This is a genomic window from Afipia sp. OHSU_II-C1, assembly GCF_000497575.1.
GTDB lineage: Bacteria > Pseudomonadota > Alphaproteobacteria > Rhizobiales > Xanthobacteraceae > Afipia.
In genome coordinates, this window is the sequence record NZ_APJI01000017.1 from 1 (window position 1) to 50,581 (window position 50,581).

The following is a 50,581-nucleotide window of genomic DNA, read 5'->3' on the forward strand; positions in this document are numbered from 1 at the left end:
GGAGGACCACTTCAAAGGGGGCAGATCAGCCGGAAAGAAGAACAACCTTCTTCAGATAGAATTCGCATATCCGGTCGGCGACCTGGACATCAAGGAGGATACCTGGAGAGCCGATTGCCTGCGGTATGTTCGGGACAGGGGACTGATCCCCGCAGACAGCGAACCCGTAGAATACGCATACTTTGGCGCGGTGAAGGGCTTCATCTCGAGTTATGATCCGCGGCAGATGGTGGCGGATTTTCAGGCCCGGCTTCTGAGCACGACCAACGTTACCTATCCTTACATCGGTCTTGAGGCCGATAACATCAACCGTATCGTCCCGTCGGTGTTCAAGCAGGTCTATCAAGCCATCGCCGACGAAGCGGCTGTTTAATCATGGTTTCTCCGCAAGCGAGGCGTGGAAAGCCCTTGACGTTCATGACGTGAACATACTAAGGGTAAGTGGCTGTTGTTACGGGCATCTTCGCTCGCACACTCGAAAATGACCATTCGGTCGCCGAGTGGGCTTGCGTCGTGCCGGGATCGGCTCTAGCCGTTTCCGCGCTTTCAGGCCTCTCTGGGAAACGGTCATGAGTAACCTGCCGCCACGTACGGTCACCAATTTTGCGTTGTCGGACCGATACCGCGAGCGCGTGCATCAGGTCATTGTCGGCGGCGCCCACACCTATTCACGAGGCGATGATCAGTTTCCAGCACTCGCGCCCGCCGCGATCGCCCGTGGCAAGGGTGCGCGGGTCTGGGATCTCGATGAGAACGAATACATCGACTGCACCCTCGGTCTCGGGGCCGTCAGCCTTGGCCACGCTTACGAGCCGGTGCTGGCCGCAGTGCGCGAGCAGCTTGAGCTCGGCGCAGGTTTTCAGCGCCCAGCGGCACTCGAGCTCGATCTTGCAGAAGAGTTCCTTGCGCTCACCCCAGGGATGGATCGGATCAAATTTGCGAAGAACGGATCCAATGTAACGACAGCAGCAGTCAAGTTGGCTCGCGCTTACACTGGCCGCGAACTGGTGGCGTTTCCAAAGAATCATCCATTTTTCAGTTTCGACGATTGGTTCATTGGTTCGACTTCGATCCACTCGGGAATCCCGGACGGGGTGCGACGTTTCTCGGTCACTTACGATTCGACAGATCCCGATACGTTGACCGCGCTCTTTGCGAAATATCCGGGACAGATCGCCTGCGTGATCACCGAACCGGAGGAAATGATTCCGTGGTCACCGGATGCAGTCCGTGCAATCGAGGTGATCGCCAAGCGCGGCGGGGCCGTTTTCATCGTCGATGAGATGATCACAGGTTTCCGCGCTGGCTTGCCGGGCTCATATGTCCGCCTCGGGTTGACGCCTGATCTAGCAACATGGGGCAAGGCAAGTGGCAATGGATTTTCGTTCTGCGCGCTTACGGGCAGGGCCGAGATCATGGACCTTGGCGGTATCAAGCAGACATCCCGGCCTCGCGTATTTCTTCTGTCGTCCACTCACGGCGGTGAGGCGCATTCGCTGGCTGCGGCCCGTGCTGTCATTCGTGAATACAGCACCAAGGATGTACTCGGTCATCACAAACATATCGTTGCGCGCGTTGAAGCGGGGGTCCGCCGTGCTGTCGAGAAGCACAAGGTCGGCGGTGCTATCGAATTGCACCCGGCATCCTGGCGGATATTTTTCGGCTGCAAGGATGCGGACGGACAGGTCTCGCTCGCATTCCGCACTTTGCTGCTGCAGGAGATGATCGGGCGCGGCGTATTGTTCCAGGGCGTGTTTCTGCCATGCTTTTCGCATAGCGATGCGGACGTGGATACCATCGTCGAAGCGTTCGATCAGGCGTTCGCGGTCTATGCGCACGCTTTGGAGCACGGGCTGGATCAGCATCTTGTCGGTGACGCGATACGCCCGGTGTTCCGCAAGTATGTCAGTTGTGACCGGGTGTGCGCGGACGACCCTTGCGAACACGAGATCGCCAGTCAGGCTGGCGGCAGCTAGATCACCGGGACAACATGAAGCGATTGGCAACCATCTGTGCGCGGGGTGGCTCAAAGGGCGTCCCCAACAAGAATCTGAAACTGCTGGGCGGGCGGCCGTTGATCGCGTGGAGCGTTTTGCAGGCAAGGGCGACCGGATTGTTCGATCGCATCGTGGTTTCAAGCGACTCCGAGGACATTCAGTCTGCGGCATTGCGCGCAGGTGCCGACGGCGTGGTGAACAGGCCGGTCGATATGGCGACCGACGAAGCGCCCAAGGTTCCAGCGATCCTTCACGCGTTGCTGGAAACCGAGCGGCAGAACAACAAGCGCTACGATATCCTGGTCGATCTCGACGCGACCGCGCCGTTACGGTTACCGGAAGACATTTCCGGTGCGGTTGCTCTTCTTGAAAGCAGCGGATCAAGCAGCGTCATCACGGGGAATGCTGCCTATCGTTCTCCTTATTTCGATCTTGTTGAGTTGCAAGTCGATGGAACGGTGCGTGTTTCGAAAACGCCATCGCGCCCCGTCTTCCGGCGGCAGGATGTTCCTGTCTGCTATGACATGAATGCTTCGATCTATGTCTGGAAGCGCGATGCGCTCGTTGCAAATCCTTCGGTGTTCTACGATGACACGCGATTATTCGAGATGCCGGCGGAGCGGTCGCGCGAGATCGACAGTCAATTCGATTTTTCGATCGTGGAGTTTCTGTTCGAGAAACTGAAAATGGCTGACGCTCTGGACCTGCGATAGCGATGGACAGAAATTTCAAGATCATCGCAAGCGACAAGGACGCTGCGGGGTTTGCCGCAGTGCTGGCGGATCCGCGCTTTGCCGTCATTGAGGCGCACCCGCAGCCGGGTGCTTTCGGTCGTGCTTACTATCCGGCCGTTCATGGCGACAATCATCGCGACTATTCATTTGCCGTGGAGTGGCGGGACGAGCCGCGAGTTGTGGTGCTGTGCTCCGTAGTCGACGGTATTCTCGGCATGCACGGTATTCCGGCGCGAATCTTCGTGGAAAACAATCTCGACGCTGAAGTCCTGAAGGCGGCCATGAAACATGCCTTCGCTCACATTGATGAGATTGTGGTCGCCGCGAATGTGCAGGAAGTCGTCATTAGCGAGCCGGCGACGCCGGTCCTTTCGCCGGTGGGGGAAGCCTGTCTTTCGCGTGGCGCGAAGGCCGATGTCACGTTGATCGGCATGGTCGATATCCAGGCGGGACCGGCTGTCTGGAAGAAATCCCTGCGCAAGAGCTTTCAGCAGCTGATCAACTGGGGACGGAAGAACTTCGCGATCGGCTATGTGAATGCGGACAACTTCTCGCAGGAGGCCTTCGACCGGTTTCGCCACTTCCACGCGCATGTTGCCGGTCGTGTGACCCGGCCGATCGAGTCGTGGAATGCGATGGCAGAGAGTGTCAAGAACGGGCGTGGCGAAGTCATTGTCGGGGAGATAGCGGGCAAGCTCACGGCCGCGGCACTTTTCATCGATGGTGCCGTAACGTCACTCTATATGACCGCGATCTACGATCGGGACAGCGAAGACCCCCTTGCGCACTACATCATATGGCATGGGATGGAGCGTGCTCATCTCCGCGGGATGAAGGACATGGAGCTCGGGCCCATTCATCAGCTCGGCATGACCGACGCCAAGCAATTCAACATCGGTTTTTTCAAGCGAGGCTTTGTAACCCGCATGGATTCGAACCTCGACTGGCGCTGGCGGGTTAAATCCGCGGGCCGCGGCGAGTGAGATAGGGGCTGTAGGCATGGCTGCGGGCTGTTGCTCTTAACGAAGACGCGCGAGCCCAGCGATTCCCCCGATTCCTGGCCTTGGCGGCGGCAAAACTGTCTGCTACAAGATGCTGTTCATTTCGTGAACGTAAGACTATTGTTTGTTTTCAATAGGTTAGACTGCCGATAGAGGCCTGATTATTGAGCTTCCGGCGGTCAAACGTCATCCCGCATAGCGGAGTGGCGTCGCTCGTATCCTGTCCGGGCGTTTCACCCGGACTGCGGTAGCCGTGGTTAGCCCGGTTATCGGAAGATCTCAGGCCCACAAGAAAGCACAATGCCCCCGCGCATCTTTGTTACCGGAGCCGATGGTTTTATCGGTTCACACCTCACCGAGCTGCTTGTTCGGGAAGGGTACGACGTTCGTGCATTCGTTCAGTACAACTCTTTCAACTCGTGGGGTTGGCTCGACGAGTGCGATGCCGACGTCGAGGGCAAATTCGAGGTCATTGCCGGAGACGTTCGCGATCCATTCGGCGTCAAGGCCGCGATGAAGGGGTGCGATGCCGTTCTGCACCTTGCTGCACTCATCGCAATCCCGTTTTCATATCATTCGCCTGCGGCTTACGTGGAGACGAACGTCAACGGGACGTTGAATGTTCTTCAAGCGGCGCGCGATCTGGAAGTCGACCGCGTTATTCACACCTCGACCAGCGAGGTCTATGGGACCGCGCGCTATGTCCCAATCGATGAGGAGCATCCACTTCAGGCTCAATCGCCTTACTCCGCGACCAAGATCAGCGCTGACCAGATTGCGCTCTCGTTCTACCGCTCGTTCCAGACGCCGGTTACCATCGTGCGTCCGTTCAACACCTTCGGACCGCGGCAGTCCGCGCGTGCGGTTATACCAACCATTATCACGCAGCTTGCCGCTGGCCGTGATCGCGTTGAACTGGGTGACCTGCGTCCGACACGTGATTTCAATTTCGTGGGCGACACGGCAGCCGGTTTCGTCGCGGCGCTGCGTTCTGATCGATGTATCGGCGAAGTCGTGAATCTGGGCACCGGATTCGAGATCAGCATCGGAGAGACTGCGCAGCTTATTGCCGAGCTGATGAACGTCAAGATCAACATCGGCCGTGATGAGGTCCGAATCCGGCCGGAAGCCAGCGAAGTGTTCCGGCTGCTTGCCAGTAACGACAAGGCGCGCCGCCTGCTTGACTGGCAGCCGCGTAATTCGGGCGCAGAAGGATTACGCAATGGCATGCAGACAACGATTGACTGGTTTATGAATCCCGACAACCAGCGCCGCTATAAAGCGGACACCTACAACATCTGATCGAGCATCAATGAGTTTGTTTTCCGATCAGATTGTTGCGGCCGTTCGCGAGGTCGCGGGCCCATCGCCGGCTGCGCTGCATGAGCCGGTCTTTGCGGGGCAGGAGATCAAATATCTCAGCGAGTGCATCGAAACCGGTTGGGTTTCGTCCGTCGGACGGTTCGTGGATCGCTTCGAGCAGCAACTCGCCGAGTATACGGGCGCGCGTCACGCGATCGCGGTTGTAAACGGAACGGCGGCGCTGCATGCGGCTCTGCTGGCCGTCGACGTGGATGCTGGCAGTGAAGTGCTGGTTCCGGCTCTGACGTTCATCGGAACGGTCAATCCCATTGTTTACTGCGGCGCGACGCCACATTTCATTGAAAGCTCTTCTGCGACGCTCGGTGTGGATCCCGATGCACTAGCGCGCTATCTGTCCGATATAGCCGTGGTCACCGGAGGTATCTGCCGCAATCGGCTGACTGGCGCTCGAATTTCCGCGCTCCTTCCGGTCCACATTTTCGGTCACCCGATCGATATGGATGCGCTTAACGAGGTCGCTCGCCGCTTCAGTATTCCTGTGGTGGAAGATGCCGCTGAGGCCATAGGCAGTTATGACAAAGGGCGGCATGCGGGAACATTGGGCTCTGTCGGAACGCTGAGTTTCAATGGCAACAAGACCATCACGACCGGCGGTGGCGGAGCGATCCTGACCAACGATTCGGTGCTGGCGGGCCGGATCAAGCACCTGTCGACGACGGCGCGTGTTGCGCACCGCTGGCAGTTCCTGCACGATATGGTCGGTTACAACTATCGCCTGCCGAATATTAATGCGGCTCTCGGCTGCGCTCAGCTCGAGCAACTCGATGGGTTCATCGCCCGCAAGCGCCGGTTGACCGAACTTTATGCCGCAGCATTCGAAAAGAACCCGGGTTTGCGGCTCATTCGCGAGCCGGCTGGCACACAGTCGAACTACTGGCTTCAATCGATCATGCTGGACCCGCAACATGCATCGGAGCGCGATGTTGTTCTCGAAGCATTGAACGATGCCGGTTATGCCGCGCGTCCGGTCTGGCGCCTGATGAGCACCATGCCAATGTTCGAGGCTTGTCCACGGATGCCGCTGACGGTAACCGAAGACATCGAGCAGCGTGTGATCAGCCTCCCGAGCGGAGCGGGATTGATTTCATGAGCAAGGGTCTTTTGCTTGTCGGCGCCGGAGGGCATGCGCGATCCTGTATTGAGGTTATTGAAAGCGCTGGCCTTCGCGTCTTCGGGTTAGTCGATCGCGATACCAGCATGCTCGGCGGCGATGTATTTGGTTATCCTGTGCTGGGTAGTGATGCCGAGTTGGTAAGGCTGGCGAAGGAAAGCGATGGTGTGCTTGTCACTGTCGGGCAGATTGGGCGACCCAAGGCTCGCGTTACGCTCTACGAGACGCTGGTCCTTAACGGTATCGTTCCGGTGAATGTATCTGCGAGCACTGCGCGTGTTTCTCCGCGGGCGTCGGTTGGACGTGGCGGCGTCGTGATGCATCAAGTCGTTGTAAACGCGGGCGCGCGAGTCGGAGTCAATTGCATCGTCAATACCGGTGCAATTATCGAGCACGATGCCGAGATCGGCGATCACTGTCATGTTGCGATCGGCGCTGTGGTCGGCGGCGGCGTGCGCATCGGTGCCGGCTCATTTCTTGGTGCGGGTGCAATCATATCGCATGGCGTTTCGGTCGGGCCCGGTTCGATCATCGGTGCGGGATGTGTCGTGATGTCAGACTGCGCGGCGGAGACTTTCATGAAGCGGTCCGCATGAAACCGACGTTCATTATCGCTGAAGCCGGCGTCAATCATAACGGCGATGCGGTGCGTGCCCGCGCGCTGATCGATGCTGCTGTGCGAGCCGGAGCGGACGCGGTCAAGTTTCAGACCTTCCGTCCTGATCTGCTTGTGACCCGTAGTGCCCAGAAGGCGCAGTATCAAAAAGCGCAAACCGGATCCGATCAAAGCCAGCACGATATGCTGGCGGCTCTCAACCTCGGTGACGATGTATTTCGAGACTTATCGCAATATTGCTCGGCGCAGAACATCGTTTTCCTGTCGACGCCGTTTGATGCGGAAAGTGCGGACTTCCTGGCGTCGATCAAGGTGCCTTTGATCAAGATCTCGTCCGGTGATCTTACCAATCTGCCGCTCCTGCGGCACATCGCTGCGCTGAAATTACCGATTATTCTGTCGACCGGCATGGCGACGCTGGGCGAGATCGAAGCGTCGGTCCATGCTCTTGAGCAAGCCGGTGCCAAAAGGCAGGACATCACACTGCTGCATTGTAACACCGATTACCCGACGCCCTGGCATGATGTGAACCTGCGTGCCATCGATACTCTGCGCCGCGCATTTGATATGCAGGTAGGGTATTCGGATCACACGACTGGAATCGAAATCGCCTGTGCGGCGGTTGCTCTCGGTGCCACTGTGATCGAGAAGCATTTCACGCTGGATCGAAATTTGCCTGGCCCTGACCACAAGGCAAGTCTCGAGCCTGACGAGTTGACCTCGCTCGTCCAATCGATCCGCCATATTGAGCTTGCGATGGGAAGCGGCCGCAAGACGCCTACCGCGAGCGAACTTCCCAATCGCGCGGTGGCCCGGCGATCGCTCGTGGCCGCGCGGCCGATCAGGGCAGGGGAGGTTTTTGGACCTGACAATCTTATTCCGAAGCGAGCAGAACGAGGTTTGTCTCCCATGCTGTGGGACCATGTGGTCGGCCGCATCGCATGCCGGGATTTCGCAGAAGACGAGCCTATCGAGCTGTGACCCGCCGGGTTTGCATTTTTACCGGGGCGCGGTCGGATTTCGGCCTGCTGCAGCCCCTCATCCGCGCGGTGATGCTGGACGAGCAGCTTGAGTTGCAGCTCATCGTTTCCGGGTCCCACCTTGCGGCGGATTTTGGCATGAGCGTGAGAGAGATCGAGGGTGCCGGAATTCCGATTGCAAGGAAGATTGATATTCTCGGGGCGTCCGATGCTGCTGTCGATGTCGCGAGGGCCGCGGGCAGAGGTATGATCGGGGTTTCGGATGCTCTCGAAGAGCTAAAGCCGGACATCGTCGTTATTCTTGGCGATCGTTACGAAGCGCTGTCCGCGGCGTTCAGCTCGGTCATACTCGGGATTCCTGTTGCGCATCTGCACGGCGGAGAAATCACCGAAGGTTCCAGCGACGACAGTTTTCGCCATGCCATCACGAAAATGGCTTCGTTACATTTCGTGGCGGCCGAGCCATACAGGACTCGCGTTATCCAGATGGGAGAGAGTCCCGATCGGGTATTTCTGGTGGGCGGATTGGGTGTTGACGCGATGTCGCGCCTGTCATTGCTTGACCGCGGCGAGGTCGAGCGCCGGTTGAACTTTGTTATCGATAACCGCACGCTGCTCGCCACGGTCCATCCATCCACGGCAGGAGCGGATGACACGGGCCTTGAGTGTGAGGAAATGCTCGCTGCCCTGGAAATCGAACGCGATTTAAGAGTGGTGTTCACATTAGCGAACGCGGATGCTGGCGGACGAGCGGTCAACGAACAGATCAGGGCTTTCGTCGCCCGCAATCCCACCCGGAGCATCTGCTTTCCCTCGCTTGGTTCACAACTTTACTTTTCCTGCCTGAGATTTGTGAGGGGCGTTATCGGCAATTCGTCGAGCGGGTTGCTGGAGGCGCCCAGTTTCCACATCGGGACGATCAATATCGGCTCTCGGCAACAGGGCCGGCTGCGCAGTGCCAGCGTGATCGATTGTGCGCCGGACAGGCGGTCCATTGGCGAGGCTTTGGCGCACCTGTTCAGTGCGGAGTTTCAACGCGTGGTGGCATCAGCATCGAATCCCTATGGCAGCGGAGGCGCAACGCCCGAGATTATTAGAGTTCTCAAGGCGGCGGATCTCGGCAAGCTGCATACGAAATCGTTTTACGACATTCCGAAGGCTTGAAGGCAAAGATGGTGGACTGGAAGAACTTGCTGATTGGGCCGGACGCCTCGATCGAGGCAGCTATCCAGACGATCGATCAGGGTGGCGCACGCATCGCGCTGGTGGTCGACGCTGATGGAAAGCTGCTGGGGACCGTGACGGATGGAGACGTTCGCCGCGCGATCATCGGTCACAAGGCGCTGACGGAAAGCATCGCGGGTGTGATGAATCCGCATCCGCGCACGGTGACACATCCGTTGGATCGAAAAAAAGCCGTCGCACTGATGAATCAGTATCGTGTGATGCAGATTCCCGTCGTGGACGATCTGGGCCGTGTCGTCGGCATCGAAATGCTCGATGCCGCGGTGTCGGAACAGCGCCATGATAATTGGGTCCTGTTGCTGGCTGGCGGGTTCGGAACCCGCTTGCGTCCTCTGACGGATAGCTGTCCGAAGCCGATGCTTGATGTCGGCGGGAGGCCAATCCTGCAATCAATTATCGAGAGCTTCATCAGTCTGGGGTTTCACAAATTCTATGTGTCGGTCCACTACATGCCTGAAGTCATCAAGAACCATTTTGGTTCGGGCGAGAACTGGAACGTCACGATACGTTACATCGACGAGGAGAAGCCGCTCGGCACAGCAGGCAGCCTGAGTCTGATGGACGATGTCGGCGACCTCCCGGTAATCGTGATGAATGGCGATCTGCTTTCGCGGGTCAACTATCTCGACCTGCTCAAATTTCACAAGGAGCATGGTGTCGCGGCGACGATTTGCAGCCGGGAGTTTGCTTATCAGGTGCCGTTCGGCGTGGTTAAATTTGAGGGCTACGATGTCCAGGAGATCGTCGAGAAGCCGCTTCAGAAGTGCTTTGTCAGCGCCGGCATTTATGTTGTCGAAGCCGATGTGATTTCGGAGATGCAGAGGGGGCAGGCAATCGATATGCCGAACCTGCTGCAGAGCCTCATTGATCGCAAGCGCGGCGTTTGTACATTTCCTATCCACGAATACTGGCTCGATATTGGCCGCTTTTCTGATTACGAGCGTGCCAATCGGGATTTTGAGTGAGCCAATGACTGCTTTCCGCGACAAATTCAATCTTGCCGGAAAAGTCGCTATTGTGACCGGCGGTGCTGGTATTCTCGGTCAGAAATTCTGCGCGGGTTTGGCGGAGTTTGGCGCCAAGGTCGCTGTCATCGATGTTGATGAAGCGAGTGCGGGCGCGCTGGCCGCGCGGCTTTCGGCTGATTATGGCGCCGGGGCTATTGGTGTCGGCTGTAATATCGCAGAGCGCGACTCTGTGATCGAAATGTCGAAGAAGGTGATTGGCACCTTCGGTGGTGTGGATATTCTTCACAATAACGCAGCAACAAAATCGTCTGATCTCGCCGGCTTCTTCGCGCCCTTCGAAGATGTGTCGCTGGACACCTGGCGCGAGGTGATGTCAGTCAATCTTGACGGTGCGTTTCTGGTGTCGCAGGCGATCGGGCGCCAGATGATTTCGCAAGGGCGTGGCGGCAGTATCATCAATACCTCGTCGATTTACGGTATTCTCGGCGCGGACAAGCGCATCTATGAAGGTTCGCATTACCTGGGACGCGAGATTAACACGCCGGCTGTCTATGCGGCATCGAAAGCCGGATTGCTCGGATTGACGCGCTATCTCTCGACACACTGGGCCGCGCATAACATTCGCGTCAACGCGATTACGCCCGGCGGTGTTTCGAGCGGACAGAATGACGAATTCAGGAACAAGTATAGCGCGCGCGTTCCAATGGGCCGCATGGCTGATAGCGATGAGATGGTGTCAGCGCTGCTGTTTCTTGCGTCAGATGCATCCAGCTACATTACGGGGCAGAACATAGTCGTCGATGGTGGACTGAGTGCCTGGTGACCAAAGGCAGCTGCATTCTCCCCAATTGCCGCAAAAGTCTCTGACTTTTTTCCTTTCTGGATATTACGGGCAGGGGAATCTCGGCGACGATCTGCTGTTGCGCGCAACGATCGAAGGCATTTGCCGCATTAGTCCGGCCCCGCGTTTTGTGATCCGTAATGAGGGCGATGTCGCGCTATTGAAGGGGGCAGCGGTTCCGGTCGAATTGACGGGAATCGACAGGATCGCATCGGATCAAACGAAATCCAAAGTCCGGCGCCTTGTTTCTACGCTCGCGGCCTATCGCCGGCATCTAAGACAATGCGACTGGTTTGTCTTCGGAGGGGGGACGGTCTTCCACGAACGGTCATCGGTTGTTCCACTGGCGATGACGTTATTGGTTTGTTTGCTGGCGCGGCTTATGGGTGTGCGAATAGTGGCGCTTGGAGTCGGCGTGGCAACGCTGCGTTCGGCAATGGGCAGATTTCTGCTGAGGTATATTATTTCGCTGTCAGACGTATTCGCGGTTCGGGACGCAGCCGCGCTGGCTGAGTGCACTAGGGCGTGGGCGGGCCACCGGGTTATGTTGACCTCCGACCTCGTGTTCACAATGGCTGGTGGTCTTCGGGGCCCGGGGGAAGTATCGTCTTCGATGGGGGTGCCGGTTGTCGGCATCTCGGTGTATTCGCCAGCGCTTTTGCACCCGGAGACGGGTGATCGCATTTCCGCAGTCATGCGCGACGTGCTTGAGACCGTTCTCGTTCGCGGATGGCAGGTGGTGCTCATGGCGTTCCATCACAGCCATGAAGATTCGAAAACTCGGCTGGATCACAGCGCTTTGAAACAGCTTGGTGACGATGTATCGCCTGAGTATCGGAATCAGATCAGGCATGTGGTCCTGGATGCAGCGAACATGACCGAGATCTTTGATGTGTTCTCGGAGATCAGTGTTCATTGTGGCATGCGGTTCCATGGACATGTTTTGTCCGCGATTTTCGAAAGGCCTTTTGTCGGCGTCGCGGTCGATAACAAGATCGACGCGATCTGCGGGCTCTTCGAAATGCCTGTGGTTAATCTCGACAAAATTTCGGCTGACGCTGTCGTGAATGCCATCGATCAAGCGATAGCCAGCCGCATTGATCCTGCGTTGCTTGCCAAATGCGAAGAGGCTGCCGAAGCAAATTTTTCGCTATTGGCTGCCCGTCTTGCTGTGTTGCAGCCCGCGCGACCATAGCCTCGCCGAAGAGTTAGAAGAATGACTGACCGCACACCACTGATTGCCGTGCACGGCTATGGAACGTATGCGATTTCGTATCGGCATATGATCGAAGTCGCAAAAACTGAAGCGTCCCACGTGCAATGGGCGATGCTGCTGCCGACGTCCCACCATCTTGACGTCGTTTCCGAAGTCCTCGACGCGGAGCGCATTCTTTGCCTCGAGTATGAGCAAAGCCGCGCCAGTTTGAGCATGCCGAATGAGGTTGAGCTCGCAGGCTATCGCGGAAATATCTTCACTGATATCGAAGCTGAAAAGAAGGTCTTCAAGCATCGGCCGGCGACGGAGCAGTTGATGCTCGCCGTACAGATCTATCGAATTTATAAGGACTTTCTGCTTCGCTTGAAGCCAACGCATCTTCTGATGGCCCATATCGAGACATTCGATGGCAAGGTGCTGGTTTCGCTCGCGCAGGAGCTGAACATTCCGGTGTTGATCCCGACCGATCTGCGGCATCTGGGTGGCATATATTTCAGCCGCGATGTGCAGGAACAGATTCCGGATTATCGTCAGATCATCCCGGAGGGCAGGGAATGGGCTGCGAAGACGATCGCGGCGTTTCGGGCCAAGCCCGGTCCTGCTTTTACGCCCGACATGTTTTTGGCGACCGGAGAAGATTTGTTGCCGATCGGCCGGAAATCGCTGCCCAAGCGCGCGTGGGGATTTGTCTCTCGCACTTGGAAGAACCCGCGGCTGTTTGAGAGCGAATTGTTCCTGACAAGTCTGAAATACACGTTTCCAGGTATTGTCGAAGGGTTTCGGTCGATGCGTGGTTATCTCAACGGGCTGAATTATGACTCGAAGGAGCTGGCAGAACTACCACCCAGGTTTATCTACTATCCGCTGCAGGTCACGCCGGAGTCCTCGATCAACACGCCGGCCCCTTACTACGTCGATCAGATGCGGGCGATAGATGCAATTCGCTTTGCCATGCCGAGCGACTGGACACTGGTTGTGAAGGAGCACAGGGCCTCGCTCGGTATCCGGCCCACATCGTTTTACCGTGCGTTGCGTCAGAAGGCCGGCGTTCACATCGCCCACGCAACAATGTCATCGATCGAGCTGATCAAGAAAGCCAAGGTAACGATTTCTGTTACGGGAAGTGCGACGCTGGAAGCGTTTCTTCTGGGACGTCCTGCTCTTGTGCTCGGAGGGTGCTTTATCGCGGACTATCTTGGCGGTGTCTGTTCGATCGATGAACTTCCATCCAGAATTGCAGCGAGCGCCTCGTCGCCGCCGGACGACCAGAAAATCGCATCAACTCTCGCTGAAATTCACAGCGTTCGTTACGAATGCGTTTTTCGGCCTGCAGATGAGCCCGGATATTATGGCAACCGTGCAGAGAATGTCAGGCGCATGGTAGGTGCTGTGCTGGATCACATCAAACGGCTTGATACGATGGATGACGGGCGGGGCGCCCTCGGCAATCAGTCATCATGAAAAAAATGAAAGTATTCATTGCCCTGGGGACGCGGCCAGAGGCTATCAAGCTTGCGCCGCTGATTTTGTGCTGCCGGGCGACCGGGTATGTCGACGTGACGGTGTGCAACACGGGGCAGCATAAATCGCTGGCGCGCGACATGCTGAATGCGTTCGGCATCGAAGCGGACGTCGATCTGGATGTTATGCGTCCTGGCCAGACCCTTACTGAGATCACGACGAATATACTCAAGGCGATCGAAGTCCCGCTGAAAGACAGGGAACCAGACTGGGTCGTGGTTCAGGGCGACACCACGACAAGTTTCACGGCGGCGCTCGCGGCGTTCTACCAGAAAATTCCCGTTGCGCATGTTGAAGCAGGACTTCGGACCGGCGACCGCTACTCTCCCTGGCCTGAAGAAATCAACCGCCGTCTCAATTCGGCTCTGGCGACAGCGCACTTTGCACCCACCGAGCGCAGCCGTTTGAACTTGATTGCAGAAGGTATTTCTCCGGATCTGATCACAGTAACAGGTAACACCGGTATCGATGCGCTTTTGCAAGCTGCGAGAATCCTCGATGAGGATGCTGGGAGAAATGAAGCCGTTGTCCGCGAGCTTGTCGCGCGTGGATTGACGTTCTTGTCAACCGGAGATCAAGCGAAGAATGTTGTTGTCGTCACGGCGCACCGTCGCGAGAACTTTGGTGAGGGCATTGAGTCGATTTGCAGGGTGATTGTGGCGCTTGCCAAACGATATCCGAATCTCAAATTCGTTTTCCCCGTTCACCCCAATCCCGAGGTCACAAGCCCCGTCGATCGCATTGTCAGGACGGCAGGGTGCGCCAATATTTTTCTGATCGAACCGCTCGACTATTTTCCCTTTACCTATCTGCTTAAGGGCGCGCGGTTGGTCCTCAGCGATTCGGGCGGCATTCAGGAGGAGGCTGTGTCGCTGGGAAAGCGGCTTGTCATCCTGCGTGAGGCCACTGAGCGCGTCGAACTTGTAGGCCAGTCCGATGTCTGGATCGTCGGCACCGACCAGCGGCTGATTGTTGATGCCGTGGATGCAGCGCTTAACAAAACGTCGGATTGCAAGCGGCTGGACATATTCGGTGACGGCCATGCCTCGCAGCGGATCGTCAACGCACTCGACGCATCACGATGAAAGTATTGGCGATTTCTTACGCCCTGCCGCCGATGTTGTATCCGCAGGCAATTCAGATCGGCAGGCTGCTTTCTCACAGTCGGCTATCGATTTCAGCGGTTTCGGGTGGCGACAGAGTGGATGAGGCGGGGTTCGGCAAGCATGTCGAGCACCACATTGTACCGTTCAAGAGTGAGGCGAAGGGGATTTTGCATTCGCTCGGTATGAGGGTCGTTCCGTTCTATGGCACGATGCCGGACGCGTTCCGCGCGTGGATCGATCTGGCTTACGCCGCCATCTGCAGCATTGTTGAACGGCAAGGCAAACCGGATTTGATCGTCACTTTCGGAGAGCCGATGAGCGATCACCTTCTGGGGATTCGCCTGAAGCAAGCGTTCAGTATCCCTTGGCTCGCGCATTTCAGCGATCCGTGGTCCGACAATCCCTTTCGTAACATCCAGCCGCTGTCGAAGTTCGCAAATCGCGTACTCGAACGGCGCGTTCTGGAACGCGCCGATGCCGCTGTGTTTACATCCGATGAAACCGTCGATCTCGTCTATCGTAAGTATGATCGATCTCTTCGGAGCCGATCGTCGGTTCTGTCGCATGCATTCGATCCCGATGCTTACGCCGGTGAAGCGGAGATGGAAATGTCGGGGCCGATTGTCCTGCGATACATTGGCAATTTCTATGGCCATCGCAGCCCCCGTCCGTTAGTTGCTGCGCTCGCTCGGATTTATTGCGACACCCCTGACGTGCTTGCTGATGTGCGCGTCGAACTGGTGGGCGGAATTCCAGAGCGGATGCGACGCTCGGGAGAGTGGAGAACGCTGCCGGAAGGACTACTGATTACCCGTGGCAGCGTGTCGTATGCGGAATCACTTCGTCTCATGAAAACGTCGGACATCTTGCTGACGATTGATGCGCCCGCGCGTGAGAGCGTGTTCTTTCCAAGCAAACTTGCGGACTATATCGGTGCCGGCAGACGGCTCGTGGGGATCGTGCCGCCAGGCGCAGCTGCTCGCATTATGGGTCAATGTGGCGGAAGGTCGGTTTCGCCAACGGCTCCAGTTGCGGACGTGGCTGACCTGTTGCGTGATGAAATCGCTGCGGCCCGCTCGCAGCGAAAGATTGGCGTCTCAAGGCAGGCGCCTGGACAGAACGCGTCTCGTTACGATATTGCGAATGTCGCACCGATGTTTGATGCCCTCTGCCGCTCGACGGTCGAAGTTGCCCGACAGCGTGCGGGAGCGCTGCCATGAGCGCTTGCCCTTTGTGTGGATCGAAGGGGAACTGGCCGATGCGCTGGACAGCCGATCCAGCCGTTCGGCAGTGGCGCCTGGAACGTGGGGATAACCGCGCCTATGCGTGGTCGCTGTGCAAGACATGCGGGATTGGCTACCCGGCCTTCCAGCCGTCGTCAGATCTACTTTCCTTTTTCTGGAATCGCGACCGGCAGGACGGGTTCGACAGCGATGCGCAGAGTGAGGCTGCCTGGGCAGGCAGGAGGGCGGCCAGCCAGAAAAACGCGGCGCGCACTTTCGGTATGTTTGCGCCCATGCATGCGGGCCGGCCCGGCCGGTTCATCGACATTGCTTGTGGTCTGGGCGAAACAGTAAAGTACTTCTCCGATCGTGGTTGGGATGCGCGCGGCATTGATGCAGATCCGGCGCTCAAGCGCTTTCATGAACGGATCGGAATACGATCCGAAATCGGGCAAATCGAAGTCGCCGAGATCGATGGAAAATTTGATATCATCCATGTTTCTCACGCAATCTACTTCATTACGAACCCCGGCGAATTTCTGGAGCGCCTCAAGTCCTCCCTGAATCGGGGTGGGCTGCTGTGTATTGTTATTTCGAATTTCCTCGCGCCCGAGGACCCAGGTCTTCCGGGTTATGCGCACAGCTTTCTCCCGACGGCCGGCTCCATGCGCTATGCTCTGGCAAGGGCGGGCTATGAGATTGTTCTCTCCCGGAAAAAATCGGGGAGCATCTATATTGCTGCTCGCCGAGGGGAGGGACAGCTTCCCAAAGTTTATCCGCAGCTCATTCGCCTTGGCTATCGTACAAAAGGCTTGCGATACTCGCTGATTGGCCGGCCAAAGCTCCTGCTACATCGGGTTGCGAAGCAGGTTCTGTCGTGGGCAGGTCTGCGTTGAAACTCGCAGCACACGCGTCGTAGCGCGGCCGGGTCCTTTTTCCATGTGTGGTATTGCCGGTTTCATAGATCACCGCCTTGCGCCCGATGGTGCCGCGCTTGTGCACCGCGCGCGGGCGATGGGTGATGCCATTGCAAACCGCGGCCCCGACGCCAGCGGAATCTGGACGGATGACACCGTCGGCTTGGCGTTGTCGCATCGCCGCCTGTCCATCGTGGATTTGTCGGACGCTGGTGCGCAGCCCATGGTGTCCGCGGACGGGCGCTGGGTGATCTGCTACAATGGTGAAATCTACAACAGCGATGACATCCGCCGCGATCCTGCGCTGAAAGCTGTCGCATGGCGCGGTCATTCCGACACTGAAACGATTGTCGAATCCGTAGCGCGGCGCGGATTGAGCGTTACGCTGGATGATCTCAATGGCATGTTCGCGATCGCGTTGTGGGATCGAAAGGAGCAGGCGCTTCATCTTGTTCGCGACCGGCTCGGGATTAAGCCATTGTTTGTGGCCCACCGCGGCGATCAGATTTTCTTCGCATCCGAGCTGAAGAGTTTTCACGCCGCTCAGGCATTCGATCTGGAAATCGAACCGTCGTCGGTCGCGAGTTTCCTGCGCTTCGGTTATGTGCCGGCGCCTCACAGCATTTACCGCGGCGTCAAGAAAGTGATGCCTGGCGAACATGTCACGTTTTCGGTTGGTGGTTCTTGCGCTAGCCGCCGTTATTGGTCTGCGGCGGAAGTGGCGTTGCAGGGGATCGATTCCCCCCTGAAGCTTTCCGACGAAGAAGCCATCGCGCAGCTCTCGGAATTGCTTGGGGATGCGGTTTCTCGGCAAATGCTTGCGGACGTTCCGCTTGGAGCTTTCCTGTCCGGCGGTATCGACTCGTCAGCGGTGGCAGGCTTGATGGTTGCTGCCGGGCGAGGGCCGGTTCGTACCTTCTCGATCGGATTTCCCGAATTTGGCTTCGACGAATCGAAAGACGCTGCCGCAGTCGCCCGGCATCTCGGCACACAGCACACCGAACTGGTCGTTACCGCGTCCGATGCTCTCGGTGTGGTTCCGCAACTTGCGCAGATGTATGACGAGCCGTTTGCGGATTCGTCGCAAATTCCGACCCATCTGGTGTCGAAGCTCACCCGGCGGCATGTGACTGTCGCGCTATCGGGCGACGGCGGCGATGAACTGTTTGGCGGGTACAATCGCTACCGGCTGGCTGAGGGCATGTCCCAGAAGCTTTCACGGATTCCGCTCGGTGCGCGGCGTATCGCGGCGGGCGCGCTGCAAGCACTTCCCATGGCGTGGGTCGATGGTCTCGCATCGCTTGCGCCGCGCGGAATGCTGCCATCGCAGGTCGCCGACAAGCTGCGCAAGTTTGCCAACGTGATGACGCTGGATTCAGAGGGGATCTACCGCAGGCTGGTGAGCCAGTGCGAGGATCCAGCAACGCTCGCCCCATTCGCGGATGAGCATCCTTTGACACCGTGGTCGACAGGTGCGGTCGGAGCATTACCGACATTTCTCGATCGCATGCAATTGCTCGACACCATGACTTACCTTCCGGACGACATTCTTCAGAAGGTCGATCGCGCCTCAATGGCAGTCGCGCTCGAAGCACGCCCGCCCTTGCTGGATCATCGCGTGGTCGAATTCGCGTGGCGTCTGCCGCGACGGTTCAAGATTCGGGACGGTGAAACGAAATGGCTCCTGCGGCGGGTGACCGAGCAGATGGTGCCGAGATCCCTGCTGAATCGGCCCAAAATGGGATTTGGCATTCCGCTTGCTGAATGGCTGCGTGGTCCGTTGAGGGACTGGGCGGAGGATTTGCTCGATCCGTCGCGGCTTGGCGGCGGCTTTCTCGACATAAGCGCTGCGCGTCGCTTGTGGGCAGATCACCTGACGGGCCGCAGGAACTGGGCTTACGCGCTTTGGACCATTCTGATGTTTGAAGCGTGGCGCAGGCGCTGGGCGGACAGTTAGGCCCGTGGACAACGTGTCACCTGCGCAGCCGCGTATCCTCTTTGTCACCAAGAAGATGGTGATGGGCGGCGCCGAGCGTCATCTGGCGCAATTGCTGCCTGCCTTGATGTCGCGTGGCTTTGCGGTGGAACTGTTCGTGCTGGAGCGGAGCGGAGAGCTTGAAGCGGATCTGGCGAAGGCTGGCGTGACCATCTCCGGGTTGCGACGCCGTTCCGGACGAGTGCGTCATTTGCTGACGGCCGCCGCCGAATTGTATCGTCGCACCCGCCGGACGCGCCCTGATATTCTGCATTTCTTTCTGCCTGAACCCTATCTGGTCGGTGCGGCCGTTGCTGTTGTTGCGCGCCAGCGCATCTGCGTCATGAGCCGCCGTTCCTTGGCACACTATCAGCGCAGCCATCCGTGGTTCGGGCGCATCGAGCGCCTGCTTCATCGCCGCATGGCGGCGTTGCTGGGAAACTCAACAGCTATTGTCGATGAACTCGTCGCGGAGGGAGGAGACCGACGCAAGATCGGCCTGATCCATAACGGCGTCACCATTCCCCGGCTCGCTGATGACCAGATTCGCGAGGCGCAGCGGATTGCCTTGGGTATTCCCCCCGGCGCCTTTGTCATGGCGATTGTCGCCAATCTGTTTCATTACAAGGGCCATGCAGACCTGTTTGATGCACTGGGGACGATAGCGTCGCGGCTCCAGCAGCCCTGGCGACTGATGGTTGTTGGCCGTGACGAAGGTGAAGGGCCGCAGTTGCGCTTACAGGCTGAACGTCTTGGCATTGCCGATCGCATTCTCTGGCTCGGAGAACGGCGCGATGTTGAAGCGATTCTGCCGGCGGCCGATATCGCGCTGCTCGTATCCCACCAGGAAGGTTTCTCTAACGCCTTGATCGAAGCGATGGGGCAGGGATTGCCAACCATAGCAACTGCTGTCGGAGGCAATCTCGATGCCGTTGTCGACGGTGAAACCGGCTTGCTGACTCCGCCAAGGGAGCCTGCCGCCCTCGGCGCGGCTATTCTAGCTCTTGCATCGGACCCGTCGAAACGCGAGGCCATGGGGATTGCGGCGCGGAGGCGGGCCATGGCGATGTTTTCCCAGGATGCCTGCGTTACGCGCTACGGCCGTCTTTATCGGAACCTCGGTAAATCGTCCCTGGGTCCGGTTCAGACCATGATTGACGGCGGGGACTAGCCGCCCGTTCAAGCGAATTAAGTCGCGTGGTGCGGTTTTGACCTTGGTCATGGGACGTTTGCGTGCCAGAAGAGCTCGCCAGAAAATACCACCGTCAGAAGCGAAAATTATTGCCATGTCGACTTCGTCATTGCCCTCGCGCAAAGCGCAAATACTGTCCCATTCGGAGGAATACGCTACCTCGCGCCCTGAGTGGCGTAACAAGGCAGCATTCTTTCATCGCGAGGATGAAGCCTATCTGCGGTTTCTGATCCCGGAGAATGCGCGCGTTCTTGAAATCGGATGCGGCATCGGAGATACGCTCGCGGCCCTCAAGCCTGCTTATGGCGTGGGTATCGACTTTAGCCCCGCGTTGATCGACATCGCCCGCAAGAGGCATCCCGGCCTGACATTTATTGTGGGGGATGCGGAAGATCCTGCAACGATTGCTTCAGCGGGTGGCACGTTCGACTATATCCTGGTTCTTGATGCGATCGGATCGCTGGACGATTGCCAGAAGTTTCTTGAGCAGCTTCATCCGCTTTGCACGCGCGAGACCCGCGTTGTGATCGGGTACTTCTCGCATCTGTGGCAACCGGTACTCAAATTCGCGGAGTTGATCGGCCAGCGCATGCCGCTACCGCCTCAGAACGCTCTTGCGCCGGCGGACGTCGCGGCCATCGCCCAGCTCGCGGACTTTGAATCGGTGAAATCCGAGCAGAGAATGCTGATGCCAGTGTCGCTGTTCGGGCTCGGGCATCTCCTCAACCGCTTTATCAGCGTTCTGCCTGTATTCCGTTTCTTCGCCTTGCGTCATTACTCCGTTTGCCGGTCGTGGCCGGCGGCGAAGGAAGATCTCAAGTCGGCAACGGTCGTCATTCCCGCGCGCAATGAGCGCGGGAACATCGAGCCCGCAGTGCAGCGGTTGCCGCAGTTCTGCGATGACATCGAAATCATCTTCATCGAAGGTCACAGCAAGGACGGGACCTTCGAGGAGATGGAGCGCGTCAAGGCTGCTTATCCGGACAAGGATATCAAGTTGATGCGCCAGCCCGGTAAAGGCAAGGCGGATGCCGTGTTCACAGCCTACGATGTGGCCCGCGGAGATGTCCTGATGATTCTCGACGCCGATCTCACCATGCCGCCCGAGCAGCTGCCGAAATTCTGGGAAGCGATCAAATCGGGGAAGGGTGAGTTCATCAACGGCTCACGTCTCGTTTATCCGCTTGAGGATGACGCGATGCGCTTTCTCAACCTGATCGCGAACAAGATATTTTCCTATCTGTTCTCGTGGCTGCTGAATCAGCGCTACACGGACACTCTGTGCGGCACCAAGGTGATGCGGAGAGCGGACTACTATCGGCTCCGTGACGGCAAGGCCTACTTCGGGGATTTCGATCCGTTCGGCGATTTCGACCTTATTTTCGGCGCGTCGAAACTCAACCTCAAGACGATCGATCTGCCGATCCGCTATGCCGCCCGTGCCTACGGCGAAACACAGATTTCGCGATTCCGGCACGGCGTGATGCTGCTGAGAATGGTGATCTTCGCGTTCTTCAAGATCAAGGCGATCTGATCGTGATGTCGAGACGCATCCGGTGTCGAAACGATTGATGTGCCATGTCCGGTGTTCTTGACAGCTATCGTGCGGTTTGGGAGCAGAAGCCGGTTCTACGGACGGTCTACAATGACATTTTCGACCGGATCGCGAGCCGTACCGTTGCGGGAACGACTCTCGAGATCGGAGGTGGCATCGGCAATCTGAAGGAGCGGATCGACGATCTTATTTCGTCGGACATCCAGTTCGCCCCATGGCTCGATCTTGTCGCCGATGCGCAAAAGCTCCCGTTTGCGGACGGCGCCTTGTCGAACATTGTGATGCTTGATGTGCTTCACCACATCGAATTCCCGGCATTGTTGTTTCGCGAGGCTTCGCGCGTGTTGCGTCCGGGCGGACGTATCATCATGGCGGAGCCGGGCATTACGCTTGGAAGCAGGCTTTTCTATCGCTTGCTGCATCATGAGCCGGTGCGGATGGATGCAGACCCGCTTCTGGAGGGATCGCCGGACAGGGGCCGCGATCCTTACGATTCCAATCAGGCAATCCCGACATTGCTGGCGACGAGCCACCGCGAGCAATTTCATTCCAAATTTCCGGATCTGACGATCAGCGAAACGCAATGGTTCTCGTTCGTCGCTTATCCGTTCAGCGGCGGGTTCAGGCCATGGTCGCTGATGACGGAGCCGATGGCCCGCGCGATGCTTTGGTTCGAAAAGCATGCCGAGGGCGCTCTTGGCCGCCATTTCGGCTTTCGTTTGCTGACCGTGGTCGAAAAACGAGGCGGATAGTCTTACGCCACTTGATGGATGCTGACCTTGCCGGGCTTCCTGCGCCGGTCGCGAACGGCGATCAACCCTGCACCGCTCAGCACATTGAAAATCGGCTCGAGTGGCAACCGGTACTTGGGGGAGGCGACAGGCCCATTGACGAGCAGGATGTAGCCACACCACGATGCCGCCAGGAAGATCGCAGGCCAGTTCGCGGTCCGCCGCGCCAAAGCGACGAAACCGATCAATTGCAGCAGGCGCATCGCCGCCAGCCCAGCGCTGCCGGCCAGCAGAAACCACGTATAGACCGGTTGGCCCGACCGGAATGCATAGTTGAAGGCCTTGTCGAAGAACGAATTGCCCGGCGTGTTGTAGAAGCCGGGCCGCGGCAGTTGCGAGACGGGCGGCGACAACAGAACTGCGGGTGAAACAAGATTGATTGTAATGCCGGACAGCCACGACTTCGCAATCGCGCTGACGGGGATATCCTTCAGCGCTTCTTTCGCGATGATGGTGTATTGCCGGGATTGCTCGAATGGATTTGAAGAATGCGGCCCGAACCTCTCAATGGTTCGCTTCTCCAGATCATTGTAACTCGTCATATAAGGCGTTCTGTCCTGCATTTCCCGTGCGAGCGGAACAACCCACAGCGCAAGATGGATGCCGCCCTGCGGCGTCAGTCCGGCGGTTCCGAACACAGCGACATTCTTCGCGACAATGATGCCAATACCGGCGGTCAGGGCAACAACGGCAGCGGTTATTGTTGCTGCTTTCTGTAGCGTGCATTTCCGAAAGACGACGTAGGCGGCGAGCAGGGCCAGCGCGAAGAAGGCCCATGGGACGATGATCGCCCGTATGAGCGCCGCGCAGCCGAGGAAGAGACCGAGCAGAGTGGCGTTTCGCCACGAGGGGTTGTCGACCCAGCGGAACGCCGCCCAGAACGACATCGCGACAAAGAAGATGAATGGAGTGTCGGTGTAGAACAGTCCGCTGAGAACGATCTGTGTGGGATTGATGACGGCGATGAGGGCCGCAGCGACAGCAACACGGGTGGATATCCAGGACGCTATGCCATACACCGCAACGCAGGTCCCAGCATCGAACACTCCCTGCATCAGGATATAGGCAAGAGTGCCGTGCGCGCTGCCGAAAACGAGAAAGGGGATTGCTGCAAGCCAGTGATAGAGCGGCATCGTATAGGCATGCTGCCCAAACCACTGCGAGCCATGAACTGTGCCGGATTTGACGGCGTTCGCGAAATCGCTCGCAACGCTTGTGTAGGTCAGGGAGTCGACGCCCTTCAGTCCATCGTCGCCCATCAGAGCGTACATCGCGAGGGCGTAGGCCCAGCGGATGATGAGTGCAGCAAAAAAAATCTTCAGCAGGATCGATTGAGCTTTGTGCGCTGAGGGCGCACCTGGGTCAGCAAGGGCGGACGAACTATTCGCCCTCGGGAACGGCATGGGATATCTCGGACGTTTTCTCTGCGCTGAGAATCCAGACCAGTCCGCCGATCGCCCCGACCACGAAGGAAGAGGCTCCGAACAAAAGCGACACCACCGTGCCGTCGGTGGGCGCGAGCCCGGCATATCCAAACGCAACCATCATGGTTGCTTCACGGACGCCCCAGCCAGCGATGGAAATCGGCAGCATCGTGATCAGCATGATCGGCGGTACAAGCAGAAACAGTTGTTCGAATGCCGCCGGCGCGGCGATCGAGCGAACGGCGCACCAGGCAATCACCACGGCCATGACGTGAATGAGCAGCGAAAGGGCGGCGACCTTAGGCCCACTGGTGCGGTTGAATATCACCTGATTGGCGATCACCGCGCAGGCATGGATGTGGCGCAGGGGCCAGAGCTTCTTGAGCCATTCCCAGCGGAGCGCGCCGTAAACGAGAAAGCCGAGGCCGGCCGAAATCGCGGCGACATCGACCAGCAGCAGCGCAAGGCGTCCGCGAGGGCTGCCGATCAGGTCGTAGCTCCATGGGAGGCTTGCGACCACAATCAGCGCAAGAGCGATCAGGCCGATGGCGCGATCGACAAGAACTGAATAGGTGGCAGCTCGCCAGCCCGCGCCCGTGTGCCGCACAAGCCAGAGCCGCATGGCGTCGCCGCCGATGGTGGACGGCAGCGTCTGATTGAAGAACGCGCCGATCATGTTGTAGCGGAACGCCTGTCCGGTCCCGAGAGGCGCGGCACAGCGCGCGCTGATCTCGCGCCAGCGCAGCGCGCCGAGGAAAATCTGGAAAACCGTCGCCAGCACCGCGAGCAGAAACCAACCGGGGCTGATCTGGCTCAGGCGGGACTGGATCGCCGCGAAATTGATGCCGCGGAACGCGATATAGAGCAGCGCCGCCGACACCAGTATTCGAGCGGCAAGAAGGAGAAATCCGCGCATTCCGGACCGCGATGGTTAACGTTGCTGGATCTGAAAAGGGCGTGAATAGCAGCGCTTGACAGTCATTTTCAGGGTCTTGGTATGGCTTTAGAGGTGCTCTGGCAATAGGTAAGCTCAACCTATTGCCGCAGCCACCGCACGGCGGCTAAAGAGGGCAGCTTGATTGGGGCATCTGGCGTGGGTGACGCCCATTCGGCTTGGGGACGGAATTCGTGACACACGGGCGCAAAATTGCGGTCATTGGGCTGGGTTATGTCGGATTGCCGGTCGCGGCGGCTTTTGCCCGTGCCGGGGTTCCGGTGACCGGCTTCGATATCGATCAGAGGCGCATCACCGAGTTGTGCGAGTTTCACGATCGCACCAACGAAGTCGAGACAGCCGATCTGCGCCATGCCTCGCTTTCGTTCACCCATGACGTGAATGTGCTGGCATCGTCGAATTTCTTTATTGTCACGGTTCCGACACCAATCGATGAAGCGCGCCAGCCTGATCTCGGCGCCATGTTCGCGGCTTCCCGTACGGTCGGCAAAGTGCTCAAGAAGGGCGACATCGTCGTTTACGAGTCGACGGTTTATCCGGGAGCCGTCGAAGACGAATGCGTGCCGCTTCTGGAGAAAGCATCCGGCCTCAAGGCAGGAGCTGATTTCAAGGTCGGTTACTCACCTGAACGCATCAATCCGGGCGACAAGCAGCACCGTTTCGAGACCATCATGAAGGTGGTGTCGGCGCAGGATGCTGCAACGCTCGACATCGTGGCCGATGTTTACGGTTCGGTGGTGATTGCCGGGATTCATCGCGCTCCGTCCATCAAGGTCGCCGAAGCGGCCAAGGTGATCGAGAACACGCAGCGCGACCTGAACATCGCTTTCATGAACGAACTGTCGTTGATCTTCCAGGCCCTGAATATCGATACCGGCGACGTGCTTGCCGCGGCGCGCACCAAATGGAATTTCATGCCGTTTCAGCCGGGACTCGTCGGCGGACACTGCATCGGCGTCGATCCCTATTACCTGACCTATCGAGCGGAGAAGGCGGGGTATCATCCGGAAGTCATTCTCGCTGGACGCCGTATCAATGACGGTATGGGTCAGCGCATCGCGCGTGAATGTATCCGTGGCCTGCTTCGCCGCAAGGGCGGCGCGGGCGTCGTCACCGTGCTGGGGCTTACTTTCAAGGAAGATGTGCCGGATACACGCAACTCGCGCGTGGTCGATATTATTCGCGAACTGGAGTCATTCGGACTTCAGGTGCAGGTCAGCGATCCGATGGCAGACCCCGCCGATGCCATGCACGAGTATGGCGTGAAGCTGATTGATTCTGATTCGTTGCAGCCCGCCGATGCAATCATCGTGGCGGTCGCCCACAAGGCTTACGTCGATGCGGGATGGCCGATGATCCAGAAGTTGTTGAAGAACGGAGACGGTCTCGTTCTCGACGTAAAGATGCGGCTTGATCGCGACAGGCTGCCAGCCGGTATCGAGTTGTGGCGCCCCTGACCGCAGGATGGTGAACGGAATGTCGGACGAGACAGTACTTGTTACGGGGGCCGCGGGTTTTATCGGCTTCCATGTCACGCAGAAACTCTTGCAGGCTGGCCGCCGTGTCATCGGTCTGGACAACATCAACAGCTACTACGACCCGAAGCTGAAGGAAGCGCGTCTCGACGTGCTGAAAAACGATCCGGCCTTCAGTTTCGTCAAACTCGACCTTGCCGACAGGGCCGGGGTGGCGGACCTGTTCAGCGCGCATCGCTTTCCCGTCGTGATCCACCTCGCCGCGCAGGCAGGTGTCCGGTACTCGCTGGAAAATCCGCACGCCTATGTCGATGCAAATCTTCAGGGCTTCACGAACATCCTGGAAGGTTGCCGGCACAACGCATGCCGTCACCTGCTGTATGCATCGTCGTCTTCGGTGTACGGAGCCAATACCAAGCTGCCGTTCTCCGTGCACGACAGCGTCGATCATCCCATCAGTCTCTACGCGGCTTCGAAGAAGGCGAACGAGCTGATGGCGCATGCGTACAGCCATCTTTATCGCATTCCCTCAACCGGCCTGCGGTTCTTCACGGTGTATGGGCCATGGGGCCGTCCCGATATGGCGATGTTCCTGTTCGCCAAGGCCATTCTTGAAGGCCAGCCGATCAAGCTGTTCAATCACGGCAACATGCGGCGTGACTTCACATACGTAGACGACGTAACCGAAGCCATCGTGCGGCTGATCGATCATGCGCCGACAGGGCAGACCAAGGCGCCGGACGCGGCTCCCGATCCCGGGACCAGCGCGGCTCCCTGGCGGGTGTTCAATGTCGGAAACAATCATCCTGAGGAATTGCTCAAGGTCGTCGAACTTCTCGAGAAGGAGTTCGGGCGCACCGCGACCAAGGAAATGCTGCCTATGCAGCCGGGTGACGTGCCTGCCACTTACGCCGATGTCGATGACTTGATGCGCGAGGTCGGCTTCCGCCCGTCTACGACAATCGAAGACGGTATCGCGCGGTTCTCGGCGTGGTATCGCGACTATCATCGGCTATAGGCCTCTGAAACAGTTTGAGGACGCATGAGCGAGCGAATTATTCCACTGATTATGTGCGGCGGTGCAGGCACTCGGTTGTGGCCTGCTTCGCGCGAAGGGCGCCCAAAGCAATTTCTTCGGCTGTTCGGTTCGAACTCGACCTTTCAGGAGACGATGCTGCGTGTGAGCGATCCAGCGCTGTTCGCGCGGCCCATCGTTATTACGAATGCGGCCTATCGCTTCATGGTGCTCGAACAGCTCAGCGAAATCGGGCTAGAGGCGGACATCCTCCTCGAGCCGGCACGGCGTGATTCCGGTCCCGCGATCGCCACCGGTGCAGCTTTCGCCCTGACCCGGGACCCGGATGCTGTCGTGCTGGCGCTGGCCGCGGACCATGTGGTGCGGAACGTTCCCGCTTTCGTCGAAGCTTGCCGGAAGGCGCTCGGCGCTGCGAATGCTGGACGTATCGTCACGTTTGGCGTTTTGCCGGAGCGGCCTGCGACGGAATACGGTTATATCCGGCCTGGAGAGGTCATCTCCGGTGATGTCCGCAAAGTCTCGAAGTTCGTCGAGAAGCCGGACCCTGCAACCGCCACGGGCTATGTTGCCGAAGGTTATCTGTGGAACTGCGGTAACTTCATGTTCCGCGCCCAGATGCTGCTGGATGAGTATCGCGGCGTCGATTCCGACAGTGTCAGTACGCTGGTCGACGCGGTGGCCAATGCCGGACGCGATCTCGATTTCGTGACTCTCCCGCTTGAGTCGTTCGGAAAGGCGACCCCGATCTCGATCGATTATGCGGTCATGGAAAAAACCACCCAGGCTGCCGTTGTGCCGGTTGATTGCGGCTGGTCCGATGTCGGCTCCTGGCACGCGGTGTGGGAGCTTTCGGACAAGGACGAACACGGCAACGTCGCGCAGGGCCTGACTGTGTTCGAAGACTCGCGCAACTGCAATGTCTCCACCGACAAGGCGCTGGTCGCGCTGGAGGGCGTCGACGATCTTGTCGTCGTGGCGACGCAGGACGCCATTCTGGTGTCCCGCCAGAACGATCCCAATGGTTTGAAGCGGCTGGTGGGCAAGCTGCGAACTGTGGCTCCGCAGGTGACCGAAGACCACATCAAGGTGCATCGGCCGTGGGGGTCATATCAGTCGCTCGATATCGGCGAACGCCATCAGGTGAAGCGGATTGTTGTGAAGGCAGGCGGCCGGCTCTCGCTGCAAAAGCATCATCACCGGTCCGAACACTGGATCGTTGTGCGCGGAACGGCGCTCGTGACGGTCAACGAGCTGCAAAAGATGGTTCACGAGAATGAGTCCATCTACATCCCGATCGGCGCGGTCCACCGGATGGAGAATCCCGGCAAGATTCCTCTGGAACTGATCGAGGTCCAGACCGGCAGTTATCTGGGCGAGGACGACATCATCCGCATCGAGGACGATTATCGGCGCTCCTGACGTTGCGTCGATCTGGAAAGATTCCAATTTTTCAATGGGTTATATCGAGGGTCGATGTAATTCTTTGAATCAAAACGTGTAGGGAATCCAGGCCGCTCCGTTCGCCACACATGTGACGACATGCTAGGACATCTGCGGCGAGCGGGCAGCGACTCGTGCCCGGTTTCAAGGAATCAGATGATGAGCTCGACGGTGTCGACAAAGAATACGGCTGGCAACGAACGAGTTTTGCGCGTCGGTGTCGTTGGCGCGGGGGTCATGGGCACCAATCACGCCCGCGTGCTGGCCGGTCTGCCCGGTGTCGAACTTGTCGGTATTGTCGATCCGCTTCAGGCGCACCGCACGCGCGCGCTGGAGATTGTCGGCTGTCCGACGTTCGCGACTCTGGAAGAGATGCTCGATGCCGGCCCCGATGCCGTGACCATCGCCGCGCCGACACACCTTCATCGCGATGTCGCTCTTGCCTGCATCGCGCGAAAAATTCACGTCCTCGTCGAGAAGCCGATCGCGTCGTCGGTCGAGGAAGGGCACGAGATCGTCACCGCCGCACGCAATGCCGGAGTGACACTGATGGTCGGCCATGTCGAGCGGTTCAATCCGGCTGTCGCCGCGATCAAGCAGGCGATCAAGGACGAAGAGATCCTTTCGATTGCGATCACCCGCGTCGGGCCGTTTCCGCCGCGCATGTCGAATGTCGGCGTGGTGATCGATCTTGCCGTTCACGACATCGACCTCATCCGCTGGTTCACTGAATCCGACATCGTCGATGTCCAGCCGCAGCTGGCGAGCGCCGTCGCCGAGCGCGAGGATATCGCGCTGCTTCAGTTCCGTACTGCGTCCGGCGTGCTTGCCCATATCAACACCAACTGGCTGACGCCGTTCAAGGCGCGCAGCGTCACCGTGGCGACGCGTGGCAAGTACGTTCAGGGCGATCTGCTGACGCGGCAGGTGACCGAATGTTTCGGTTTCCAGCGCGACGGCAGCTACTCGATGCGGCATCTGTCGGTCGGACACGACGAACCTTTGCGCGCTGAACTGGTTGCCTTCCTCGATGCCGTGCGGACCGGCAACGCACCTGCCGTGACGGGCGATGAAGGCGTCGCCAGCCTCGAGATTGCGATCAAGTGTCTCGATGCTCCGGCGGGCTCCATCGCCGCACCGCTGCGCAAGGGGCCGCGCGCCGTCGCAAGCTGACGGCATCTCATCTTTCGAAATGGATACGGCACGCATGAACCAGCATTTGCGATCAGAACCCGTGGCATTCATCGACATTGGCGCTCAGCGCCGGCGTCTCGGCACGAAGATCGATGACGCCGTTGCGCGCGTGCTGACGCATTGCCAGTTCATCAACGGTCCCGAAGTCACCCAGCTTGAGGCCGATCTGGCGGCGTTCTGCGGCGCAAAGCATGTGGTCGCCTGCGCCAGCGGCACGGACGCATTGCTGATGGTGCTGATGGCGCAGGGCATCGGTCCCGGCGACGCGGTGATCTGTCCGTCGTTCACCTTCTGCGCGACCGGCGAAGTGGTCGCGCTGACCGGTGCGACGCCGGTGTTCGTCGATGTGAATGAAGTCTCGTTCAACATGGACATCACGTCCCTGAAGAAGGGCATTGCCACTGCGCGCAAGCTCGGCTTGAAACCAAAAGCGATCGTGCCGGTCGATCTGTTCGGCCAGAGCGCGGATCACGATGCGATCATCGAGGTTGCAAAAAGCGAAGGCCTGTTCGTGCTGGACGACGCCGCGCAGTCCTTTGGCGCCACCTACAAGGGCAGGCGTCTCGGTACGTTCGGTCTGGCGACGGCGACCAGCTTCTTTCCGGCCAAGCCCCTCGGATGTTTCGGCGACGGCGGCGCGATCTTCACGAACGACGCCGATCTTGCCGAGCGCCTGCGCAGCATCAGGGTTCACGGGCAGGGCACCGAGAAATACGACAACGTCCGTCTCGGTCTGACCGCGCGGCTGGACACCATGCAGGCCGCGATCCTGATCGAGAAGCTGAAGATTTTCGACGACGAGATCGCGGCCCGTAACAAGGTGGCGAGCCGCTATTTCGATGCGCTGCATAACATCGTGACAGCTCCGCGCGTGGCCGACGGCAATGTGTCAACCTGGGCGCAGTACACCATTCGGCTGCCGAATGGTGGTCGCGAGGCATTTGCGGACGCTCTCAAGGCGCAGGGCATTCCGACCGCGATCTACTATCCGAAGTCCATGCACCAGCAGACGGCCTACAAGCACTATCCGACTGTGGAAGGCGGGTTGCCGGTCAGCGAAAAACTGTCCTCGGATGTTATCAGCCTGCCGATGCACGCCTATCTCGATCAGGCCGCGCAGGATCGCGTGATCAAGGCTGTGCGCGACGCGCTAGCTTAAGGCGGTACGCTCGATCCCTCAGTCGTCATGGCCGGATTTATTCCGGCCATCCACGCCTTTCTTCTTTTCTCCTTTCGAAAAGACGTGGATGCCCGGGACAGGCCCGGGCATAACGAGCATTGAAAATGTGCCCGCGCTTGGGCATCCCAAAAAAGACGTGGATGGCCGGAATAAATCCGGCCATGACGGGGCAGGTCAGAACTTCACCGGTTCGCGAACGGGACATCATGCGGTAGGACTAGCGGATGCTCGGACGCATTTTCACCGTCGGCGGCTATACCCTTCTTTCGCGGGTTACCGGGTTCGCGCGCGACATCATGCTTGCGGCGATCCTCGGCGCCGGCCCTCTGGCCGATGCTTTCTTCGTGGCGCTGCGGCTTCCCAACCATTTCCGGGCAATTTTTGCGGAGGGGGCGTTCAATGCCGCCTTCGTGCCGGCCTATGCGCATGTCCACGGCGAGCGCGGGGAGGCTGCCGCAAAACTGTTCGGCGATCGTATCTTCACCCTGCTGTTCGTATCGCAGGTCGTGCTGCTGATCCTTGCGCTGGTCTTCATGCCGCAGGCGATGTCAATTCTCGCGCCCGGCTTCACCGACGATCCCGCGCAGCGCCATCTCGCCATTGAGCTGACACGGATCACGTTTCCTTACCTGCTGCTCATTACGCTGGTGACGCTCTACGGCGGCATGCTCAACGTGATGCATCGCTTTGCCAGCGCCGCCGCGGCGCCAATATTCCTCAACCTGTCTATGATGGCGACGCTGGCGCTGGCCGCGTTCTTTCCCACCGCCGGACATGCGGCGGCCTGGGGCGTGCTGATTTCAGGATTCCTGCAATACGCTCTCCTTGCTGGCGACGCCAAGGTTCACGGTATTCTTCCCAAGTTCACCTCGCTGAAGCTCGATGAAAATGTGCGCGGATTTTTCCGGGCACTGGGGCCGGCAACATTGGGTTCGATGGGGACGCAGGTCGCGCTGTTCGCCGATACCATCATCGCGACCTTCCTCGCCGCTGGTGCGCTATCGGCATTGTATTATGCAGACCGTCTCAACCAGTTGCCGATCGGGGTGATCGGCATCGCCATCGGCACGGTGCTGCTGCCGGAAATGTCACGGCGAATTACCGCCGGCGATGATGAGGGCGCGATTGCTTCGCAGCGGCGCGCGTTCGATTTCACGCTGCTTTTTTCAGTCCCCTTCGTCGCCGCCTTTCTTGTCGTGCCGGATGTCATCATGCGCGCCATGTTTGCGCGGGGCGCGTTCTCGAAAGCCGATGCGGTTGCTGCGGGGGCGACGCTCGCGGCTTACGCCGTGGGGCTCATTCCGTTTGTTCTGATCAGGAGCGCCGTCGCCACTTTCTATGCCCGCAAGGACACCGCGACACCAGTCAAGGCTGCGCTGACCGGCGTGGCCGTCAATGTCGGGCTGAAACTCGCGCTGGTCGGGTCGCTGGCGCAAATCGGGCTCGCGCTGGCGACCGCTGTTGGTGCATGGGTCAATCTCCTGCTTGTGCTTCTTTTTGCGACACGCCGCGGGTTCTTTGTGTTCGATCGGGCTTTTCTTGTGTCCTTGGCGAAGTTCGCGACAGCGGGCGCGGTGTTGGCTGCGGCGCTATGGCTCACGTCCCGTTGGGCGGCGACAGCATTGGCGGGGATGACATCGCTGCGCGATGAAACTGCTCTCGGAATTTTGATCGTGGTCGGCGTCATTGTTTACGGCAGCAGCGTGTTGCTGCTGTTCGGAAAGCGATGGCTGACAGCGCTGATTCGCGGGTAAGCCATTTGCGCTTCCTTCCATTCCGCTGCATGATGGACGTTAGAAACGTTTCAGATCGCAGCCGGAGATAGCATGGCTCCCGTAAAATTCGGTGTCGGGCAGAGCGTCCTGCGCAAGGAAGACGACGCGCTCATTCGCGGCAAGGGCCGTTATACGGACGACTATACGCCGGCGGCGGCGATGCATGCCCTGGTGCTGCGGTCTCCGCACGCCCACGCAAAATTCAAGATCGATGTGTCGCGTGCCAGAGGGCTCCCCGGCGTTGGGGCAATTCTCACCGCAGACGACATCAAGGATCTCGGCGGTCTTCCCTGTCTGTTCAATCTGCCCGACGAGCCTTTCACAGGTCCTCCGTACCCGATCCTCGCGCGCGACGTGGTGCGCCATGTCGGCGATGCCGTCGCTTTCGTGGTCGCGGAGACTGTGGAGCAGGCGCGCGACGCCATTGAGGCGATTGAGGTCGAATGGACGGCGCTTCCAGCCGCCATCGGTCTGGTCAATGCGGTGAAGAAGGATGCGCCGCAGGTCTGGCCCGATCATGCCGGCAACATTCTGTTCGATACATCCATCGGCGACAAGAAATCAGCCGAGGCCGCCTTCGCCAAGGCGCACGCTGTGGCGGAGGTCTCCATCGTCAATCCGCGCATCATTACCAACTACATGGAAACCCGTGCGGTGGTTTGCGAGTACGACGCCAGACGCGATCATCTGACGCTGACCATCGGCAGCCAGGGCAGCCACCGCCTGCGCGATATTCTCTGCCAGAATGTCCTCAACATCCCCGTCGAGAAGATGCGGGTGATCTGCCCGGATGTCGGCGGGGGTTTCGGCACAAAGCTGTTTCCCTATCGCGAATATGCGTTGGCCGCTGTCGCAGCCCGCAAGCTGAAAAAGACAGTGAAATGGACGGCGGAGCGCGCCGACCACTTTGTGGGCGATGCGCAGGGACGCGACAACGTCACCACAGCGCGCATGGCGCTGGCGGAGGACGGCAAATTCCTTGGCATGGATGTCGATCTGATGGGCGACATGGGTGCCTATCTCTCGACGTTCGGGCCGTACATTCCGCATGGCGGCGCGGGAATGCTGCCGGGTCTCTATGACGTTCAGGCGTTTTACTGCCGCGTCCGCACCGTGTTCACCAATACCGTGCCGGTGGATGCTTATCGCGGCGCTGGACGCCCCGAAGCGGCCTATGTGATCGAGCGCCTCGTCGATGCGGCGGCGCGCAAGCTCGGCATGACGCCCGATGCGATCCGCCGCAAGAATTTCATTTCGCCGCGTGCGATGCCTTATACGACCGCCACCGGCAAGGTTTACGATTCGGGTGATTTCGCCGCGCACATGAAACGTGCGATGGACATCGCCGAATGGAAAGAGTTCCCCAAGCGCGCCAAGGCCGCGAAGAAACAGGGCCTGGTGCGCGGCATCGGCATGGGCACCTATGTCGAAGTCTGCGGCACCATGGGCGAAGAAACGGCGCAGGTCCGGCTCGATCCCAACGGTGACGTCACGATTCTGATCGGCACCCAGTCGAGCGGGCAGGGGCATCAGACCGCGTATGCGCAAATCGTCGCGCAGCAGTTCGGTATTGCACCGGCGCGCGTCCATATTCATCAGGGCGACACCGACGAGATTCCGACCGGTTTGGGCACTGGCGGCTCAAGCTCGATTCCGTCCGGCGGCGTCAGTGTGGAGCGGGCGACCCGTACGCTCGGTGCGAACCTGAAGGAGATCGCCGCAGAAGCGCTGGAAACCGGCGTCGGCGATCTTGAATTCAGCGACGGCGCGATCCGCATTGTCGGTACCGACCGGACCGTTGCCTTTGCCGATCTGGCCAAACGCGCCGATCCGTCCAAGCTCAACGCCAGCGCCACCTTCAGCAGCGCCGACGGCACCTATCCCAACGGTACACACATCGCCGAGGTCGAAATCGATCCGGCGACCGGCGTGATCCATGTGGTGAACTACGTCATCGTCGACGATTTCGGGGTGACACTGAATCCGCTTCTGCTTGCAGGCCAGGTGCATGGCGGCACCATGCAGGGCATCGGGCAGGCGCTGATGGAGGCTGCGGTTTATGATGCCGCCGATGGCCAGCTTGTGACCGGCACATTCATGGATTACGCGCTGCCGCGCGCCGCCGACGGCCCGTCGATCAAGTTCGAAACCCACAACGTTCCGTGCAAAACCAATCCGCTTGGCGTCAAGGGCGCGGGTGAGGCAGGCGCGATCGGCTCCTGTCCTGCGGTGGTGAATGCGATTATCGACGGTCTCTACCGTGAGTATGGCATCGACCATATCGACATGCCGGCAACCGCGGAGCGGGTTTGGATGGCGATCGCCAAAAGCCGCCGCGAGCACCGATTGTAGAAATTCCCCGCAGCATAAAAAATTGTTGGGCTTGTCAGTTCGCGGCGGGAATGTTGGATTCTGCCATGTGTTGCGGAAAGAACCATTTTGAAACCGAGGGAAGGAAATATCCTGATGATGCGTTCCGTTCTTGTGGCCGCCGCGATCTTGCTCGGCGTGACGGCTGTCTCCGCCCAGCAAGACATCGCCGAGCAGCAGGATAAGCTGATGAAGACACTGGCGAGACCGATGTATGGGGTGCTCGGCCGCACGGTGAGAGGTCAGTCCGCGTACGATCAGGCGGCTATCGATGCCGCACTGGTTCAGCTCGAAGAGAATGTTGGAAAGATTGCGAATGTTTTTGCGGTCAATCCGAAAGAAGATGTTTTCGGTGCGGACTATGGATCGTCGCAAAAAATCTGGCAGAACAAGGCGGATTTCGACTCGAAAATTCCTCCCGTTGCCAAGGCCATTGCGGACGCCAAGGGCAAGATCAAGGATGCGGACAGTCTGAAGGCGGCGTACACCACCATCAACGACCGGTGCAACGATTGTCACGAAACCTACCGGGTCAAGCTGAAGTGACGGCTTGATTTCATCCAGTTCAGGTAAATGAACACGGGGCGGTCGCATTCAAGCGATCCGCCCCTTTTGTTATCCGGTAGAATCTCGGCTGCGAAACTACTTCGTGACCTGCCCGCGAATTTCGCCGCCTGGATTCGCCGCGGTGTGGACGTTGATGTACAGCTTTCCAGCCATCAGATCAGCGGCCTGCGCATCGGTCAGGGTCGCGCTGCCTTCGGCTCCGCTTGCGGCGTCCTTGAACGGGATCATGACGGGAGCGTTCTTGCCGGCTTCGGCGGGGCCATGAAAATGCGCCATGGTGGCGGGCCCGGTGAGGCCGGAATAGGTCGTCTTCCAGGTCAGCATCTTGCTTGAGGTATCGTAGGTCACGTCCGCCGTGCCTTTGCCCGGGCTGGTGTTGGGCGGCACCTCGGCGGCACTGGTCAGATTGGCCTTCATGCTGATTTTCTCGGCGAAGGCGGGTGCGCCAAGTGCGACGCAAGCGCCGATAACAAGAAACCCGCGCGCAATTGTTTTGCGGTTCATGGTTTTCTCCCCTAGTTTTTGGCTTTCCAATACTGACTGAACACTGGCTGAGGCCGTTTAGTTCCTGCCGATTCCCTTGAGGGGTTCATATGTTTCGGAAATTTTTCCTGCTGGCGATTGTCGCGCTCGCCGCTGGCCTGGCAGTGTTCTGGCTTGTCACCGTTCCCGCAGTGGTCTCAGCCGAGGCGCTGCCGGCCTATTCGCCCAACGTCGCCAATGGACAGGCCGTCTTCAACGCCGGAGGCTGTGCGTCGTGTCATGCGGTCGCGGGCGAGCCGCGCACCATGCTCGGCGGCGGACTTGCCATCCCATCTTCGTTCGGCACTTTCTATGCGCCGAACATTTCGCCGCACAAGCAGAACGGGATCGGCAACTGGAGCGAGGCGAATTTCGTCACTGCCGTAAAGCACGGGACGTCGCCAGCGGGAACGCATTACTTCCCGTCGTTTCCCTACGGCTCTTATGTGCATGCAACGGACAACGACATTCGTGATCTGTTTGCCTATATCAAAACCTTGCCGCCACTCTCCGGGCGCCCGCGTCCGCACGATGTGAATTTTCCGTTCAACGTCCGCCGCCTCATCGGCGGATGGAAATTCCTGTTCATGGATGACAAGCCGTTCACGCCTGACCCGAAGCAGTCAGCGGCGTGGAATCGCGGCGCTTATCTGGTCAACGGACTGGGTCACTGCGCCGAGTGCCACAGCCCTCGCAATTTCCTCGGCGGCATTGTGTCCTCGCAGCGCTTCGCCGGAGGCCCGAATCCCGAAGGCGAGGGCTGGGTGCCGAACATTACCCAGAAGGGCCTCAAGAGCTGGACCGAGAAGGAACTCGCCTGGTTCCTCAAGACCGGCGAATTGCCCGACGGCGACACCGCAGGCGGCTCGATGGCGCGCGTGATCAAGAACACATCGCAGTTGAGCGATGAGGATCTTGCGGCGATGGCGACGTACCTCAAGTCCTTGCCGGCCGTGGACGGCCCGGTGCGGCCCAAGAAGAAGACCTGAGGCGGGGTCAGTCCGGGCCGAAGAGCCCTGCATACCCCGGCCAAAAGCCATGTTGGGAGCGGGGTTTCCCGGATCGCCACCCCGTGCTTTGTCGGCCCGGAATTGCCGCAGGATTCTCGACTTTTTCCATGAATATCGTCAAAGCCGTTTCGTTCAAGGTCGCCAGCACATTGATGTTCGCGGTGATGGGCGCCCAGGTCCGTTATCTGGCCGGGGCCTATCCGGAAGGTCAGGTCGCGTTCTTCCGTTCAGTGTTCGCGCTGATCCCGATCCTGGTCGTCTTCGGCTGGCGCGGACAGCTCAAGGGTGCGCTTCGGACCGAGCGGCCGTCCGATCATCTTCTGCGCGGCGTCTTCAGCGTGGTCGGGACGTTTGCCACCTTCGCCGCGCTGGCCCGGATTCCGATTGCCGACTTTACCGCCATCGCGTTCGCGTCACCGCTCATCACCGTGGTTTTCGCGGCGGTGTTCCTGAAGGAAAAGGTTCACGCCTATCGCTGGTCCGCCGTCGCCTTCGGTTTCTGCGGCGTGATCCTGATGCTGATGCCTTACTTCCGCGATCACGCCGCGCTGACGGCGTCGATGATGGTTGGAATTCTGTTCGCGCTGACCAACGCATTCACCGCAGGCGGGGCGTCGATCCAGATCCGTCGCTTGACCGCGACCGAGACGACGTCGTCCATCGTGATCTTCATGACGCTGCTGGTTCTGCTGGTGTCGCTGCTGACCGCGCCGTTCGGCTGGCGCATGCCTTCGACGTGGCAGGATGTTGCGATCCTCGCGGGGATCGGTATCGCGGGCGGGCTTGGCCAGATTTTCTTCACGGACAGTTATCGGTTCGCACCGGCGTCGTTTCTCGCGCCGTTCGATTACACAGCGATGTTGTGGGCGTTCCTGCTCGGTTATTGGTTTTTCGGTGAAGTACCGACGCTCTATGTCGTGATCGGCGCGATCGTCGTCGCCAGCGCCGGGATTTTCGTCATCCTGCGCGAACGCTATCTCGGGCTGAAACGGCTGCGCGATACGCCGGTCGCGGCCATCGCGACCATCGCCGACGGCGAGGAAGATCCTGACGCGCCGGTGTCAGACACGGCCAAGGCGGCCTGAAAAGGCGGCTCTTACGTTCCGAACGCCTTGAACGTGATGATGGTGTAGGTGTCCTGGATGCCGGGGATGACCTGCAGCTTCTCGTTCACGAAATGGCCGATGTCGGTCCCGCTGTCGACGTAGAACTTGACCAGCAGATCGTAGTCGCCCGCAGTCGAGTAGATTTCCGACGCGATCTCGGCCTCGGCAATCGCATTCGCGACCGTATAGGACTGGCCCAGCTTGCATTTGATCTGGACAAAGAAGGGCACCATCGCTGTGTCTCCGGCAGGGCAATTTGACGTCTTCGGAAGCCGCAATAGAACCAAATCCGCTCCCTGTGGCAAGGCGGGTTGCCGGACGTTTCTTCTTGCTTCCCTCTCCCCCCAACCCTCTCCCCCGAGGGGAGAGGGAACACATCGCCTGCGTTACAATGCTTCTCTCCCCAGTTAAAATGATCTAGAGCCCTGACGTAGGCTACGGAAAGCCTGGCGGAACGACGAGAAGTCCATGAGCATACCGATTGCGCTCACCATTGCCGGTTCGGATTCGAGCGGCGGCGCCGGGATTCAGGCCGACCTCAAGACATTTGCGGCGTGCGGCGTTTATGGCGCGTCCGCGATTACAGCGCTCACCGCACAGAACACAAAGGGCGTCACCGGCATCCATGACGTGCCGGCGGATTTCATCACCGCGCAGATCGATGCCGTGTTCAGCGATCTCGACGTCAAGGCCGTCAAGATCGGAATGGTCGCGCGGCGGGAAGCGATCGAGGCCATCGTGGCCGGCCTCGACCGCTGGAAGCCAAAGCACGTTGTCGTCGATCCGGTCATGGTCGCGACATCGGGCGATCGCCTGCTGTCGCCCGATGCGGTCGATGCGTTGCGGGCCAAGCTGTTTCCGCGTGCGAGCCTGATTACGCCGAACCTGCCGGAGGCTGCCGCGCTTTTTGGTGAGGCCGTGGCCGCGAATGAATCCGACATCGAACGTCAGGGCAGGCGGCTGCTGGCGATGGGATGTCCTGCCGTTCTGATCAAGGGCGGCCATGGAAGCGGACCCGAGAGCACGGATTATTTGATCGATGCGAACACCGTCATCCGGCTGGCCGCGCCGCGCATTGCCACCACCAACACCCACGGCACCGGTTGCTCGCTGTCGTCGGCCATCGCGGCGGGATTGGCGAAGGGCAAGGATCTCGAAACCGCCGTCCGCGAAGCCAAGGCTTACATCAGCGCGGCGATCGCCGCAGCGGACCGGCTTGACGTCGGGCATGGTCACGGGCCGATCCACCACTTTCATGCGTTCGATTGATCGCGAAGCTTGAGAGTGGCTCCCTTCACCTCTCCCGTGGGGAGAGGTCGTCCGGCGAAGCTCGCGCAGCGAGCGAAGACGGGCGGTGAGGGCGTAGAATCTCTCGATTTACCGAACCCCCTCACCCCAACCCTCTCCCCACGGGGGAGAGGGAGCACATCGCGCCCGGAGATGAGGTTGCGAACGGCTCAGAGCACGCGACAACCTGACGCGTTTGTCGCCTGTTTGTCGTACTCCGCTGCTAATCGCCAATAAGCGAAACAAAATCTGATTCCTCAGACCGCTTATTGGAACCAAGATGAGCTCGACCGATCTCGACAAATCCATTGTTGAAACCGCCTACGCCCGCTGGGCGCCGATCTACGATGCGGTCTGCGGTCCGGTCATGGTGAAGGGCCGGCGCGCGGCGGCTGCCGCTGCTCGATCCATCGGCGGGAAGATCCTGGAAGTCGGCGTCGGCACCGGCCTGTCGTTCGACGACTACGACAGCAGCACCGAGATCACCGGCATCGATATGAGCGCGCCGATGCTGGAGAAGGCACGCGCGAAGATGGCGAGCGGCAAGTATCCGTTCGTCAAGGCAGTCCACCAGATGGACGCCCATCACATGACATTTGACGACGCCACGTTCGACTGCGTCGTGGCGCAGTTCGTGATTACGCTGGTCGCCAATCCCGAGCAGGTGCTGTCCGAATGCCACCGCGTGGTGAAGCCGGGCGGCCGCATCATCCTCGTTAACCACCTCTATTCGGAAGTCGGCGTCGCGGCGGCTGTCGAGCGCTGGGCAGCGCAGAAGACCCGTGCGCTCGGCCTGCGGCCTGAATTTCCGTTCGCGCGCCTTCAGGCATGGGCGCAATCAAACGCAGGCACGACCCTCGTCGAGCGGCGCAAAGTTGCGCCGTTCGGCATCTACACACTTGTTTGTTTCGAGCGAACTGTCAGCTCGCAGGCTGCCTAGTCCGTCATCGGACTGTCATGCGATTCTGATAAGCGCTCGCCCATGGAAAGACAGGCTATGAGCGACAGTAGTCCAGAACGGCTCTTTCGCACTTTGTTTATCTCCGACGTCCATCTCGGAGCCCGCGGCTCGCAAGCCGACCGCCTTCTCGACTTTCTCCGCTGCCACGACGCCGATACCATCTATCTCGTCGGCGACATCATCGACGGCTGGGCGCTGAAGTCGAACTGGCACTGGCCGCAGTCCCACAACGACTTCGTGCAGAAGATGCTGCGCAGGGTCCGCAAGGGCGCCAAGGTGATTTACATTCCAGGCAATCACGACGAGTTCTTGCGCTCGTATTACGGCACGCATTTCGGCGGCGTCGAGGTTGTCGAGACCGCGATTCATGAAGGCGCAGACGGCAAGAAGTATCTCGTCATTCACGGCGATATCTTTGATCTTGTCGTGCAGAACGCGCGCTGGCTCGCGCATCTCGGTGACCGTGCGTACGATTTTGCGATTCAGATGAACCGTCTGGTCAATGCGTTCCGCAAGCTGTTCGGCCGGCCTTACTGGTCGCTGTCGCAATGGGCCAAGCTGAAGGTGAAGAACGCCGTGAACTATATCGGCGCGTTCGAACAGACGCTGGCGGGCGAAGCCAAGCGTCACGGCGCGGACGGCGTGATCTGCGGGCACATTCATTATGCGACCATCCGCGATGAAAACGGCATCCGCTACATGAACTGCGGTGACTGGGTTGAGAGCTGCACGGCGCTGGTCGAGCACGACGATGGCCGTTTCGAAATTCTGACCTGGACCGACCCGGTGCGCCGGCCGCAGTCCGCACCTCGTGTGACGGCACAGGCCGCTTGATGCGTATCCTGATCGCGACCGACGCGTGGCACCCGCAAGTGAACGGCGTGGTGCGGACGCTTACCAAGATGGCGGAAGCGGCGTCGTCGATGGGCGTCGATGTTGAGTTTCTCACGCCGCAATCATTCCGCACGATCTCGCTGCCGAGTTACGCCGATATTCATCTGGCACTGCCGCGGCCGGGCAAGATCGCGCGAATTATCGAAGAGGCGCAGCCCGACTACATTCATATCGCGACCGAAGGACCGATCGGGATATTGGTGCGGCGTTATTGCCAGAAGAACAGGGTGCCGTTCACCACCAGCTTTCACACCCGCTTTCCCGAATATGTCTCGGCACGTTTTCCGATCCCGGAATCATGGGTCTGGGCAGCGCTGCGCTATTTCCACGGCACCAGCGATGCGGTGATGGCGGCGACGCCCGCGCTTGCGGAAGAATTGCGCGGGCGCGGCTTCCGTAACGTCGTGCTGTGGTCGCGTGGTGTCGATGCCGAGCTGTTCCGGCCACGCGATTTCGATCTCGCCCTGCCGCGTCCGATCTTCCTGTCGGTGGGCCGCGTCGCGGTCGAGAAAAATCTCGAAGCGTTTCTGGATCTCGATCTGCCCGGCACCAAGGTCGTGGTCGGCGACGGTCCCGCCAAGGCCGAGCTTGAGCGCAAATACCCTGACGCGGTGTTCCTCGGCACGATGCAGGGTGAAGCGCTTGCCGAGACCTATTCCGCCGCTGATGTGTTCGTGTTTCCGAGCAAGACCGACACCTTCGGTCTGGTCCTGCTCGAAGCGCTCGCCAGCGGTGTGCCTGTTGCGGCGCTGCCGGTGTCCGGCCCGCTCGATGTGATCGGCGACGCGCCGGTCGGTGTGCTGAACAACGACCTGCGCGCGGCGTGCCTGGCTGCGCTGGAGATCCCTCGCGAAGCCTGCCGGGAGTTCGCCGCGTCCCGAAGCTGGGGCGCATGCGCCCAGGCCTTCATCGATAACGTGACGCGTGAGCGTCCGCCCCAGGTCAAGCGCCGCTGGCGCCGCCGTCTCGCCCGCCGGCTCCGGCTGACATCGGAATCCGTGCCAACCGCCTGATCGCGAGGTGCCGCGATTCTTCGTGTCTGATTCTTCTGTGTTGATCGGGAGCGAGACGCACGTTCCTCTTCACCTCTCCCATGGGGAGAGGTCGGATCGCTTGAGCGATCCGGGTGAGGGGGTACGCTCTCTCGATAGATTCTACGCCCTCACCCCAACCCTCTCCCCACGGGAGAGGGGGCCGACCGCGTCCGGTGCTGCATCGAGACAAATAATGTAGTTCAGACGGTCGAGCGCCGACGATCTTGCCCATATGCATCAGCGCGCTATACATGCGCCATGACCGAACTTGCTCTCCCCACCAATGCAGATGTCGAAGCCGCCGCGCGCGTTCTCGCGCCCGTCGCCGTCCGAACCCGCCTCATCTCGTCGCCCGCGCTCGATGCACTGACCGGCGGACGCATCTTCCTGAAGCCGGAGGTGTTGCAGCGAACGGGATCTTTCAAGTTTCGCGGCGCCTTCAACAAATTGTCCTCCATTCCTGAGGCCGCGCGCAAAGCCGGTGTCGTTGCGTTCTCATCCGGCAATCATGCTCAGGGCGTCGCGGCTGCGGCGCAGATTCTCGGCATGCCGGCAGCGATCGTGATGCCGTCCGATGCTCCAGTGTCCAAGATCGAGCGGACTAAGAGCTACGGCGCTGAGGTCATTCCCTATGACCGCGACAAGGAAGACCGCGATGCCATCGCTCGCGATCTCGCGAGCAAGCGCGGCGCGACTGTCGTTCCCCCTTATGACGATCCGTGGGTGATCGCGGGGCAGGGCACCGTGGGCCGCGAGATTGCGGAGGATTTGTCGGCGCTTGGTGTCGCGCCGGACATCGTCTCGGCTCCGGCCTCCGGCGGCGGCCTGATGGCCGGTATTGCGCTGGCAACCAAAGCGAAGTTTCCCGATGCGGGGCTGGTCACTGTCGAACCTCATGGCTTTGACGATCACGCGCGTTCGTTCGCGGCCGGGCATCGCGAGCCGCACCGCGCTGTGGGCCGCACCATCTGCGACGCGCTGATGGCTTCCATTCCCGGCGAGATCACTTTCGCCGTCAATCAGAAGCTCGGCGCGCAGGGCGTGACGGTGACGGATGACGAAGTCGCGAAGGCCGTTGGATTTGCCTTTCGCGAACTGAAACTCGTTGTCGAGCCGGGCGGCGCGGTCGCGCTGGCGGCGCTTCTTGCGGGATACCTCAACGCCAAAGGCAAGACCGTTGCCATCGTCCTGTCCGGCGGCAATGTCGATGCGGATCTCTACGCGAAGTTGATTCAATAGGCGTCACAATTCGGCCCTTTGCCTGCCTTTTGCGGCAAAGACCGTCACAACTTCGCCTTTAGCTGAAGAACGCGATTCTTTCGGCCTGGCTCATCCGCCGGATCGGCGCCAGCGGATCGCTGCGCGGCGTCGCGGGCCTGGCGATAATCCCGCTGGCGATCAGGCTCTCACCAAGCGATGCCGGGGCGGTCATCGCGCTCTCGGGCACAATCTCCGGAGTCGGCTCGGGCGCTTCCGGCAGGATTTCCAACTGTATGGCCATCGTCGGCTCGGAAGCCTCCTCCGCCGGACTTACCAGTTCTACCGGCAGGCTTTCTTCCACCAGCTGCACCGCTTCTGTCGCCATCTCCGGAGACGAAGCCTCAGACACGGCCGCTACGTCGAACAATTCCTCATCGGCAGCGGCAATCTGCACCTCATCGGAGGCCTCGATAGGGGCCGTATCGGCGACGTGGAGTGCCGCACCGGATTCAGCCTCGCTCTGCGGCTCGATAGTGGAGGGGGCAATGGCCTCCATCTCGCGCACAGCCTGATCGAAGGCTTGCAACACGCCGTCCCGAATGCCGCCCGCGGCAACGTGATCGCAGGCAGTGTTGATCGCATCGACCTGCGACTCCAGCAGAAAGCAGATCCGCCCGTCCGCGCCGGACTCGCGCAGCCCCCAGGCGATCTCGCGGATCACCCGCGCGCACTTCCGCGACGGTGCCAGCGATTCCTCGAACGCCGCGCCCGACAGGGCAGCGGAAACGCTCTCGCGAGCGGCGGCCACGATGGCTTTGACTGCGGCCATGGCCTCAGGCAACTCGCTTGAAGGCGGCTCGACCGGCGGGGTTTCGATCAGCGGGGTTTCGACAATGGCCTGCTGCCGCTGTTCCTCTTTCTGGGCGGCAAGCGAGCTTTCGATGCGGGCGACGGCCTCAAGCACCATCGCGGTGTCGGCGTTTCGGTTGCGCCGCGTGTATTCGTCGAGAAACCAGCGGCCCCGCGCGGTCTCCAGAAACGCCTCGCGGATAGCCTCGAAGTCCGCGTCCGTCGGAGACGCGGCGCGGGCTGAGATCGGCGACAGGGCGAAGGCTTCGTTGGCCATGAAAACCCGTGAGACAGAAACCTGTAGAACAGAAACGCGATGACGCGATCCACACGCAAAAGCGATGTCCAGATACACCGAACACGCGCTAGATAACGATCACCACGAACCGCAGCGAATCGCAATTCCCTTGCTCACCAGCGAATCACAAAAGCACCCGGCCGGGCAATCCATCGCCCGCCGATTTGCCATGCGGATCAGCCTGTTTTATGCCTCGACTTTCGGCATCATCGGCGTCCACCTGCCGTTCTTCCCGGTCTGGCTGAAGGCGATCGGCGTCGATGTGTCCTGGATCGGATTCATCACTGCCGCGCCGTCGCTCTCTCGTTTCACCGTCTTGCCGTTCGTCACGGCGACGGCCGAGCGTCGCCAGATCCTGCGCGGCACCATGATCGCGCTCGCGTTCATCACGGCCGTTGGCTTCGCCGTGCTGGGGCTGCTTCGCGATCCGCTCACCATCCTGATCGTGTATGTCGTGATCGCCTGCCTCTGGACGCCGCTCAGTCCGCTGACGGACGGTTACGCGCTGAAGGGCGTCACACGTCACGGGCTCGACTACGCGCAGATGCGGTTGTGGGGGTCTGCGTCATTCGTGGTGTTCGCGATGATTGCGGGCGTTCTGTTCAAAGTGATCGATCCGCAGAATCTGATCTGGATCATCGTTGCGGTTGCGGTTCTCAGTGCCGTTGTTGGTCTCGGCATTGTCCCGCTGGATGCGCCGCCGGCCGGTACCGCACCGCAGGGGCGAGCGAGCGGCCTTTTACGGAAGCCGCTGTTCCTCGCCATCATTGGTGCCTCGGCGCTGATCCAGGGCAGCCACGCCGCCTATTACGCGTTTTCCTCGATCACCTGGCAGAATGCCGGATTTGGCGGATTCGCCATCGCGGCGCTGTGGTCGCTCGGGGTGGTCGCTGAGATCGTGGTGTTCGCGATTTCGCCGCGTCTCGCGTTATCGCCAACGGTCATGGTCCTGATCGGTGCCGTCAGCGCGGTGGTGCGCTGGGCTATCACCGCGCAGGAGCCGCGGATCGAGTTGCTCACGGCGATGCAGGTGATGCATGGGCTGACCTTCGGGATCACGCAGGTCGGCACCGTCGCCTTGATGGTTCGCAACGTGCCGCATCACATGCTCGCAAGCGCGCAGGGCTATATGGTCGCCTCGCAGGGGGCCGTGACCAGCCTGACCATGATGCTGTCCGGTTTGATCTATGCGCGGGTCGGCGAGGGCGTCTATTACGCCATGGCCGTGATGGCGTTCGCCGGTGGGCTCATTATGGTCGCCGCACGCCAGCGGCTCGATGCGCACCACGCGATGACGGACTAACCCCAGAGTTCGGCACCGGGCGGATAGACCGTGCTGCCGTCATAGCGCAGACCGTTGTCGCGGTCCCTCGCCAGCAGCAATGGTCCGTCGAGATCGACCACGCGTGCGCCCTGCGCGATCATCAGCGCAGGGGCCATCGCCAGCGACGTCGCGACCATGCAGCCGACCATCAGGTCGAATCCCAACGCCTTTGCGGCTTCGGCCATGGCCAGCGCCTCGGTCAGGCCGCCGGTCTTGTCGAGCTTGATGTTGATGGCGTCGTAGCGCTCCCTCAGGCCCTCCAGCGACGCGCGGTCGTGCACGCTTTCATCGGCGCAGACGGAGACGGGCCGCTTGATCCTGGCCAGCGCCTGATCATTTCCTGCGGGCAGGGGTTGCTCGATCATGGTCACCCCGGCATCAGCGCAGGCGGCCAGATGCCGTGCCAGGTTACCGTCGGTCCAGGCTTCGTTGGCATCGACGATCAATTCGGCTTCAGGTGCAGCCTTGCGAACAGCGGCGATCCGGGCCTCGTCGCCGTCGCCCCCGAGCTTGATCTTGAGCAGCGGGCGATGGGCCGCCTTCGCGGTGGCTTCCGCCATGGTTTCCGGCGAGCCCAGCGAGATCGTATAGGCCGTGGTCAGCGGGCGCGGCGCGGGACGGCCGAGAAGGTCCCAGATGCGCTTTTCCGCCACCCTGGCCTCAAGGTCCCACAGGGCGCAGTCGAGCGCGTTGCGGGCGGCGCCTGCCCGCATCTGCGCCTGCAGCATCTGCCGATCCAGCCCGCCGCCGAGCGCGTCCTGCATGGTCTGGATGGCTGCGAGCGTTCCCTCCGGCGTTTCGCCATAACGGGCATAGGGAACACACTCGCCGCGCCCGACAATGGCCTTACCGTCACGGCTTTGGCGACTTACCTCGGCCACAATCACAACGGCTTCTGTCTTGGCGCCGCGGCTGATGGTGAAGCCACCGGCAATGGGCCAGCGCTCGATCCGGGCGGCGAGTGTCAGCGATGGCATCATTTGTGAAATCGATTTTCGTGAGGATGGGCTTGCCTGAATATGGCAATTATGGCTCTTAGTCACATCCCCGTACAGTTTCTTGGCATCGTGATAGGTTGCGTCGTCAGCCGGGCACGGAATCGGCGCAGGAGTTGGGCTTGAACGGCAATCCGACATTGGAGCAGGTGACCGTCGGCGCAGGCCTTGCACTGCGCGCGGCCGGCCAATGGACCGTCCATTACGCCCCCGATCTCGAAAAGATCGTCGAGGACACCGAGAAGCGGAATGGCGGCTCCGCCAATATCGTCATCGATGTGTCGGAAGTCTCCAGCCTGGATACTTTCGGGGCCTGGCTGATCGAGCGGATGCGCCGCAGCCTCACGCACGGTGGTGTCGAACCCAGAGTGGCCGGCCTGTCCGACAACTACGCCAGCCTTGTGAACGAGGTGCGTCAGGTCAAAACCGGCGTTGTGCACCAGCGCCGCCGGCAAACCATCGTCGGCATGCTGGAAGGCGTCGGCCGCAGCGTGGTCGAGGTCGGCGGCACGCTGGTCGGCCTGATCGGCATGCTGGGGGCGATCCTCAATGCGCTGTTCCGGGTGATCCGGCATCCGACCAGCTTCCGCTTCACCTCGATGATCCACCACCTCGAACAGGTGTGCTGGCGCGCGGTCCCGATCGTTGTCCTGATCACCTTCCTGATTGGCTGCATCATCGCCCAGCAGGGCATCTTCCACTTCCGCAAGTTCGGCGCCGATGTGTTCGTGGTCGACATGCTTGGCGTGCTGGTGCTGCGTGAACTCGGCGTGCTGCTTGTGGCGATCATGGTCGCCGGCCGTTCGGGCAGCGCCTACACCGCAGAACTCGGCTCGATGCGGATGCGCGAGGAAGTCGATGCGCTGCGCACCATGGGCTTTGACCCGACCGAGGTGCTGATCCTGCCGCGCATCGTCGCGCTGATCATCGCCATGCCCATTCTCGCATTCCTTGGCGCAATGGCGGCGCTGTATGGCGGCGGACTTGTCGCCTGGGGTTACGGCGGCGTGCAGCCGGATGCGTTTTTGTCGCGGCTGAAGGAAGCCATTTCGATCAACCATTTCACGGTGGGCATGGTGAAGGCGCCGTTCATGGCGCTGGTGATCGGCATCGTCGCCTGTGTCGAGGGCGCCGCGGTGAAGGGCAGTGCGGAGTCGCTCGGCCAGCACACCACGGCCTCGGTGGTGAAATCGATTTTCTTCGTCATCGTCATGGATGGCCTGTTCGCAATCTTCTTCGCGACGATCAATATTTAGGACCGGTTGATGGCGGAGAACTTCGACGATCACATCATCAGGGTGCGTGACCTCACGGTGAAGCTGAACGAGAACCTCATTCTCGATCATCTCGACCTCGATGTCCGGCGCGGCGAAATCCTCGGCTTTGTCGGCGCGTCGGGCGCGGGCAAATCGGTACTGACCCGCACGATCATCGGCCTGATCCCCAAGCTGGCCGGCAATATCGAAGTGTTCGGTGTCGACATGGGCAAGGCCAGCGAGGATCAGCGCCGCGCGGTCGAGCGCCGCTGGGGTGTGCTGTTCCAGCATGGCGCGCTGTTCTCGTCGCTGAACGTGCGGCAGAACATCCAGTTTCCGGTGCGCGAGTTCATGAACGTGTCCGAGCGGCTGCTCGATGAAATCGCCATCGCCAAGCTCGCCATGGTCGGCCTCAAGCCTGAAGTCGCCGACCGGTTCCCGTCGGAACTGTCCGGCGGCATGATCAAGCGCGTGGCGCTCGCCCGCGCGCTGGCGCTCGACCCCGAGATTGTGTTCCTCGACGAGCCGACCTCCGGTCTCGATCCGATCAGCGCCGGCGATTTCGATCAGCTTGTGATGACGCTGCAGCGCACTTTGGGACTGACCGTTTTTATGGTAACCCATGATCTCGACAGCCTTAAAACGGCCTGCAACCGGATTGCAGTGTTGGGGGATCGTAAGGTTCTCTTGGTAGGCACAATGGACGACATGCTGGCCTCGCAGCATCCTTGGCTGCGGGCCTATTTTCATGGCAAGCGCGCCCGTGCTGTCGTCGCGTAAGTACGTATTGCGTATTTGGAGTTAAGTTGATGGAAACAAAGGCAAATTACGTCCTGATCGGGGCGTTCACGCTTGCGGTGGTGGCCGCGGCCTTTGGCTTCGTGTTCTGGTTTCAGAACCTCGGCGCGGCAGCCCAGCGCGTTCCGCTGCGCATCGTGTTCGAGGGCGCGGCCTCCGGCCTGCGCACCGGCGGCAACGTCAACTTCAACGGCATCAAGATCGGTGAAGTCACCTCGATCAAGCTCGACGATCCCAAGCGCGTGGTCGTGATCGCCAACGTCGACAAGAACGCGCCGATCCGTAAGGACTCGCTGGTCGGTCTCGAATTCGCCGGCCTCACCGGCGTCTCGTCGGTGTCGCTCAAGGGCGGCTCGATCGAGGCGGGCGGCGTGCCGGTCGCCGAGGACGGCGTGCCGACGCTGACGGCCGATCCCAATGCGATCCAGGACATCGGCGAAGCGGTGCGCGGCGTGCTGCAGAACGTCAACAGGCTGGTTCTTGAAAACCAGGAAACCCTGCACAGCAGCATGACCAACATCGAGGTGTTCTCGAAGAGCCTTGCCGCCAATTCGGCGCGCATCGACAGCATCATGGCCGGCGTTGACGGTCTGATGGGCGAGAAGGGCGAGTTGCAGGCCGCCGCCAAATCGTTCCGCGAACTGGCCGATAATCTCGACAAGCGCTCCGCCGGTCTGATCATCGACGGCCGCCGCACGCTGGCCGACATCAGCCGCGCGGTGAACAATTTCGACCGCAACCCGACCCGCGTGCTGTTCGGCGCGGGGCAGAAGGACGTTGCACCGGCTCCGCCGCCTCCGGCTCCAACCCCGGTCCGAAGTCCCGCCGACGCCCGCGCACGGCAGCGGTAGGGCGGCTTACCTCGCCCGCTTGTGGCGAGTGGCGTTGAGGCATCCACGCAATCTCTCAACTGGTCGTCCCCGCGAAGGCGGGGACCCATACTCCCTGAGTTCTCGATTTGAGGGAGATGCCGGAGCAATCTTCTCGCCATCATCAGGATGTTCGGTGGTTATGGGTCCCCGCCTTCGCGGGGACGATGATTGGGTGTGATGCGACAGCGTGCGCCACTTCAATTTTCCGATTCAAATATCAAACAGCCACGCATGATTGCTCTCGCGATTGATCGCGAGTTGATCTGTTAGTTGCCCCGGACAACGAGGGGCATGGAGCGTCGCGAGGCGCACCTTGTGTTCGTTTCGCTTCCGGCATCGCGTGCGAGGCGATGTGAGGTCCGGAAGCGCATCGCCTTGCGGCGCTCC

45 protein-coding genes are annotated in these 50,581 nt (G+C 60.0%); 39 read left to right on the forward strand and 6 right to left on the reverse strand.

Annotation, left to right across the window (positions count from 1 at the left end; translation table 11 throughout):
* The 20 genes from I554_RS27375 to I554_RS0119905 form a co-directional block, all read left to right on the forward strand.
* Nucleotides 1–373, forward strand: a 373-nt coding sequence (locus I554_RS27375) for a hypothetical protein (protein ID WP_029659916.1), incomplete at its 5' end; no start/stop codon positions are given.
* A gap of 196 nt (nt 374–569) precedes the next feature.
* Nucleotides 570–1,976, forward strand: coding sequence for a glutamate-1-semialdehyde 2,1-aminomutase (locus tag I554_RS0119815; protein WP_051358578.1), 1,407 nt, complete (start codon nt 570–572; stop codon nt 1,974–1,976).
* A gap of 14 nt (nt 1,977–1,990) precedes the next feature.
* Nucleotides 1,991–2,710, forward strand: coding sequence for an acylneuraminate cytidylyltransferase family protein (locus tag I554_RS0119820; RefSeq protein WP_024578060.1), 720 nt, complete (start codon nt 1,991–1,993; stop codon nt 2,708–2,710).
* Between the two features lie 59 nt (nt 2,711–2,769).
* Nucleotides 2,770–3,714 (forward strand): hypothetical protein, encoded by a 945-nt coding sequence (locus tag I554_RS0119825; protein WP_152527612.1) that lies wholly within the window; start codon nt 2,770–2,772, stop codon nt 3,712–3,714.
* A gap of 318 nt (nt 3,715–4,032) precedes the next feature.
* The gene (locus tag I554_RS0119830) at nt 4,033–5,034 is read left to right on the forward strand and encodes an NAD-dependent 4,6-dehydratase LegB (RefSeq protein WP_029659840.1); all 1,002 of its coding nucleotides are present in this window, start codon (nt 4,033–4,035) and stop codon (nt 5,032–5,034) included.
* A gap of 10 nt (nt 5,035–5,044) precedes the next feature.
* Nucleotides 5,045–6,205 (forward strand): LegC family aminotransferase, encoded by a 1,161-nt coding sequence (locus I554_RS0119835; RefSeq protein ID WP_024578057.1) that lies wholly within the window; start codon nt 5,045–5,047, stop codon nt 6,203–6,205.
* On the forward strand, nt 6,202–6,822 hold the full coding sequence (locus I554_RS0119840) for an acetyltransferase (RefSeq protein ID WP_024578056.1): 621 nt from the start codon (nt 6,202–6,204) through the stop codon (nt 6,820–6,822). Before I554_RS0119835 ends, I554_RS0119840 begins: the two co-directional genes overlap by 4 nt.
* Nucleotides 6,819–7,823 carry an N-acetylneuraminate synthase gene (gene neuB / locus I554_RS0119845; RefSeq protein ID WP_024578055.1) on the forward strand — a complete coding sequence of 335 codons (1,005 nt, stop codon included), beginning with the start codon at nt 6,819–6,821 and terminating at the stop codon, nt 7,821–7,823. The genes I554_RS0119840 and neuB overlap by 4 nt, the downstream gene beginning before the upstream one ends.
* Nucleotides 7,784–8,986: a UDP-N-acetylglucosamine 2-epimerase gene (gene neuC / locus I554_RS0119850; RefSeq protein WP_051358577.1), complete on the forward strand. Its 1,203-nt coding sequence runs from the start codon at nt 7,784–7,786 to the stop codon at nt 8,984–8,986. The genes neuB and neuC overlap by 40 nt, the downstream gene beginning before the upstream one ends.
* A complete protein-coding gene (locus I554_RS0119855) occupies nt 8,983–10,032 on the forward strand; it encodes a nucleotidyltransferase family protein (RefSeq protein ID WP_204366238.1) in 1,050 nt (349 codons plus the stop codon). The genes neuC and I554_RS0119855 overlap by 4 nt, the downstream gene beginning before the upstream one ends.
* Nucleotides 9,932–10,858 (forward strand): SDR family oxidoreductase, encoded by a 927-nt coding sequence (locus tag I554_RS0119860; protein ID WP_244432800.1) that lies wholly within the window; start codon nt 9,932–9,934, stop codon nt 10,856–10,858. Before I554_RS0119855 ends, I554_RS0119860 begins: the two co-directional genes overlap by 101 nt.
* Complete coding sequence (locus I554_RS26515; protein ID WP_081710820.1) at nt 10,848–12,071, forward strand: polysaccharide pyruvyl transferase family protein; 1,224 nt, start codon at nt 10,848–10,850, stop codon at nt 12,069–12,071. Before I554_RS0119860 ends, I554_RS26515 begins: the two co-directional genes overlap by 11 nt.
* A 21-nt stretch (nt 12,072–12,092) precedes the next feature.
* On the forward strand, nt 12,093–13,553 hold the full coding sequence (locus I554_RS0119870) for a hypothetical protein (protein WP_034473841.1): 1,461 nt from the start codon (nt 12,093–12,095) through the stop codon (nt 13,551–13,553).
* Entirely contained in the window at nt 13,550–14,698 is a 1,149-nt protein-coding gene (wecB, locus tag I554_RS0119875; RefSeq protein WP_029659842.1) for a UDP-N-acetylglucosamine 2-epimerase (non-hydrolyzing), read from the forward strand. Before I554_RS0119870 ends, wecB begins: the two co-directional genes overlap by 4 nt.
* Nucleotides 14,695–15,939, forward strand: coding sequence for a glycosyltransferase (locus I554_RS0119880; protein WP_024578048.1), 1,245 nt, complete (start codon nt 14,695–14,697; stop codon nt 15,937–15,939). Before wecB ends, I554_RS0119880 begins: the two co-directional genes overlap by 4 nt.
* Before the next feature lie 38 nt (nt 15,940–15,977).
* On the forward strand, nt 15,978–16,838 hold the full coding sequence (locus tag I554_RS26520) for a class I SAM-dependent methyltransferase (RefSeq protein WP_192817793.1): 861 nt from the start codon (nt 15,978–15,980) through the stop codon (nt 16,836–16,838).
* Between the two features lie 43 nt (nt 16,839–16,881).
* Complete coding sequence (gene asnB / locus I554_RS0119890) at nt 16,882–18,816, forward strand: asparagine synthase (glutamine-hydrolyzing) (RefSeq protein WP_024578046.1); 1,935 nt, start codon at nt 16,882–16,884, stop codon at nt 18,814–18,816.
* Between the two features lie 61 nt (nt 18,817–18,877).
* Complete coding sequence (locus tag I554_RS0119895; RefSeq protein ID WP_244432801.1) at nt 18,878–20,005, forward strand: glycosyltransferase; 1,128 nt, start codon at nt 18,878–18,880, stop codon at nt 20,003–20,005.
* Nucleotides 20,006–20,120: 115 nt separating this feature from the next.
* Nucleotides 20,121–21,560, forward strand: coding sequence for a glycosyltransferase (locus I554_RS0119900; protein WP_024578045.1), 1,440 nt, complete (start codon nt 20,121–20,123; stop codon nt 21,558–21,560).
* A gap of 44 nt (nt 21,561–21,604) precedes the next feature.
* Nucleotides 21,605–22,333, forward strand: a complete 729-nt coding sequence (locus tag I554_RS0119905; protein ID WP_024578044.1) for a class I SAM-dependent methyltransferase — start codon at nt 21,605–21,607, stop codon at nt 22,331–22,333.
* Nucleotides 22,334–22,335: 2 nt separating this feature from the next.
* On the opposite strand, the gene I554_RS0119910 is transcribed toward I554_RS0119905, so the two are convergent.
* Nucleotides 22,336–23,631: a glycosyltransferase family 39 protein gene (locus tag I554_RS0119910; RefSeq protein WP_192818014.1), complete on the reverse strand. Its 1,296-nt coding sequence runs from the start codon at nt 23,629–23,631 to the stop codon at nt 22,336–22,338.
* 121 nt (nt 23,632–23,752) lie between these two features.
* Nucleotides 23,753–24,712: a lysylphosphatidylglycerol synthase transmembrane domain-containing protein gene (locus I554_RS0119915; protein ID WP_024578042.1), complete on the reverse strand. Its 960-nt coding sequence runs from the start codon at nt 24,710–24,712 to the stop codon at nt 23,753–23,755.
* A 212-nt stretch (nt 24,713–24,924) separates the two neighbouring features.
* On the opposite strand from I554_RS0119915, the gene I554_RS0119920 reads away from it, so the two are divergent.
* The 8 genes from I554_RS0119920 to I554_RS0119955 all read left to right on the forward strand — a co-directional run bounded on the left by I554_RS0119920 (nt 24,925) and on the right by I554_RS0119955 (nt 35,767).
* Nucleotides 24,925–26,208 (forward strand): nucleotide sugar dehydrogenase, encoded by a 1,284-nt coding sequence (locus I554_RS0119920; protein ID WP_024578041.1) that lies wholly within the window; start codon nt 24,925–24,927, stop codon nt 26,206–26,208.
* Nucleotides 26,209–26,227: 19 nt separating this feature from the next.
* Nucleotides 26,228–27,244, forward strand: a complete 1,017-nt coding sequence (locus I554_RS0119925; protein WP_024578040.1) for an NAD-dependent epimerase — start codon at nt 26,228–26,230, stop codon at nt 27,242–27,244.
* Nucleotides 27,245–27,268: 24 nt separating this feature from the next.
* Entirely contained in the window at nt 27,269–28,681 is a 1,413-nt protein-coding gene (locus tag I554_RS0119930) for a mannose-1-phosphate guanylyltransferase/mannose-6-phosphate isomerase (RefSeq protein ID WP_024578039.1), read from the forward strand.
* A gap of 180 nt (nt 28,682–28,861) precedes the next feature.
* Entirely contained in the window at nt 28,862–29,875 is a 1,014-nt protein-coding gene (locus I554_RS0119935) for a Gfo/Idh/MocA family oxidoreductase (RefSeq protein WP_024578038.1), read from the forward strand.
* Nucleotides 29,876–29,909: 34 nt separating this feature from the next.
* Nucleotides 29,910–31,055 carry a DegT/DnrJ/EryC1/StrS family aminotransferase gene (locus tag I554_RS0119940; protein WP_024578037.1) on the forward strand — a complete coding sequence of 382 codons (1,146 nt, stop codon included), beginning with the start codon at nt 29,910–29,912 and terminating at the stop codon, nt 31,053–31,055.
* Between the two features lie 245 nt (nt 31,056–31,300).
* On the forward strand, nt 31,301–32,830 hold the full coding sequence (gene murJ / locus I554_RS0119945) for a murein biosynthesis integral membrane protein MurJ (RefSeq protein ID WP_024577782.1): 1,530 nt from the start codon (nt 31,301–31,303) through the stop codon (nt 32,828–32,830).
* Nucleotides 32,831–32,902: 72 nt separating this feature from the next.
* Nucleotides 32,903–35,203, forward strand: coding sequence for a xanthine dehydrogenase family protein molybdopterin-binding subunit (locus I554_RS0119950; RefSeq protein ID WP_024577783.1), 2,301 nt, complete (start codon nt 32,903–32,905; stop codon nt 35,201–35,203).
* Nucleotides 35,204–35,317: 114 nt separating this feature from the next.
* On the forward strand, nt 35,318–35,767 hold the full coding sequence (locus tag I554_RS0119955) for a cytochrome c (RefSeq protein WP_024577784.1): 450 nt from the start codon (nt 35,318–35,320) through the stop codon (nt 35,765–35,767).
* A gap of 96 nt (nt 35,768–35,863) precedes the next feature.
* Here I554_RS0119955 and I554_RS0119960 read toward each other — a convergent pair whose 3' ends face one another.
* Entirely contained in the window at nt 35,864–36,292 is a 429-nt protein-coding gene (locus I554_RS0119960; RefSeq protein WP_024577785.1) for a CHRD domain-containing protein, read from the reverse strand.
* 89 nt (nt 36,293–36,381) lie between these two features.
* Here I554_RS0119960 and I554_RS0119965 point away from each other — a divergent pair, with 89 nt between their 5' ends.
* Both I554_RS0119965 and I554_RS0119970 read left to right on the forward strand, forming a co-directional pair.
* Complete coding sequence (locus I554_RS0119965) at nt 36,382–37,299, forward strand: c-type cytochrome (protein ID WP_024577786.1); 918 nt, start codon at nt 36,382–36,384, stop codon at nt 37,297–37,299.
* A 128-nt stretch (nt 37,300–37,427) separates the two neighbouring features.
* Entirely contained in the window at nt 37,428–38,405 is a 978-nt protein-coding gene (locus I554_RS0119970) for a DMT family transporter (RefSeq protein WP_024577787.1), read from the forward strand.
* A gap of 11 nt (nt 38,406–38,416) precedes the next feature.
* On the opposite strand, the gene I554_RS0119975 is transcribed toward I554_RS0119970, so the two are convergent.
* On the reverse strand, nt 38,417–38,659 hold the full coding sequence (locus I554_RS0119975) for an Lrp/AsnC family transcriptional regulator (protein ID WP_006021479.1): 243 nt from the start codon (nt 38,657–38,659) through the stop codon (nt 38,417–38,419).
* Between the two features lie 235 nt (nt 38,660–38,894).
* Between I554_RS0119975 and thiD the strand changes: the two genes are divergently transcribed.
* The 5 genes from thiD (at nt 38,895) to I554_RS0120000 (ending at nt 43,841) form a co-directional block, all read left to right on the forward strand.
* On the forward strand, nt 38,895–39,695 hold the full coding sequence (gene thiD / locus I554_RS0119980; protein ID WP_024577788.1) for a bifunctional hydroxymethylpyrimidine kinase/phosphomethylpyrimidine kinase: 801 nt from the start codon (nt 38,895–38,897) through the stop codon (nt 39,693–39,695).
* 298 nt (nt 39,696–39,993) lie between these two features.
* Nucleotides 39,994–40,653: a class I SAM-dependent methyltransferase gene (locus tag I554_RS0119985; RefSeq protein ID WP_024577789.1), complete on the forward strand. Its 660-nt coding sequence runs from the start codon at nt 39,994–39,996 to the stop codon at nt 40,651–40,653.
* A gap of 42 nt (nt 40,654–40,695) precedes the next feature.
* Entirely contained in the window at nt 40,696–41,508 is an 813-nt protein-coding gene (locus I554_RS0119990) for a UDP-2,3-diacylglucosamine diphosphatase (protein WP_024577790.1), read from the forward strand.
* On the forward strand, nt 41,508–42,581 hold the full coding sequence (locus I554_RS0119995) for a glycosyltransferase family 1 protein (RefSeq protein WP_024577791.1): 1,074 nt from the start codon (nt 41,508–41,510) through the stop codon (nt 42,579–42,581). Before I554_RS0119990 ends, I554_RS0119995 begins: the two co-directional genes overlap by 1 nt.
* A gap of 279 nt (nt 42,582–42,860) precedes the next feature.
* Nucleotides 42,861–43,841: a threonine/serine dehydratase gene (locus I554_RS0120000; RefSeq protein WP_024577792.1), complete on the forward strand. Its 981-nt coding sequence runs from the start codon at nt 42,861–42,863 to the stop codon at nt 43,839–43,841.
* Between the two features lie 58 nt (nt 43,842–43,899).
* On the opposite strand, the gene I554_RS0120005 is transcribed toward I554_RS0120000, so the two are convergent.
* Complete coding sequence (locus I554_RS0120005) at nt 43,900–44,928, reverse strand: hypothetical protein (protein ID WP_024577793.1); 1,029 nt, start codon at nt 44,926–44,928, stop codon at nt 43,900–43,902.
* A 190-nt stretch (nt 44,929–45,118) separates the two neighbouring features.
* On the opposite strand from I554_RS0120005, the gene I554_RS0120010 reads away from it, so the two are divergent.
* Nucleotides 45,119–46,252 (forward strand): MFS transporter, encoded by a 1,134-nt coding sequence (locus I554_RS0120010; protein ID WP_051358701.1) that lies wholly within the window; start codon nt 45,119–45,121, stop codon nt 46,250–46,252.
* Here I554_RS0120010 and dgcA read toward each other — a convergent pair.
* Nucleotides 46,249–47,253 (reverse strand): N-acetyl-D-Glu racemase DgcA, encoded by a 1,005-nt coding sequence (gene dgcA, locus I554_RS0120015; protein WP_029659838.1) that lies wholly within the window; start codon nt 47,251–47,253, stop codon nt 46,249–46,251. The genes I554_RS0120010 and dgcA overlap by 4 nt on opposite strands.
* 137 nt (nt 47,254–47,390) lie before the next feature.
* Between dgcA and I554_RS0120020 the strand changes: the two genes are divergently transcribed.
* Genes I554_RS0120020 through I554_RS0120030 form a run of 3 tightly spaced genes read left to right on the forward strand, consistent with a single transcriptional unit; the run spans nt 47,391 to nt 50,173 of the window.
* On the forward strand, nt 47,391–48,524 hold the full coding sequence (locus I554_RS0120020) for an MlaE family lipid ABC transporter permease subunit (RefSeq protein WP_024577796.1): 1,134 nt from the start codon (nt 47,391–47,393) through the stop codon (nt 48,522–48,524).
* Between the two features lie 9 nt (nt 48,525–48,533).
* A complete protein-coding gene (locus tag I554_RS0120025; protein WP_024577797.1) occupies nt 48,534–49,304 on the forward strand; it encodes an ABC transporter ATP-binding protein in 771 nt (256 codons plus the stop codon).
* 29 nt (nt 49,305–49,333) lie between these two features.
* Entirely contained in the window at nt 49,334–50,173 is an 840-nt protein-coding gene (locus I554_RS0120030; RefSeq protein WP_024577798.1) for an MlaD family protein, read from the forward strand.
* The last annotated feature ends 408 nt before the right edge of the window (nt 50,174–50,581 follow it).

Bases quoted from the DNA above. Each gene is read 5' to 3' on its own strand.
- I554_RS0119815 (WP_051358578.1), top strand. From the start codon at position 570: ATGAGTAACCTGCCGCCACGTACGGTCACCAATTTTGCGTTGTCGGAC.
- I554_RS0119820 (WP_024578060.1), top strand. From the start codon at position 1,991: ATGAAGCGATTGGCAACCATCTGTGCGCGGGGTGGCTCAAAGGGCGTC.
- I554_RS0119830 (WP_029659840.1), top strand. From the start codon at position 4,033: ATGCCCCCGCGCATCTTTGTTACCGGAGCCGATGGTTTTATCGGTTCA.
- I554_RS0119835 (WP_024578057.1), top strand. From the start codon at position 5,045: ATGAGTTTGTTTTCCGATCAGATTGTTGCGGCCGTTCGCGAGGTCGCG.
- I554_RS0119840 (WP_024578056.1), top strand. From the start codon at position 6,202: ATGAGCAAGGGTCTTTTGCTTGTCGGCGCCGGAGGGCATGCGCGATCC.
- neuB (WP_024578055.1), top strand. From the start codon at position 6,819: ATGAAACCGACGTTCATTATCGCTGAAGCCGGCGTCAATCATAACGGC.
- neuC (WP_051358577.1), top strand. From the start codon at position 7,784: ATGCCGGGATTTCGCAGAAGACGAGCCTATCGAGCTGTGACCCGCCGG.
- I554_RS0119870 (WP_034473841.1), top strand. From the start codon at position 12,093: ATGACTGACCGCACACCACTGATTGCCGTGCACGGCTATGGAACGTAT.
- wecB (WP_029659842.1), top strand. From the start codon at position 13,550: ATGAAAAAAATGAAAGTATTCATTGCCCTGGGGACGCGGCCAGAGGCT.
- I554_RS0119880 (WP_024578048.1), top strand. From the start codon at position 14,695: ATGAAAGTATTGGCGATTTCTTACGCCCTGCCGCCGATGTTGTATCCG.
- I554_RS26520 (WP_192817793.1), top strand. From the start codon at position 15,978: ATGCGCTGGACAGCCGATCCAGCCGTTCGGCAGTGGCGCCTGGAACGT.
- asnB (WP_024578046.1), top strand. From the start codon at position 16,882: ATGTGTGGTATTGCCGGTTTCATAGATCACCGCCTTGCGCCCGATGGT.
- I554_RS0119895 (WP_244432801.1), top strand. From the start codon at position 18,878: ATGGGCGGCGCCGAGCGTCATCTGGCGCAATTGCTGCCTGCCTTGATG.
- I554_RS0119900 (WP_024578045.1), top strand. From the start codon at position 20,121: ATGTCGACTTCGTCATTGCCCTCGCGCAAAGCGCAAATACTGTCCCAT.
- I554_RS0119905 (WP_024578044.1), top strand. From the start codon at position 21,605: ATGTCCGGTGTTCTTGACAGCTATCGTGCGGTTTGGGAGCAGAAGCCG.
- I554_RS0119910 (WP_192818014.1), bottom strand. From the start codon at position 23,631: ATGGGCGACGATGGACTGAAGGGCGTCGACTCCCTGACCTACACAAGC.
- I554_RS0119915 (WP_024578042.1), bottom strand. From the start codon at position 24,712: ATGCGCGGATTTCTCCTTCTTGCCGCTCGAATACTGGTGTCGGCGGCG.
- I554_RS0119925 (WP_024578040.1), top strand. From the start codon at position 26,228: ATGTCGGACGAGACAGTACTTGTTACGGGGGCCGCGGGTTTTATCGGC.
- I554_RS0119930 (WP_024578039.1), top strand. From the start codon at position 27,269: ATGAGCGAGCGAATTATTCCACTGATTATGTGCGGCGGTGCAGGCACT.
- I554_RS0119935 (WP_024578038.1), top strand. From the start codon at position 28,862: ATGAGCTCGACGGTGTCGACAAAGAATACGGCTGGCAACGAACGAGTT.
- I554_RS0119940 (WP_024578037.1), top strand. From the start codon at position 29,910: ATGAACCAGCATTTGCGATCAGAACCCGTGGCATTCATCGACATTGGC.
- murJ (WP_024577782.1), top strand. From the start codon at position 31,301: ATGCTCGGACGCATTTTCACCGTCGGCGGCTATACCCTTCTTTCGCGG.
- I554_RS0119950 (WP_024577783.1), top strand. From the start codon at position 32,903: ATGGCTCCCGTAAAATTCGGTGTCGGGCAGAGCGTCCTGCGCAAGGAA.
- I554_RS0119955 (WP_024577784.1), top strand. From the start codon at position 35,318: ATGATGCGTTCCGTTCTTGTGGCCGCCGCGATCTTGCTCGGCGTGACG.
- I554_RS0119960 (WP_024577785.1), bottom strand. From the start codon at position 36,292: ATGAACCGCAAAACAATTGCGCGCGGGTTTCTTGTTATCGGCGCTTGC.
- I554_RS0119965 (WP_024577786.1), top strand. From the start codon at position 36,382: ATGTTTCGGAAATTTTTCCTGCTGGCGATTGTCGCGCTCGCCGCTGGC.
- I554_RS0119970 (WP_024577787.1), top strand. From the start codon at position 37,428: ATGAATATCGTCAAAGCCGTTTCGTTCAAGGTCGCCAGCACATTGATG.
- I554_RS0119975 (WP_006021479.1), bottom strand. From the start codon at position 38,659: ATGGTGCCCTTCTTTGTCCAGATCAAATGCAAGCTGGGCCAGTCCTAT.
- thiD (WP_024577788.1), top strand. From the start codon at position 38,895: ATGAGCATACCGATTGCGCTCACCATTGCCGGTTCGGATTCGAGCGGC.
- I554_RS0119985 (WP_024577789.1), top strand. From the start codon at position 39,994: ATGAGCTCGACCGATCTCGACAAATCCATTGTTGAAACCGCCTACGCC.
- I554_RS0119990 (WP_024577790.1), top strand. From the start codon at position 40,696: ATGGAAAGACAGGCTATGAGCGACAGTAGTCCAGAACGGCTCTTTCGC.
- I554_RS0119995 (WP_024577791.1), top strand. From the start codon at position 41,508: ATGCGTATCCTGATCGCGACCGACGCGTGGCACCCGCAAGTGAACGGC.
- I554_RS0120000 (WP_024577792.1), top strand. From the start codon at position 42,861: ATGACCGAACTTGCTCTCCCCACCAATGCAGATGTCGAAGCCGCCGCG.
- I554_RS0120005 (WP_024577793.1), bottom strand. From the start codon at position 44,928: ATGGCCAACGAAGCCTTCGCCCTGTCGCCGATCTCAGCCCGCGCCGCG.
- I554_RS0120010 (WP_051358701.1), top strand. From the start codon at position 45,119: ATGCGGATCAGCCTGTTTTATGCCTCGACTTTCGGCATCATCGGCGTC.
- dgcA (WP_029659838.1), bottom strand. From the start codon at position 47,253: ATGATGCCATCGCTGACACTCGCCGCCCGGATCGAGCGCTGGCCCATT.
- I554_RS0120025 (WP_024577797.1), top strand. From the start codon at position 48,534: ATGGCGGAGAACTTCGACGATCACATCATCAGGGTGCGTGACCTCACG.
- I554_RS0120030 (WP_024577798.1), top strand. From the start codon at position 49,334: ATGGAAACAAAGGCAAATTACGTCCTGATCGGGGCGTTCACGCTTGCG.